The sequence below is a fragment of the Comamonas granuli NBRC 101663 genome (assembly GCF_000739995.1).
GTDB lineage: Bacteria > Pseudomonadota > Gammaproteobacteria > Burkholderiales > Burkholderiaceae_C > Simplicispira > Simplicispira granuli.
Genome location: NZ_BBJX01000002.1, coordinates 166814 through 223259 on the forward strand (window position 1 = coordinate 166814; position 56446 = coordinate 223259).

Consider the following 56446-nt stretch of genomic DNA (forward strand, 5'->3'; position numbering starts at 1 on the left):
GCCGCAGGCCTTCGCGCTGGGCCAGGCGGGCAGCGCGTTCGACGAACACGGCGCACTGGTGCATGCGGCCCAGCGCGAACGCGTGCGCGGCGTGGTCGAGCAGGTGCTGTGGGCCACGCAGCGCCTGCACGGAAATTAAGAGAAAAACAGGCTCCAGCGCTTGTCTGGCAAGCGCCAGCAGCTACCAAACCCATAGCATATGGAATGCCGCCCCGGCTGCGGTGCCTGTTGCACCGCGCCGTCCATCAGTTCCCCCATCCCGGGCATGCCGCAGGGCAAGCCCGCGGGGGTGCGCTGCGTGCAACTGGGCGAGGACGAGCGCTGCCGCATCTTCGGCCACCCTGCGCGCCCGGCCGTCTGCGCTCAGCTCCAGCCCGCGGCCGAGATGTGCGGCAGCACGCGCACGCAGGCCCTGCACTACCTGGCCCGACTCGAACGCCTCACCCGACCCTGAGCCCCTGCCCCGGCAAGAATTTGCCGCCGGTCCTACGATGGCGGTTTGCATATTCCAACCACCCCAAGGATGCTCCCCATGAAGCTCTACTACTCGCCTGGCGCCTGCTCGCTCTCGCCCCACATCGTGCTGCACGAGACCGGCCTGCCCTTCACCGCCGTGCTCGCCAGCACCAAGACCAAGAAGCTGCAGGACGGCACGGACTTCCACACCATCAACGAGCTGGGCTATGTGCCCGTGCTGGAGCTGGACAACGGCGAGCGCCTGCGCGAAGGCCCGGCCATCGTGCAGTACCTGGCCGACCAGGTGCCCGGCAAGAACCTGGCTCCCGCCAACGGCAGCATGGAGCGCTACCGCCTGCAGGAGTGGCTGACCTTCATCGGCACCGAGCTGCACAAGGGCCACAGCCCGCTGTTCGCCCCCGGCACGCCCGAAGACTACAAGCCCCAGGTGCGTGAGCGCCTGCAGGCCCGCTTCGCCTGGGTGGACAAGCAGCTCGCCGGCAAGGACTACCTGCTGGGCCAGTTCAGCGTGGCCGACGCCTACCTCTACACCGTCTCGCGCTGGGGCCAGTACGTGGGCGTGGACCTGTCGGGCTATGCGAACATCGTGGCCTTCCAGCAGCGCATGGAGCAGCGCCCCGCCGTGCAGGCCGCGCTGCGCGCCGAAGGCTTGCTCGCCTGAGAACGGCGGTGCCTGGGAATGGGCCGCGGCCAATCAGCCGCACTGGCCCATTTCCTCCCTCCCACCCCCGGTTCGGCAGGCGCCGGGCCGCACTCGGCCCGCTCCTCTACTGAGCGCAGCCACCCTCACGCGCCGTCTTGCCGCCGGACCTGCAGGCGGTAGACAGAGGGCGTCACTCCCACCTGCTCCCGAAATGCCGTGGCAAAGTTGGCAGGATTGGCATAGCCCACCTTGGCCGCCACATGCGTGACACTCATGGGCGAATCGCGCAACAGGCGCTTGGCAACTTCCATGCGCTCCGCGCGCAGGGCGGCCATGACCGACAGCCCCAGGTGCTTCTGGAACAAGCGTGCCAAACGCTTCTCCGTCACCCCTACCACCTGGGCAATGCCTTGCAGCGTGAGCGGCTTGGTCAGGTTGCGGCAAATGAAGCGCATCGCCGCGTGCACTTGCGCACTCCCGTCTGCACGGCCCTGGGTGGGCGGCAACCGCGGGCGGCTGCGGCGCTCTGGCGGCCGGGCCAGGGTATGGCGCATCGCGTTCGCCAACATCACATGGATGCTCAGGCGCAGCGCCACCTCCAGCGGAACGCAGGGCTTGACGATGTAGTCTGACCCGCCTTCCTGCAGCCCGCGCACACGCATGTCATCGGAGCCCGCTGCCGACAGGAACAGCACGGGAATGGCTGCCGTCGCAGGATCGGTCTTGATCAGGCGGCACGCACCAAAACCATCCAGGCCCGGCATGCGCACGTCCATGAGTATCGCGTCGGGCGCCACCGCCAGGGCGCGGTAGTACCCCTGCAAGCCATCCCTGGCCACGCTGACACGCATCCCCATGGCTTCCAACTGGTCCATCAGCGCATGCAGCTCCCCTACGCGGTCATCGACCAGGAGCACATGAACCCCCGCCAGCGCCACATCCATGCTCACGGCGGCAGGCCCCGCACGCAAAACAAAACCTCACACAAAAACATTTTGGTCACATCCTGATGTTTTTTGTAACAAATGCCTCTTTGGCAAAAGCATGCCGGAATTTGGCAAAAGCCAACGGAATAACACTCTGACACACTCAGGTTTAAATGGCCCTGCAATCGCCATTGTCTTTGCTGTTCTACCCCTTTTTCTGTGAGGTTATTTCATGGCTCTGCCCCACTTTGCCACGGCAAAAGAATCCCGCGAGATCGCTTTCGTACTGAATGACATCCAGAATCCGGACGGCCTGGCCGCAGGCCTGCCCAGCCATGTCCAGGTCCATGTGCTGGACGCATCGGGAGATGTACTGGCCCAGATCATCACCCTGCTGGCCGATCAGACCGGTTTGAGCGCCATCCATCTGTTCGGGCATGGCAGTGCCGGCAGCCTGCACCTGGGCGCCACGCGCCTGAACGCCAGCAACCTCCCGGAATTTGCGGACGCGCTGGCGCGCATCGGCGCGGCCCTGTCGGACGACGGCGACATCCTGCTGTACGGCTGCGACGTGGCCCAGGGCACGGCGGGCGCCGAGCTGATCGGCCGCCTGGCCCAGGCCACGGGCGCCGACATCGCCGCCTCCACCGACACCACGGGCGCCAGCGCCCTGGGCGGCAACTGGGTGCTGGAAGCGGCCAGCGGCACGGTGGACGTGGCCACACTGCAGGTGGCGGACTATGCGGATGTGCTGGCGGCTCCCGTCATTGCCAACTTCGGTGACACCATCACCTTCACCGAAGGCAGCACAACCCCCATCGCCATCGATGCGGATGTGGCATTCAGCGGCGGCGTGAGCTACACCGGTGGCTTTGTCCGCTTCAATGTCTCCAACCCCAGCAGTGGCGATCGCTTTACGCTGACCAGCGACGCCAACCCCGACGCCGCTGGTGCCGTTTCTGTCGATGGCACTGACGTCTATCTGGGCACGGGCTCGACCAAACAACGCATTGGCTCAATTGACGCGACGGAAAACGGCCAAGACGGGAAGGCGCTCAAGATTCTGTTCTCGACCCCGCTGGTCAATGGTTCGTTCGAACAAGGTCCCGCTGGCAACAGCGTCCCCGGCTTTGTGCTTTACAACCAGCGGTACGGCGACAACGGCACGGAAATCAACTTCCGCGGCTACACCATCCCCCTGGCCAACAATACAGATGGCAACAGCATCTACACCGGTGGCACAGGCACGGTGAAAGATCAGATACCTAGTGGCGCCATCACCATGACCGGCTCCGTGCAAGCGGGTGTAGGTACCGGTGGGTCTCAGGCCTTGTATCTATCCAGCAATGGCTACATCGTGCAGGGTGATTCCGATCCATGGGGCTCATTCCAAGCCAACGGCTACGGTTCCATCCAGGGGCCCTATGCGGTCAGCGCAAATCCGTTCTACGTGGAAGCGGGCGATTCGATCAAGCTAGATTTCAAGGCCGTTGGGAGCCAAGACGATTACCAGGTGTTTGGTTTGCTGCGCAAGGTGAATCCCGACGGCAGTTACGTCTCCAGCAGCCTGGCGGACACTGGGGCCGATGCAACCAAGGCCAACGTCGTATTGTTCGCCGAACGCGGTGCAGACACAGGCGGATTCAAGACGGTCACCAAGACAGGCCTGGAAGCAGGCAGCTACAAGTTCGAGTTCATCGGCGGCACCTACGACGGCACTGGTGGCTTAGCAGTTGGATCGCACCTGTATGTGGACAACATCCGCCTGATTCCCGCGACCACGGTGGATGACAGCGTACTCTCCAAGATCGCGCTGCAGGTGCAGTTCTTGAACGATGCCCCGGATACGGTGGAGTCCCGCACGCTGACCGTCAGCGCACAGGATTCCGATGGTGCACCGGCCACGGCCAGCAAGACCTTGCTGATCACGCAAGACAACAATTCCCCCATTTTCACAGGCCCGGCATTCACCCCAGGCGGCGGCTCTGAAAATGATGTGGTCACCGTCCCGCGCCAGGTGGCAGACTGGTTCAATTCCCTGTTTTCCGATCCGGACAACACCGCTGTTGGAAGTACCAATACCGACTCTTTGGCCGGCATCGTGATCGTGTCCAATCCGACCAGTCCGGCCGAAGGCAAGTGGGTCTACAGCACCAACAGCACTAACGGCACTGATGGTGATTGGCGCGATGTGGGGGCGGCAAGCAGCACCGCCGGTTTGGCCCTCGACAAGGATGCCTGGCTGAAATTTGTTCCCGAAGCCGCTTATGCCGGCGGCCCGGGCGCAGGCGTACTGCGGGTGCATGCTGTGGACGACAAGGCCTACGCCCAGAATGGTACGGTAGCCCCGGCTTTCACCACGGGCGACGGCTCCACGCGCGTTACCTACGACACCACGGCTGACGACAACGTCCGCTCCTCGGTTGCCAAGGATGCCACGGCGCTTTACGCCTATGCAACGTCTGCCAACGACGCTCCCGTGGCAACCGCCACAATCGTCAATGCCGGTACGGTGGGCGAGCACGACAATGGCAGCACACCGGCCCGTGCCAATGCAGGCGTCACGGCCACCGCGCTATACGATCTTGCCGGTGGCACCGATGAAGACAGCGACACCCGCGACACCCCGATCGAAAGCTACGGCAAGGGCGTGGCCATCTACGACATCACCGACGCGGCGGGGGGCAAGTTCCAGTACTCCACCAACGGTGGCACGACATGGACCGACATACCTGCCGTTTCGGAAACCGGCGCACTGCTGCTCGGTCCAAACGACAAGATCCGCTATGTGTCGGATGGCGATGTGGGCGACGTGGGCACCTTCAAGTACTACCTGTGGGACGGTGTCACCGGGTCGGGTACCGCTGGCGCTGCCAATGCCAACGTAGAGACTGCCAACCGGGGTGGCGGAACCGGCTTCTCTGCCAACGGCGCAACGGCATCCATCACTGTGGTGGACAAGGTCTACCACCCCGAAACAATCCCTTCTTCCGGCATCCCCAGCAAGAACACCACGGGCCCTGGTGTTCACACCTCCGGCCCGCTGTTCGTGGACCCCGATGGCGGCACCATGGCCTTCACCGCCACCTTGGCAAATGGCGACCCTTTGCCCGACTGGCTGAGCATCGACCCCGCCACCGGCATCCTCTCCGGCAACCCGCCGGCAGACCAGACGCTGAGCATCAAGGTGACGGTCACGGACGACGCATCTGATACCCAGGATGCGACGTTCAGCTGGACTTTCGCCAACACGATCGACCCACTGAACATCACCACGGCCACCGACACGGGGGCGGACGATCTGATCACCCGCCACCCGAACCCCGTGCTGGAATTCGATGCTGCCGCAGGCGCGACCATCGTGCTCAAAGGTCCCGATGGCACCCCGCTCACGCAGGGCACGCACTACAGCCTGTCCAATGTCGGCGGCAAATACTCGCTGACGCTGCTGGACGCGGACGGTGCGGCGCCCGGAAACCAGCCCTTCGGCGCGCACTTCAACGGCGCACCCACCAGCAACCCGGCATCCACCGGTGACGGCATTTACCAGATCCTGTCCAACGGATCCGCCGTTGGAAGCTTCACGCTCGATACCACTCCACCCGTCACGCCCACAGTCAACCAATTGACCGCCGACGTGACCAAGCCCGTCCTGACGGGTACCGTCACACTGGGCGCGGGCGAAACCCTGTCCGTGACCATCAATGGTGCCACCTACAACAATGTCCCGGTCTTGGGGGGGGCATGGAGCGTGGACACCAACACGGCCGTTCCGTCCAGTGGAGCGCTGGGGGCCTTTGTCACGGGGCAGGCCTACAACGTGGATGCCAGAGTGATTGACTCCGCAGGCAACACCAGCAGCGACGGCACCAGCGGCGAATTCCGAAAGTACCCACCGCTGACCACCACCACCCCAGCGCTGACCGCACCCATCAAGAGCGGCGACGGCAATATCCCGCCCTACACCGTTCCGGCGGGTACGTTCACCGGCGGCAGCAGCAGCCTGACCTACTCTGCAGGCACAGCGCCTGCAGGTGGCGGCGCCGGCCCCACCACCCCGCTGCCCGGGTGGCTGGTGTTCGACCCTGTCACGCAAACCTTCAGCGGCAACCCGCCTGCCGATGCGACATCCCCTCTGGTGGTGCGCGTTACGTCAACCGACAGCGCAGGCAACCAGGCCTATTCCGACCTGACATTTACCTTCTCGAACACCAACGACATACCCAGCATTGCGGGCATACCCGCCGGGCCTGGAGCGGCGCCATACGGTGCCATCAGCGCGCTGCCGGACTACAGAGTCCTGGATGGCGACAATGACGTCTTGACCGTGACGATCGCCACGACCAATGGCTCTGTCACCAACGTGGTGGATGCCGACCCGCTGACTCCCGGCGTGCAGATCACGGGCCGCGCAGACGACATCAATGCGGCGCTGGCCGCCATGCAATTCGTTCCGGACGCACTGGGCCTTGCCACCATGCAGCTGTCCGTGACCGATGGCGTCATCGCCAGCCCCATCACAGCCATCCATCAATTCAACGTTGTGCTGGAATTCAGCGAGGGCGGTGGCAACGGCGGTGGCGGTGGTGGCAACGGAGGCGGTGGAACCACACCGCCTGCGGACGACAACGATGGCATTCCGCCTGCCGCCGAAGCCGAGGCCCCACCCCTGGTGACCGACGGCAAGCCCGCACAAAAGGGTGATGGCAACGGCGATGGCATCGCCGACAGCGCGCAGTCCAGCGTGTCGTCCACGCCCTTCCTCCGGACCGACAAGGCCGTGAGCAATCCGGGCAATGCACCGCAAACCTTCATTACCCTGGTTGCCAACTCGGATCAGGGGCGCGTAGGCAGCGAAGGGACCGCACAGATCACCTCGCTCACCCAGGGAGATCACAGTGCCCAGCTTCCGAGCTCCATGGCCTCGTCACTGGGCAGCATCGCCTCCACTATCGCCCTCACTGGGAATCCGGCAGAAACCTTCAGCCTCTACGTGGACAGCTCACTGCCCGCCAACGGCTTCTGGGTCCAGGATAACCAAGGTACCTGGGTCAATCTGGCCAGTGCGGCCTACGGCGGCCGGGTCGTCGCGCAAGGCAACAAGCTGCGCCTGGACTTCCAGATCACCGACGGTGGCGCTTTCGACCGCGATGGCAAGGCCGACGGCGTGATCACCCTGCAGGGCGAGATCGGCCAAATGCCCCTCACCATCGTGGGCTACGCCCCGGAGACGACACAAGGCGGCTTCTGGTTCTGAGCCCCTTGGCATACACCCATCGACGACATTGACAGAAACGCACCATGAAAACACCTTATCTCCTAAGCGCATCGGTTCTGGCCCTGGCCCTTGCGGGTTGCGGCGGCGGCGGCAGTGACAGTGCCGACAACGGCGGCGGCAACAACAACGGCGGCGGCAGCACCACGCTGCCCACATCCCAGCTCCAAGGCCTGTGGCAAAGCCCTGCCGGTACGAGCCCCGCGATTTCCGCCATCGTCCTGCCGGACGGCAAGATGTGGGCCGTGGCCACGGCGGACGGCAAGGTGCGCGTGCTCAAGGCGGGCCTGAACGGCCAGACCGCCAATTTCACGGGCCGGGGCAAGAGCTACCTGCTCGGTACCAGCACCGTGACGGACGGCGGCATCACGGCCACGGTGGTGGAAAAAAGCAGCCTGACGGGCACGATCACCCCCGATGGAGGCGCCGGTGAGCCATTCAGCCTGGCCTACCAGGCGCGCTATGACACGGCCGCGACGCTGCCCGAGTTCGCGGGTGCCTGGCGCGACGTGCAAGGCCCGGGCGCGCAGAACTGGAACATCACCACCGGCGGCGCACTCACCGGCATCCGCACCACTGGCTGCACCTACGCCGGCCAACTGAGCGAGCGACCCGAGCGCAAGGCCGTGGTGGATGTGAACATGACCGAGGACTGCGGCGGTACGCGCGTACGCCTGTACGGCGTGGCAACGCTGAACACGGCCAATGGCATCAGCATGGTGTTGACCACTGAGAGCGAGTCCGCTGCCGTGGCGCTGACACTCTCGCGCTGACACATTGGGCCGGGCACCCACAGTGCCCTCCTGCCCGAAGGGCCCGGGACATTCCGGGCCCTTATTGTTCGGCGCCTTCTTGCCGGGGGTACACGCCGCCCGGCCCCTCGTTCAGGCAAGCGGCTTCTGTCGCAGCGCCAGCAGCGCGCCCAGCCACAGCGCCGCCGCCGAGAACACCAGGCCGCGCGCCAGGCCGCCGGGGCCGTCGGCAATCAGGCCCACCACCGTGGGCCCCACGATCTGCCCGGCCGCGAACACGATGGTGAAGGCGCTGATGCCCGCCGCCCACTGGGCGGGCGGCAGGTTGTGGCGCACCAGCGCCGTGGTCGAGGCCACGACCGACAGGAACACCCCGCCAAACAGCAGGCCCGAGGCCAGCGCCACCGGCCAGGCGCTGCTCAGTGCGGGCAGCACCGTGGCCACGCCCAGCAGGGCGTTGAGCCGCGCCAGCGCCTCGCCGCCGCGGCTGCGGTCCAGCAGGCCGGCCCAGATGCGCGAGGACAGCAGCACCGCCAGCCCCAGCAGCGCATAGAACAGCGTCACCGCGCCGGCGCTCACGCCCTGCGCGCGCAGGAGCGCCACCACAAAGGTCATGTAGCCGATGTAGCCCACGCCGAACATGGCATAGCCCGCCAGCGCGGGCGCGAAGTCGCGCAGGCGGAACACGCGCGCCGCCACCGCCCGGTCCGCTGCCGCGGCCGCCGGGTGGGGCGCCGTGGCCGCGGGGGCGGCATCGAGGCGGCGCAGCGCGCGCACGGGCCAGGCGAGCAGGGCCGTGGCGGCGGCGCAGGCCAGGGCCAGCGCCCACCAGGCCCAGGTCCAGCCGTGCGGCGCGGGCGCGGCCTGCAGCACGGCGGGCACGAGCAGCGCCGACAGGCTGATGCCCCAGCCCGTGCCGCCGTAGTACAGGCCCAGCAGCAGGCCGCTGCGCGGCGCGTCCAGGCCGCCCAGGCGCGCCGCCATGAGGCCGCCGGTGATGAACATGAAGGCACTCGCCACGCCGGCCAGCAGGCGCTGGAGCAGGAGCGGCGCGGCGTCGAGAAAGAACCCGCACAGCCCCATGAACAGCGTGGCCAGCACCGCGCCGCCCAGCAGCAGCGCGCCCGGCGCCAGGCGGCGCAGCAGCAGCGGCGTGGCCAGAGCGCCGAGCAGGTAGCCCAGGGCGTTGAACGTGTTCATGGCCCCGGCCAGGGTGTAGGACCAGCCCAGGTCCGCGCGCATGGGCGGCAGCAAGAGCGCGTAGGCAAAGCGCGTGATGCCCAGCGACACCGCCGCCCCCAGCGACAGCACGAGCGCCAGCCACAGCAGGCGCATGCGGCCCGGGGGAGCAGAGTCGGGTGGAGACACCATGGCGCCGATTGTGCCCGCGCCGTCCGCCCGGCCCGGCGGACAGCGCAGTTTTGCTATTGAATAAATAGCTGCTTGCGCTTGTCAGATAAGCCCTGCAGCCGTTTTTCTCTTGAATTTCAGGGGCGCCAGCGCTTGAGCAGCAGGGCGTTGGTCATCACGCTGACCGAGCTCAGCGCCATGGCCGCGCCCGCGACCACCGGGTTCAGATAGCCCAGCGCGGCCAGCGGTATGCCTGCCACGTTGTAGGCAAAGGCCCAGAACAGGTTTTGCCGGATCTTGGCCACGGTGCGGTGCGAGATATCGAGCGCTGCCGCCACGAGCTGCGGGTCGCCGCGCATCAGCGTGATGCCCGCGGCGTGCATGGCCACGTCGGTGCCATTGCCCATGGCCATGCCCACGTCGGCGGCGGCCAGGGCGGGCGCGTCGTTCACGCCGTCGCCCACCATGGCGACGATGTGGCCCGCGGCGCCCCCCTGCTGTTGCAGCGCGCGCACGGCGGCGGCCTTGTCGCCGGGCAGCACCTCGGCCAGCACATCGCCGTTCTCGGGCTCCAGGCCCAGGCGGCGCGCCATGGCCTCGGCGGCGCTGCGGTTGTCGCCCGACACCATGACGCAGCGCACGCCACGCGCGCGCAGCGCCGCCAGGGCTGCGCGCGCGCCGGGCTTGGGCTCGTCGCCAAAGGCCAGCATGGCGCGCAGGACATAGGCGTCCGCACCGCCCGGCTCCCCGGCCACGCGCTCGGCCAGGGCCGAGACGGTGGCGCCCGCGCCCTGCCACTGCGCGGCCTGCGCTTGCAGGCTGCCCAGATCGACGCCCAGCTCCTGCATCCAGCGCAGGCTGCCCACGAGGACGATGCGCGCGCCCACCACCCCCTCGGTGCCGCGCCCGGGCACGGCGCGCACGCCCGCGGGCGCGGCGATGGCCAGGCCGCGCTCCTGCGCCGCGTGCAGCACGGCGCGCGCCAGCGGGTGCTCGCTGCCGCTTTGCAGGCTGGCGGCGCAGGCCAGGAGCTGCGCCTCGTCCTGCCCCAGCGCAGCGGCAAAGGCCGTCAGCCGCGGCTGGCCCACGGTGAGCGTGCCGGTCTTGTCGAAGGCCACGGTGTCCACGCGGTGCGCGGTCTCCAGGGCCGCGGCGTCCTTGATCAGAATGCCCTGCTGCGCCGCCACCCCCGTGCCCGCCATGATGGCCGCGGGCGTGGCCAGGCCCAGGGCACAGGGGCAGGCGATCACGAGCACCGCCACGGCGCGGATCAGCGCCGTCTCCAGCCCCACGCCGGCCCACAGCCAGCCCAGCAGCGTGGCCAGCGCAATGGCCAGCACGATGGGCACGAACACCGCGGCCACCTGGTCCACCAGGCGCTGGATGGGCGCCTTGGCGGCCTGCGCATCCTCCACCAGGCGGATGATGCGCGCCAGCACCGTCTCGGCCCCCACGGCCGTGACCTGCATGACGATGCGGCCCTCGCCATTGATGGAGCCGCCCGTGAGCTGCCCGCCCTGCGGCCCATCGGCGCTGCGCGCCACGGGCAGGGGCTCACCCGTGAGCATGGACTCATCGACCTGGGTGTGGCCCTCCACGATGCGGCCATCGACAGGAATGCGCTCGCCCGGGCGCACCACCAGGCGGTCGCCCGCCATCACCTCGGCGATGGGCACGTCCACCTCGCCGTCGCGGCCCAGCCAGTGCGCCACCTCGGGGCGCAGGGCGTGCAGCGCGCGGATGGCCGCCGTCGTCTGGCGCTTGGCACGCGCCTCCAGCCACTTGCCCAGCAGCACCAGCGTGATGACCACGGCCGAAGCCTCGAAATACAGGTGCGGCGCGTGGCCCGCCGCATGTCCCGTCGGTGCCGTGAGCCACAGCCACATCGACAGGCCCCAGCCCGCGCTCGTGCCCAGGGCCACCAGCAGATCCATATTGCCCGTCAGGGCCTTGGCCGCGTGCCAGCCCGCCTTGTAAAAGCGCGCGCCCAGGATGAACTGCACCGGCGTGGCCAGCAGGAACTGCGCCCAGGCGGGCAGCATCCAGTGCTGGCCGAACAGGTCGCCCAGCATGGGCAGCACCAGCGGCGCCGACAGCAGCAGGCCCAGGGCCACCGGCGCAAAACCGGCCCAGGGGCCGGCCGCGTCGGCGGCGGCCTCCTGCGCGGCCAGGGAGCGCGGCTCGTAGCCCGCGTTGCGCACCGCACGGCGCGCCAGCAGCTCCATGTCGGGCTGCACCGCGTCGAAGGTGATGTGCACCGACTCGGTGGCCAGGTTGACCGCCGCGTCCTGCACGCCCGGCAGTTTGCGCAGCGCACGCTCCACGCGCGCCACGCAGCTCGCGCAGGTCATGCCGCCCACACCGAAGTCGAGCTGGCCCACAGGGGTTTGGGGAGAAGCGTTCATGGTCCGTCACCCGGAAATCACACACAGGACTGGCAGCTTAAACCTTGACATCCTGGCAGAGTCAAGCACCATGGAGGGGCTTGACCTTGCCACCGTGTCAAGCCGCATCCTGCGCCCTGTATCCACTGACCGTTCGCGAGAGAAGCACCATGCAATACACCTACCAAGTCCAGGGCATGACCTGTGGCCACTGCGAGCGCGCCGTCGTGCACGCCGTGCGCACCGTCGACGATGGCGCCGAAGTCAAGGTGGACCTGCCCACGGGCAAGGTCGTGGTCGAGAGCGATGCCTCGCGCGAGGCCATCGCCAACGCCATCCGGGAAGAAGGCTACCAGGTCGCCGCATGAGCCGCGCCCCGGCCGCCACCGCACAGGATGGGCCCGTGGCCATCGGCACGGCGGCTGCGCGTGCCGGGGTGTCGGCGCGCATGGTGCGGCACTACGAGTCGCTGGGCCTGCTCACCGGCGTGGCGCGCACCGGCAGCGGCTACCGCCAGTACACCGCGGCCGACGTGCACACCCTGCGCTTCATCCGCCGCGCGCGCGATCTGGGCTTTTCCATGGACGAGATCGCCACCCTGCTGGGCCTGTGGCAGGACAAACAGCGCGCCAGCAGCCAGGTCAAGCAGATCGCCCAGCAGCACATCGCCAGCCTGAGCGAGCGCATCGCCGCCATGCAGGCCATGCAGCGCACGCTGCAGGCGCTGGTGCAGTGCTGCCATGGCGACGGCCGGCCCGACTGCCCCATCCTCGACGACCTGGCAGGCTGACCTGCCCTCCCCCATGCTCGACCTGCTGATCACCAACGCCACCCTGCCCGACGGGCGCCGCCACATCTCCGTGGCCGTACAGGACGGCCGCATCGCCGAAGTGACCGAGGGCCTGCGCGCCCCGGCGCACGAGACCGTGGACGCCGGCGGCCTGCTGCTCTCGCCGCCCTTTGTCGATGCGCATTTCCACCTCGACTCGGCGCTCACCTACGGCCAGCCGCGCGTGAACGCCAGCGGCACCCTGCTCGAAGGCATTGCCCTGTGGGGCGAGCTCAAGCCCACGCTCACGCACGAGGCCATCGTCGAGCGCGCCCTCGCCTACTGCGACTGGGCCGTGGCGCGCGGCCTGCTGGCCATCCGCAGCCATGTGGACACCAGCGACCCGCGCCTGCTGCCGGTGCATGCGCTGCTCGACGTGAAGCAGCGCGTGGCGCCCTACCTGGACCTGCAGCTCGTCGCCTTCCCGCAGGACGGCCTGCTGCGCCGCCCCGGCGCACTCGAGAACCTGCAGCGCGCCCTGGCCCTGGGCGTGGACGTGGTGGGCGGCATCCCGCATTTCGAGCGCACCTACGCCGAAGGCAGCGAGAGCGTGCGCATCCTCTGCGCACTCGCCGCCGAGCAGGGCAAGCGCGTGGACCTGCACTGCGACGAGAGCGACGACCCGCAATCGCGCCACGTCGAAACCCTGGCCTGCGAAACCCAGCGCCTGGGCCTGCACGGCCGCGTGACGGGCTCGCACCTCACCTCCATGCACAGCATGGACAACGATTACGCCAGCAAACTCATGGCGCTGATGGCCGAGGCGCAACTGGGCGTGGTGGCCAACCCGCTGATCAACGTGACGCTGCAGGGCCGGCACGATACCTACCCCAGGCGCCGCGGCATGACGCGCGTGCCCGAGCTCCTGGCCGCAGGCCTGACCGTCGCCTTCGGCCACGACTGCGTGCTCGACCCCTGGTACGCCGGCGGCAGCGCCGACATGCTGGAGGCCGCCCACATGGGCCTGCACTTGGCGCAGATGACCAGCGCACAGGCCATGCGCCAGTGCTTCGAGGCCGTCACCACCCACCCCGCCGCCCTGCTGGGTCTGCAGGGCTACGGGCTGGCGCCTGGCTGCCATGCCGACTTCGTGCTGCTGCACGCGCGCGACCCGGCAGAGGCCATCCGCCTGCGCGCCACGCGCCTGGGCGTCTGGCGCCGCGGCCGCCGCGTGGCCAGCAGCCCGGCGCCGGTGGCGCAACTGGCGCTGCCCGGGCGGCCCGGGCAGGTGAGCCTGCTGGCGCCGCCCCGGCCCCCGGAGTGACCCGCCCGGCGCGCGGCAGCTCCGGGTGGTGGTAACCATGGAAGACCTGCGGTTTTCTTCCTCTACCGCAACATCCATACATCACCGGCGACCTCGGGATGCATGGATAATCCTTGAAATTTCCAATCTATTCAATGACTTAGCCAGTGGTTTCCTCGTTCGCGAGGGCACCAGAGATCTTGCCTTACCAACGTTCAGCGTGGGAATACAACCGGCGAGTCGAACAGAGCGCTCCGGCCGGTCAGCCGGCATCTCCATCAAGTACCCATCAAACAGGCATCTTTTGCCAACTTGTTGTCAATAAAAGAAAAATTTTATGACAACCTCTCGAAATCGCCTATTCATCAAGTACCCATCAAACAAATCAGGCCCAATGCGGCACATACCGGCGCAACTTCGGTGCCGCGGCTTCGTCCTCCAGTCGGATGACGCCTGCCGCCAGCGCGTCCTTGAGCAACCGGGAGGCAATGGCGCTGTTTTTGGGGTCGATACCAAAGCGCTGGCGCAGCGTGGCGTTGGTCATGTACTTCCGCTGCACGTAACGCAGGCAGGCATGCAAATAGACGGCGCGCACACGGTCTTCCCGGTCCATACCTGCCAAGGGGCGCGGAGCAAACAGGGTGGCGCGGGTGGATTCGCCCACCACGTCAAACGCAGGCGCAGGGAGCTGGTACAGCTCAGCCTCGGACACCACCTTGTCCACACCACTGCCACGCTCCTCACAAATACCCACCAATCGCATGATGGAGGCCAGGCTTTCATTGCGCGAGCGGGGCGGGTGGTCCAGCATGCGCTGGGGTTCCATAAGCGGCTTGCCCGGGTTGGTGATTTCCATTCGGTCGTCAAAGATTTCCACCATGGGTCCACTGCCTGTCACGCTCAGGTCTTGATGGATTAGTGCGTTGGCCACCAACTCACGTATGGCCAATTCGGGGTACATGCGCACCGATTTGCGCAGCGCCTGGCCAATCACCTCATTGATGGGCAGCAGATTGTTCACAAACCCCACCAGCCCCTCAAAGCCTGCTGCGTAGCCCCGCATACCTTCCTGCTCGCGCAGCGTCTTGACGCGCCCAGTCCCTTCGTAAACCACCACACGCACCGCCTTGCGCTGCAGGCGCGGAAAGTCAGCCAACCGCTTGGCAAACAGCAGCGCGCCCAAATTGAAGATGCGCCAGTGACCTCCACCCATAGGTTCCACCATGCGATGCGCCTGCAAGCCAGTGAGCATGCCGTCACGGTGATTGGGGACTGGCTTGTCCAGCAGCTCGAAAAATGCCGGGTAGTCGAGCAGCCTCAAAACCTCGTCGGCGCCGAGTTTCTCAGCTGCAGGCAGCATTTCAAAAGGCGTTGCATCCAGCATGCGCCATAGCGTGCGTTCTCTTTCAGGAAAATCTTTGAGCGGCTTCTTGTAGGAGCCTACGCGGATGTACTCCACTCCTTGAAACTTCACCGGGTGCCGGAACGCAGAGTCAATCTCCAGCATCACCAATGAACAACCATTCACCTCGATGCGATGGAAATGAAAACCGATACGGGGGCTCAGCAATCGCAACAGCCAGCTTTCCAGCTCTTCGTTGCCTTGCCGAACGGCCTGTGGATCAAAACTCGTTCCCACAATGGCGTGCCCTTCGTCGGCAATACCCCATAACATGTACGCATGGGCCCTGCCTTCCAAGGCTGCGCTGTTGGATAGCGCGGAGATGTACTCGCCGATATCATGTGGCTCAGCCTTGTTTTCCTTGAACTCTAGCCAGCCAGTTTCAGATGGCATGGCTACAAACTCCAGAACCAAACTGCGCAGGTAATGCTGGTCTCGCAAGCTCATATCTCCCCACAATCGCCAGAGCGAATTCTTTGCGCCGATCTGTACGATCAGAACCCAAACGCAGTATGACAGTAGCTCCCCCGCAAAGGACTACACGCATAACAAGCTTCCTGCGCGCCCACGAAGACCGGCTCGTGCTGCACAAGCTGCGCCGCAACCAGCCGCTGACCGCCACAGACCTTCAGGAACTGGAAGCCCTACTGCACGAAGCGGGCGGCACCGATGGCGATATCGAGCGCGCCCGGGCGCTGCACACCAGCCTGCCCACCTTCATTCGTTCGCTGGTGGGGCTCGACCGCGAGGCCGCTACCGCCGCATTTGCCGGCCTGATTGGCTCGGGGACGGCCAGCGCCAGCCAGTTGCAGTTCATCGAGGAAATCGTGCAGCACCTGACGGAACACGGCGTCATGCCGGCAGCCAGGCTGTATGAATCACCGTTCACCGACATACATGCACACGGACCGGATGGTGTTTTCGAGTCCGCGAAAGTAGCGCTGCTGCTCAAGACCCTGGAACAACTCGAACCTCAGCAAGAGGCTGCATAAGCAGCGCCTGGCAGCCGGGGTGCGCCGCCCTCAATCGCCCGCAGCCCGCGCACGCGGTTTGCGCGGTTTGCGCGCGGGCTGGGGCGCAGCAGCCGGGGCCGTCGCCGCCTGCCCCAGCACGCCGTGCAGCAGCGTGGTGACGCACTGGTCGGCCACCTGCGCCGGGCTGTACTCGCCGCCGCTCTGGTACCAGCGCCCGATCCAGCTCAGGGCGCCGGCGATGACGAAAGCCGTCATCTTCGGGTCGCAGGGTGCGAGCGAGCCTTCCCGCACGCCCTGCGCCACCAGGCGGCGGAAGGCCAGGTCGATCTCGGACTTCATGCGGCGCAGCTCGCTGCGGCTGGGCTCGGGCACCTCCTCGTCGCCCACGCGGATCAGGCACATGCCGAAGGGCTGCATGACGATGCCCGCATACACCTGCATGCAGGCGCGCAACTGGTCCACGGCGTTGCCGCCCGCGGCGCGCGAGGCCTCTATGCCTTCCAGCGTCATGGCCAGGCCCTGGTTCACGCACTGCAGCAGGATTTCGTCCTTGTTCTTCACGTAGTAGTACAGCGTGGGCTTGCTCACGTGCAGGCGCGCGGCAATGTCGTCCAGCGAGGTCGCGTGAAAGCCCCGCTCGTTGAACAGCTCGGCCGCCGCCTGCAGCACGGCGTTGCGCTTGGCCTCGCGCTGCTGCTCGCGGTCCATGCTGTGGGCCCAGGGCGAGCGGGTCAAGGGCGCCGCCTGGGGTGGGCGCTTGCGGGGGGCGGGGGTCTGGGTCATAGAGCGCGCGGTCACCGGGAAAACACCGATGCAAGAGAGGGATTTTGCCGTCCAGAATCTACTCACGAGTAAACAGTCTACGCAAAAGTAGATTTTTCCAGGTGCGCACAAACCCGTAGAGAGCCGGAAACAGCGATGGCGACACACCCCCCTGGCAGCCCCGGCGCTGCCCCCCTGCTGCAGGTCGATGGCGTGACGCTCGCGTTCGGCGGCGTCAAGGCGCTCACGCAAGTGGGCTTTGACGTGCAGGCGGGCTCCATCACCGCCGTCATCGGCCCCAATGGCGCGGGCAAGACCTCGCTGTTCAACACCATCTCGGGCTTTTACCGGCCCACCGAGGGCAGCATCCGCCTGCGCGGCCAGGAGATCACGCGCATCCCCGCGCCGCAGCGCGCCCGCATGGGCCTGGGGCGGAGCTTCCAGAACATCGCCCTGTTCCGCGGCATGACGGTGCTCGACAACATCAAGCTCGGCCGCCACGCGCACCTGCGAACCAACGTGCTCGACGCGCTGCTCTACTGGGGCCGCGCGCGCCGCGAGGAAGCCGAGCTGCGCCGCGACATCGAGGAGCGCATCATCGACTTCCTGGAAATCGACCACATCCGCCACGCACCCGTCTCGGCCCTGTCCTACGGCCTGCAAAAGCGCGTGGAAATGGCGCGCGCCCTGGCCATGCAGCCCGAGATCCTGATGCTCGACGAGCCCGTGGCCGGCATGAACCGCGAGGAGACGGAGGACATGGCGCGCTTCATCCTCGACGTGCGCGCCGAATGGGGCGTGACGGTGCTGATGGTGGAGCACGACATGGGCATGGTGATGGACCTGTCGGACCACGTGGTGGTGCTCAACTTCGGCCAGGTCATCGCCCAGGGCGTGCCCGCCGTGGTGCAGGCCAACCCCGAGGTCAGCCGTGCCTACCTGGGCTCGGGCAACGTCCATGAACTGCGCGCCAAGCTGCAGGCGGCAGCGCGCGGCGCACAACCCAGCACCAAGGTGGCGGCATGATGGATTGGGCCTACCTGTTCGAGATCAGCCTCACCGGCATCGCCAGCGGCGGCCTGTACGCGCTCGCGGCGCTCGCCTTCGTCATGGTCTACAAGGCCACGCGCGTGGTCAACATCGCCATCGGCGAGATGCTCATGGCCGGGGGCTACCTGTTCTTCACCTTCGCCGCCATGTGGGCGCTGCCGCTGTGGCTCGCCATCCCCGCCGCCGTGCTGGCCTGCGGCCTGCTGGGCGCGGTCATCGAGCGCAGCATGATCCGCCCGCTGCTGGGCGAGCCGCCGATCTCCGTGTTCATGGTCACCGTGGGCCTGGGTTCGGTGCTGGTGGGCCTGGTGGAGGTGATCTGGAGCGCCGACCAGCGCCGCCTGCCCGACTTCATGCCCACGCAGCCCATCATGATCGGCGACGCCTTCCTCGCGCCCAAGGTCTTCTGGGGCGCCGTGGTGGCCACGGTGTTCATCGCCGCGGTGCTGCTGGTGTTCCGCTACTGGCGCGGCGGCGTGGCCCTGCGCGCCACGGCCAGCGACCAGGGGGCGGCGTATTCGGTGGGCATCAACGTGCCGCGCGTGTTCTCGCTCGCCTGGGTGGCCAGCGCCATGCTGGCGGCCATCTCCGGGATCATCGTCGGCTCCATCGGCGGCATCTCGTCGAGCATGGGCGTGTTCGGCCTCTCGGTGCTGGTGGTGGTGATCGTGGGCGGCCTGGACAGCGTGCTCGGCGCGCTGGTGGGCGGCGTGCTCATCGGCCTGGTCGAGGCGCTGGCCGGCGCCTATCTGGGCGGCGAATACAAGCTGCTCGCCACCTTCGTGGTGCTGGTCGTCATCCTCATGGCGCGGCCCTATGGCCTGTTCGGCACACACGAAATCGAAAGACTGTAAGGGCCCCACCACCATGCGCATCGGAACCCTCAAGGAAAGCTACGTCGCCGACGCCGCGCTGTTTGACTCGCGCACCCAGCATGCCTGGCTGGCCATTGCCGCCGCACTGCTGCTGCTGTTTCCCTTCATCGCCAGCGACTACTGGCTCTACCTGGCCTGCCTGGTGGCCATCAACGTGGCCAGTGCCACGGGCCTGAACATCCTCACCGGCTACACGGGCCTGGTGAGCCTGGGCCAGGCCGCCTTCATGGGCCTGGGCGCGTACACAGTGGCCATCCTGCAGACGCGCTACGGCACGCCCTTCCTGCTGAACCTGCTGGCCGGCGGCGTGGTGGCCATGCTGGGCGGCATCGTGGTGGGCATTCCCTCGCTGCGCGTCAAGGGGCTGTACCTGGCGATCGCCACCATCGCGGCCTCGTTCATCGCGCACTTCCTGTTCGCCAACTTCCAGATCACCGGCGGCACGGCCGGGCTGTCGCTGCCGCCGGCGCGGTTGTTCGGGCTGGACCTGGACACCTCGTTCCGCCTGTACTGGCTCATCCTGCCCGTGACGGTGCTCATGCTGCTGGGCGCGGCCAACCTGTTTCGCACGCGCATCGGCCGCGCCTTCATCGCCATCCGCGACCGCGACATCTCCGCCGAGGTGCTGGGCATTCCCCTGCTGCGCTACAAGCTGCTGTCCTTCGGCCTGTCGTCGTTCTACGCCGGCATTGCCGGGGGGCTGTGGGCCTACTTCTTCCGCGTGGTCACGCCCGAGAGCTTTCCGCTGTCCCTGTCCATCTTCTTCCTGGCGGCCATCATCGTGGGCGGCATGGGCTCCATCCTGGGCGGCATCCTGGGCGCGGTGTTCATGACCATGGTGCCCGAGCTGCTCAAGCTGGTGTTCGACTGGCTGCCCGGCGGCACCGAGCTCACCGTCTTCCTCTCGCCCGTGCGCCTGATCGTGTTTGGCGCACTCATCATCGGTTTTCTGGTGTTCGAGCCGCTGGGGCTCGCAGAAATGTGGCGGCGCACGCGCCGCTTCTTCCACCTGTGGCCTTTCCGCAATTAACCCCGTCAACAAGGAGACAGAGACATGGCACAGCAACCCGCATCCACCCGGCGCCGCAGCCTCATGCTGGGCGCCGCCGCTGCCGCCGGCAGCGCAGCGCTCACGCACCCGCTCGCAGTGCTCGCCCAGGGCGCCGAGGAGATCGTCATCGGCGGCTCCATCCCCATGACGGGCGTGTTCGCCTTCGCCGGCGTGGGCATCAACGCCGGCATCCAGGACTACGTGAAGATCGTCAACGACGCCGGCGGCATCAAGGGCCGCAAGGTCAAGTACGTGCCCGAGGACACGGGCTACAAGGTGGACGTGTCGGTGGCCGCGTTCAAGAAGATCACCAGCCAGAACAAGGTCAACGTCTACTACGGCGACTCCACCGGCTTCGCCAAGACCATCAACCCCGAGCTGGAGAGGAACGGCAACATCCTCATGGCCGGCGCCTCCTTCGCCACCGAGCTCAACGACCCCAAGAAGTACCCGCACCAGTTCCTCGTGGGCCCGGACTACACCGAGATGTTCGGCATCCTGCTCAAGCACATCGCCAAGGAAAAGCCGGGCGCCAAGGTGGCCTTCGTGTACTCGGACTCCGAATTCGGCCGCGACCCCATCGACTCCAGCGAGGCCCTGGCCAAGAAGCTGGGCCTGTCCGTGCCCATCAAGATCATGACGCCCGCGGGCAGCGTGGATGTCTCCACCGAAGTCATCAAGCTGCGCCGCGCCGCGCCCGACTACACCATCTTCCACGGCTACATCCTCGCGCCCATCCCCGAGTTCATCACCCAGGGCAAGCAGCAGGGCATGACCAGCAAGTGGATGGGCACCTTCTGGACCATGGACAGCTCCACCGTCATGAAGATGGGGCCCGACGGCGACGGCTTCATGGGCGTCATGCCCTACCGCTACTACTACGACACGGAAAAGGCGCCCATGCTGGAGAAGATCCGCGCCCTGCGCCCGGAGTACCAGAGCACGGCCTACATGCAAGGCTTCCTGGCGGCCATGCTGTTCCTGGAGTCGGCCAAGCGCTGCCTGGACGGCAACAAGCCGCTCACCGGCGACAACCTCAAGGCCGCGCTCAACAGCCTGAAGGACTTCGACACCGGCGGCCTGATCGGCGTGCCCATCACCATCAGCGGCAACTCCATCCCCGTGGGCCGCGTGTACAAGGCCGACATGAAGGCGCAAAAAATGGTGGCTGCGTCCGACTGGATCAAGCTCTGACCCTGAAGACGCTCTGTTTTTGATAGCTGCTCGCGCTGGATGGAAAACACATTCAAACCGTTTTTCTTATTGAAAAGCCTTCCATCCAGCGGCAAGCGCTATCAAAAAATGACTACGCGCCTCCCCGCCCCGATGCCATGACCACAGCGCCCCCCGCCCCCATCCTCGAAGTCAACAACATCGAGGTCATCTACAACAAGGTCGTGCAGGCCCTGCGCGGCCTGTCGCTGGCCGTGCCGCGCGGCCAGATCGTGGCGCTGCTGGGCAGCAACGGCGCGGGCAAGAGCACCACGCTCAAGGCCATCTCCAACCTGCTCACGCTCGAGGACGGGCTGCTGGCCTCGGGCAGCATCCGCTTCAACGGCCAGGGCACCGCGGCCATCGCGCCGCAGCAGCTCGTGCGCCGCGGCCTCTCGCACGTGATGGAGGGGCGGCGCGTGTTCGAGGACCTGACGGTGGAGGAAAACCTCATCGCCTCGACCTACGCGCTCACCGGCCGCCCGGGCGCGGCCCCGCCGGACTTCGACCTGGTGTACGGGTACTTTCCGCGCCTGTTCGAGCGGCGCAAGGGCCTGGCGGGCTACCTCTCGGGCGGCGAGCAGCAGATGCTGGCCATCGGCCGCGCCCTCATCGCCCAGCCCCAGCTCATGCTGCTCGACGAGCCCTCGCTGGGCCTCTCGCCCAAGCTCACCGAAGACATCTTCGGCATCATCGCGCGCATCAACGCCGAACGCGGCACCTCCATGCTGCTGGTGGAGCAGAACGCCACCGTGGCCCTGGCCGTGGCGCACAGCGGCTACATCATGGAGAACGGCAAGATCGTCATCGACGGCACGGCCGAGCGCCTGGCGAGCGACCCCGACGTGCGCGAGTTCTACCTGGGACTGGCCGGCGGTGGCGAAGCGAAGAGCTTCAAGGACATCAAGCACTACAAGCGCCGCAAAAGATGGCTGTCATGAATCTCCCCGAACTCACCCTGCCCCAGATGCTGCGCGAGCGCGCACGCCAGGACGCTGCGCGCATCGCCATCCGGCAGAAGGACTTCGGCATCTGGAAGCCCTTCACCTGGGCGCAGTACTACGAGCGCGCCGCGCATTTCGGCCAGGGCCTGCTGCAACTGGGCCTGCCCGAGGGCGGCCACGTGGGCGTGATCGCCGAGAACCGCATCGAATGGGTGCTGGCGCAAATGGGCGCGGGCCTGGTGGGCGGCATCACCGTGGGCGTCTACCCCACCAGCCCCACGGCCGAAGTGGCCTACGTGGTGGGCCATGCCGACATCTCCATCATGGTCTGCGAGGACCAGGAGCAGACCGACAAGGTGCTGGCCGCGCTGGACCAGCTCCCGCACCTGAAAAAAATCATCGTCATGGAATCCAAGGGCCTGCGCAGCTTCACGCCTGCGCAGCGCGCCCTGATCGCCACCTTCGATGAGGTCGAGACACTGGGCCGCCAGCAGCACGATCCGGCACGCATCGACGGCTGCCTGGCGCGCCAGCGCCTGGACGACATCGGCCTGATGATCTACACCTCGGGCTCCACGGGCAAACCCAAGGGCGCCATGATCTCCTACCGCAACATCCGCGGCGTGGTGCCCGGCATCGTCGAGCGGCTGGAACTCGGGCCGCACACCTCCCACCTGTCCTACCTGCCCCTGTGCCACGTGGCCGAGCAGATGCTCACCACCTTCGTGCCCCTGTACCTGGGTTCCACGGTCAACTTCGGCGAATCCATACGCACCGTGCAGGAGGATCTGCGCGAAGTGGCGCCCACCATGTTCCTGGGCGTGCCGCGCATCTGGGAGAAGCTCCACTCCGCCATCACCATCAAGATGCAGGAGACCGGACGCTTGCGCCGCGCGCTCTACGCGCACGCCCTGGCCGCCTGCGCCCCGCTGGCCGAGAAGCCGCGCAGCCAATGGACCGTGACCGAGCGCCTGCGCCACGGCGCGTACTACTGGCTGGTGCTGCGCGCGCTGCAGAACTTCATCGGCCTGCGCGCGGCCCAGGTCGCGCTCACCGGTGCCGCACCCATCGCGCCCGACGTGGTGCGCTTCTTCCGCACCCTGGGCGTGCCGCTGATCGAGGTCTACGGACTGACCGAGTCCACCGGCATGGTCACCGGCCACCGGCTCGACCACGTGGTCATCGGCACCGTGGGCCCCGTGACCGCAGGCGTGCAGTACCGCATTGCCGAGAACGGCGAATTCCAGATCCGCGGCGACATGGTGTTCGCCGGCTACTACAAGAACCCCGAGGCCACGGCGCAAAGCATCGTCGACGGTTGGCTGCACACGGGCGACGTGGTGCGCGAGGAGCAGGGCCAGATCAAGATCGTGGACCGCTTGAAGGACATCATGATCACCGCCGGCGGCAAGAACCTCACGCCGTCCGAGATCGAGAACACCATGAAGGCCAGCCCCTTCATCAAGGAGTGCATCATCGTCGCCGACGGGCGCAAGTACGTCGCCGCGCTGGTGATGATCGACATGGAGACCGTGGGCAAATGGGCCGAGGCGCGGCGCATCGCGTTCACGCATTTCCGCTCGCTGGTGGAGACGCCCGAGGTGCGCCAGCTCATCGACGGCGAGATCGCCGCAGGCAACGCCAAGCTCGCCCAGGTGGCGCAGATCCGCAAATTCCACCTGCTCACCAAGGAACTCGATCACGACGACGGCGAGGTCACCGCTACCATGAAGGTGCGCCGCGCCAGCATCTACAAGACCTATGCGGCCGAAATCGAGGCGCTTTTCCATTGAAATACAGGAGTTCTCCCATGTCCCACCGTGACGTCTTCGTCGTCAGCACCGCCCGCACTGCCATCGGCACCTTCGGCGGCAGCCTGAAAGACGTGCCCAACACCCAGCTCGCCACCACCGCCGTCAAGGCCGCCATCGCGCGCGCCGGCATCGCGCCCGACGCCGTGGGCCATGTGGTCATGGGCAACGTCATTCCCACCGACACCAAGGACGCCTACCTCTCGCGCGTGGCCGCCATCGACGCCGGCTGCCCCATCGAAACGCCCGCCTTCAACGTCAACCGCCTGTGCGGCTCGGGCCTGCAGGCCATCGTCTCGGCCGCGCAGGCCATCCAGCTCGGCGACTGCGACGTGGCCATCGGCGGCGGCAGCGAGAGCATGAGCCGCGGCCCCTACTTCGACCAGGCCGCCCGCTGGGGCGCACGCATGGGCGACGCCAAGAGCATCGACTACATGCTGGGCATCCTGCACGACCCCTGGCAGAAGATGCACATGGGCATCACCGCCGAGAACGTGGCCGAGCGCTACAAGATCTCGCGCGAGATGCAGGACCAGCTCGCCCTGACCAGCCAGCAGCGCGCCGCTGCCGCCATCGCCGCCGGCTACTTCAAGGAGCAGATCGTCCCCGTCGAGATCCAGACGCGCAAGGGCACCGTGCTGTTCCAGGAAGACGAGCATGTGCGCGCCGCCACCACGCTGGAGGTGCTGGCCGGCATGAAGCCCGCATTCAAGAAGGAAGGCGGCACCGTGACCGCCGGCAACGCCTCGGGCATCAACGACGGCGCCGCTGCCGTGGTGCTGGCCGGCGGCGACCGCGTGGCCGCCCTGGGCCTCAAGCCCCTGGCGCGCCTGGTGGGCTACGCGCACGCGGGCGTGGAGCCGGCCTACATGGGCATCGGCCCCGTGCCCGCCACGCAGAAGGTGCTGGCGCGCACGGGCCTCAAGGTCAGCGACATGGACGTGATCGAGGCCAACGAAGCCTTTGCCGCCCAGGCCTGCGCCGTGGCCCAGGAGCTGGGCTTTGACCCCGCCAAGGTCAACCCCAACGGCTCGGGCATCTCGCTGGGCCACCCCGTGGGCGCCACGGGCGCCATCATCACCACCAAGGCGATTGCCGAGCTGCACCGCACGGGCGGGCGCTATGCCCTGGTGACCATGTGCATTGGCGGCGGCCAAGGGATTGCCGCCATCTTCGAACGGGTTTAAGCCTTTTAGGCCTCCAGCGCTTGTCCATCAAGCGCTGGAAGCTCCTTATTCCATAGCAACCATGCTCCCCAACACCCTCCTCACGGCCGAGCAGCAGGCCGAACTGCAGCTCTTCACCGCGTCGCTGGAGCGCTTTTGCGACACCGAGATCGAGCCCCACTACCGCGACTGGGAAAAGGCCGGCCTGGTGAGCCGCGAGCTGTTCCGCAGGATGGGCGAGAACGGCTACCTCTGCGCCGACGTGCCCGAGGAATACGGCGGCCCGGGGGCCAGCGTGCATTTCTCGTTCGCCGTGGTGCAGGTGCTCTCGCGCCGCGGCTACGGCGGCTTCGTCGGCGGGCTGCAGGTGCACAACGACATCATCCCGCCCTACCTGCTGCACTGCGGCACCGAGGCTCAGCGCCAGTACTGGCTGCCGCGCATGGCCAGCGGCGAGGCCGTGGCTGCCATCGGCATGACCGAGCCCGGCGCGGGCAGTGACCTGAAAGCCATCCGCACCACGGCCAAACGCGACGGGGATGGCTACGTCATCAACGGCAGCAAGATCTTCATCAGCAACGGCCAGCACTGCGACCTGCTGGTGCTCGCCGCCAAGACCGACCCGGCGGCGGGCGCCAAGGGCGTGAGCCTGTTCCTGGTCGATACGAAGAGCCCCGGCTTCACGCGCGGCCAGAACCTGGAGAAGATCGGCCAGCACGCGGGCGACACCTCCGAGCTGTTCTTCAACGACCTGCACGTGCCGCAGGATGCCCTGCTCGGCGGCGTGGAAGGCCAGGGCTTCGTGCAGATGATGCGCGAGCTGCCGCGCGAGCGCCTCATCATCGGCGTGCAGGCGGTGTACGGCGCCCAGGGTGCGCTGGACGCCACACTCAAGTACGTGCAGGAGCGCCAGGCCTTCGGCCAGGCCATCGCCCAGTTCCAGAACACGCGCTTCACGCTGGCGCAGTGCGCCAGCGACATCGCCGCCGCCGAGGCCTTCCTCGCGATGAGCGTGGCCGCCTACGAGCGCGGCGCACTCACGCCCGAGGCCGTGAGCGCCTTGAAGCTGCACACCACCGAGGTCTTCGGCCGCGTGGCCGACGCCTGCCTGCAGCTCTTCGGCGGCTACGGCTACATGGCCGAATACCCGATCGCGCGCTTCTGGACCGACGCACGCGTGCTGCGCATCTACGGCGGCACCTCGGAGATCATGAAGGAGCTGGTGGCGCGCTCGCTGCTGGGGCGCTGACCACGCGGCTCAGCCGCCCTGCCCCTGGCGGCGCAGGGCTTCCTCCATGCGCGCGATCTCGGCACGCGCCTCGTCGCCTTCGGGAATCGGCCGCCCGGAATCGCGCCACTGCACCGCCGCCTTGAAGCCCTCGGTCTGCGCATAGCGGCGGAACCACAGGCCCTCGGGGTTGTGGCGCGTGATGCCGTCGAACACCGTGGCCAGCATCTGGCCCTGCTCCAGGCCCGCGTTCAGCATGAACTGGTTCACCACCAGCTTGTGCATGGCCAGGTGGCCGCGCGGCACGCCGGCAATGCGGGTGGCCAGTTGCATCGTGGTTGCTTCCAGCTCGGCCTCGTCCACCGCACAGTTGGCCAGGCCCCACTCGGCCGCCTGCGCGCCCGAGATCACGTCGCCCGTGAACATCAACTGCTTGGCACGCAGTGGGCCCAGGCGCTGTGCCCACATGGCCGTGGTGGGGCAGCCCCACACGCGCGTGGGCATGTAGCCTATGCGCGCGTCCTTGGCCATCACCAGCAGGTCGCAGCACAGCGCAATATCGCTGCCGCCGGCCACGGCGGCGCCATGCACCTTGGCGATGGTGGGCTTGCTGCAGCGCCACAGGCTCATGAAGTCCTCGGTGTTGCGCTTCATGAAGGCGTAGTCCTCCATGGGGTCCCAGGGGTACTTCTCCTGCTGGCAGGGGTGCTCGATCTCCTGCGCGGCGGTGTCGGCCAGGTCGTAGCCGCCGCAGAACCCCTTGCCCGCGCCCTCGACCACGATGACGTGGATGGCGGGGTTGTCCTGCGCCCATTCCACGGCCTGGCGGATCTCGCGCGGCGTCTCGTTGTTGATGGCGTTGAGCCGCTCGGGCCGGTTGAGCAGCAGGCGCGCAATGCGCGGGTGGCGGGCGTCGGCCTCGATCTGGAGCGTGGAGTACTGCGGCATGGGATCTCCGGGGCTAGCGGTAGAAGGCCTGCACGCTGCCCTTGAGGGTGATCAGCAGGGGCCGCCCCTTGCGGTCCAGCGTCTTGCCCGCGGGCACCTTGATCCAGCCCTCGCTCACGCAGTATTCCTCCACGTCGGAGCGCTCCTTGCCATTGAAGAGGATGCCGATGCCGGCGTCCTGCTGGAACACCGCAGCCACATGGTGGGGGCTGCGCGGGTCCACGGCCAGGCGGTCGGGCAAAGGGGGGCGGGCGGTATCGGTCACGGAAAGGCCTCTCGCAAAACGCAAACCCGCATTGTGCGGCCTGCGCGCGGCCTGCGCGTGGTCCCGATCCTCCGGGGCTGTGGACAAGTCTGGGCAGAGTGCTGGCACAAGCCGCATCTTGTCCACAGGCGCGGGGGCTAGGCGCCATTTGTCCCCAATCGGGGCGGCGCTGCGCGGCCCCCTGTCCCCATGGCTGCGCGGTACGCAAGCCATTGATTGACAAGTACAAAAGCCGCTTGTCCACAGAACAGGGCCATGCCTACTACTACCACTATTGAAAGATATAGCAATACAGGAATACATAGAGAGCGCAGCGCCCCAGGCATGGGCCCGCAAAAAAAAAACCCCGCGGCGCCCCAAAAAGGGCGTGCGCGGGGCGGGAGGAGAAAAAAAAGGGGGCGGGCGTCAGAACGGCGCGCTGGCCGGGTCGGTGTCCGCCGGGGCCTGGGCAGGCCCGGTCACGCTGGCGGAGCGCGCGCGGGCTGCCGGGGGCGTGGCGCCACCCTCGGCTTCGCCGTCCAGGGCCTCGATCAGGTCCGGGATCAGCCGGGCAAGTTCGCCCGTGGCGATGGCCACGTCGGCGTCAAAACCGCCTTCGTCCTGCGCCTGGCCCTCGAACACCGCGTCGAGGAAGGCGATCTTCTTGAGCTGCAGGCCTTCGGTGAGCACGAAGGAGACGCGCTCGTCCCAGGTCAGCGCCAGGCGCGTGGGCAGCTTGCCGGCAGCGATGTGCTGCTGCACCTCCTCGATGTCCAGCGGGTGGCGCGCATAGCGCACCACGGCCTTGGTTTCATCGGGGCTCTTGAGTTCGCATTCGCGGTCCACCGTGAAGCCTGCCGGCGGGTCCTGCTCCTTGAGCCAGTGCGCCATGGCCGTTTGCGGCGAGGTGTGGGTGTGCAGCAGTGCCACGGCAAAGCCGGCGGGCAGTAGCTCGACGAGCTGGCTCACCACCTCGTCGGCACGGGCCTGGCTGCCGGTGTCCAGCACCAGGGTGTGCGCCTGCGGGTCTATCCACACCCACATCGACCCCATCTTGGTGAAGGCCATGGGCAGCAGGTCCAGCCGGGCTTCGTCCTTGAGGTCGCGCTTTTCCTTCTTGCCGGGCTTGCGGCCGGTCTCGCGCTCGATCTGGTCCACCTTTTCCTGCACCTTGCGCGCCAGCACGCTGCCGGGCAGCACCTTGGCCTCGACCATGAAGCGCAAGACCCACTGCCCGCCCACGCTTTCGGCCAGGGGGCCATGCGCCTCGCCGCGCGGCGGCACAAAGCCCACCGCGCGCTCTTGCGTCGCGCCGCAAGCGTCAAAGGGCGCCTTCTGCAAGGCCGCTTCCAGTTCCTCCAGTCCGATCCGCCATTGCGGCGCGATGCGGTACACGATCATGTTCTTGAACACGCAAACCTTTCCGAAGCTGTGCCGGGCACCCGCGGGTGCCGGACGATTGCTATTAAAAATATAGCTGCCGACGCTTGTCAAACAGGCCTTGAAACCCGATTTGACCGATTACTTTGCGAACGGCAGTGCAAGGAACTTTACACAGGCTCAGCAAAACACCATGCGCGCCTTACATGCTCGGCGCACAGTGGCAGCCATGCACCCACCGGGGTGCACGACCTCTTGGAAAGGAAACCGCCATGTCCCCCCTGTCCCGCCGCATTGCCCTGGCCAGCGCCCTGGCCGCCGCGCTCAGCCTGCCCGTGCTGGCGCAAACTGTGCCCCCCTCCCCAGCGCCGTTGCCGGCCGCCGCGCCGGCTGCAGGCCCGGGGCCCGGCGCGCGCGCGCAGGCGCCCGAGCGCATGCAGCAACGCCATGCCGATCGCCTGGCCCGCCTCAAGGAAACCCTGCGCATCACGCCCGAACAAGAGGGTGCCTGGCAGGCCTTTGCCCAGGCCATGCAGCCGCCGGCACGCCCCGGGCCGCAGGACCGTGAGGCCTGGAAGCGCCTGAGTACCCCCGAGCGCATCGACCGCATGCGCGCCCTGCGCACGCAGCGCAACGCCGAGATGGACCGCCGGGGCGACGCCACCAAGGCCTTGTACGCTGCGCTCAGCCCTGAGCAGCAGCAGCGCATGGACGCCTGGCGCCCGCGCCCCGGTGATGGCAAGGGCCGCCACGGCCGGCACCATGGCGGCCGCATGATGGATTGAGCCCGCACCGGGGCGGCGCAGCGCTGTCCTGGCAGGTTTACACTTGCCGGGCTGCCACCCATGCCTTCATGGCATCCGTCCACCATGCCTGCTGCTGCGCCCTTGTTCCCGCGCCGTTCGTTCGGTGCGTCCCCCGTTTTTGCCGCGCGTGCGGCCCTGTGCCTGGGGGTGCTGGCCAGCGCCGCCGCCGTGGCCCAGGAGCCGCCGCCCCGCCCTGCGGTCTACGTCCAGTGGGGCGAGGCGCGCGCGGACCGGCAGGGCTGGATCCTCGGCGCCACCCTGCCCTGGCAGGGCTGGAGCCAGGCCCTGGGCAGCGGCGCGCTGCGCGGCCATTGGGATCTGTACCTGGGCCAGTGGTCGGCGCGCCTGCCCGCGCAGCGCCTGCACAGCAATGTGCTGGGCGTGGGCGCGGCGCTGCAGTGGCGCGCCCAGCAGGGCAGCGCGCCCTGGTTCGTCGAGGCCGGCACCGGCCTGAACTATGCGCAGCCGCGTTTCATGGACATGTCCACGCGGCTCAATTTCGCCTCGCACCTGGCGCTGGGCTTCGAGCACGGCGCGCAGCGCGAGCACGAATGGCAACTGCGCCTGCAGCACAGCTCCAACGGGGGCGTCAAGAAGCCCAATCCCGGCCAGAACTTCCTGCAATTGCGCTACGCGCGGCATTTCTGAGGCGCGCCCGCGCCCTCAGTGGTGCAGCAGGCGCTCGAACTGCTCTGCCGGCAGGGGCCTGCCGAACAGGTAGCCCTGGAACGCCGGGCACCCGGCCTGCACCAGCAGCAGATGCTGGTCGGTGGTCTCCACGCCTTCAGCGATCACTTCCAGGCCCAGGCTCTGGCCCAGGGCGAGGATGGTGTGGATGATGGCCTCGTCGCTGGGGTCGGAGAACAGGTCGCGCACAAAGCTCTGGTCGATCTTGATCTGGTCCAGCGGCATGCGCTTGAGGTAGCTCAGGCTGGAGTAGCCGGTGCCGAAGTCGTCGAGCGAGAAGCGCACCCCCAGGCGGCGCAGCGCCTCCATGGTGGCGATGGCCTGGTCCACGTCCTGCACCATGAGGTTCTCGGTCAGCTCCAGCTTGAGGCGTTCGGCCGGCGCCTCGTTCACGGCCAGCGAGCGCGCCACGTCGTCCACGAAACCCTCGTGGTGGAACTGGCGCGGGCTCACGTTGACCGCCATGGTCAGGTGGGCCAGGCGCGGGTCGTCCTTCCAGCGGCCCAGCAGCTTGCAGGCCGAGTGCAGCACCCAGCGGCCCAGGGGCAGGATGAGGCCGGTTTCCTCGGCCACGGGGATGAACTGCGCCGGCGAGACCATGCCGCGCCCCGGGTGGCTCCAGCGCACCAGGGCCTCGCAGCCCAGGATGCGCGCGTGCCGGTCCACCTGCGGCTGCAGGTGCAGCCCCAGTTGCCCGTGCGCCACGGCCTGGCGCAGGTCGGCTTCGAGCGCCGCGCGTGCCGTCACCACGGCCTGCATCTGCGGATCGAAAAAGCGCAGCGTGCTGCGTCCCGCCGACTTGGCCTGGTACATGGCCAGGTCGGCCTGCTTGAGCAGCTCCAGCACGCTGGTCTCCGTGCCCTGGAAGGGAGCGATGCCTATGCTGGGCGTGCTGCGGTAGTGGTAGCCGGCGAGCGCATAGGGCTGCGAGAGTTCGGCCAGCACCTTCTCGCCCACGGTGCGAGCGTCCACGGCCAGGGACTGGGCGTCCGGCCCCAGGCCTTCGAGCATGACGACGAACTCGTCGCCGCCCAGGCGCGCCACCGTGTCCACGCTGCGCACGCAGGCGTTGAGGCGCCGCGCCACCTCCTGCAGCAGCAGGTCGCCCTTGTCGTGCCCCAGGGTGTCGTTGAGCGTCTTGAAATTGTCCAGGTCGATGTAGAGCAGCGCCCCGCCCTGGCGGCGGCGCTGGGCGTTGGCCAGGGCGTGGCGCATGCGTTCGAGCAGCAGCATGCGGTTGGGCAGGCCGGTGAGGGTGTCATAGAAGGCCAGGCGCTGGATCTCGCGGTCCTTGGCCTTGCGCTGGCGGATGTCGGTATTGATCTCCAGGATGGACTCGGGCTGGCCGCGCGCGTCGAGCACCAGGGTCCAGCGCCCTTCGGTGTCGATGGCGTGGCCCTGGCGGTGGCGCTGGCCGATCTCGCCGGACCACTCGCCGTGCGAGCGCACGGCGGCGTTGGCGCGCTCGAAGGCGGCCGCGTCCAGGTGCAGCAGCGTGCCGGCGTCCTGTCCCAGGGCCTGGGCGGCGCTCCAGCCGTACAGGCGCTCGGCGCCCTGGTTCCAGTAGATGATGCGCTGCTGCAGGTCGCGCTCGACGATGGCGTCCTGCGCCTTGTCCAGCAGCGAGGCCTGGTGCCGCAGGCGCTGGTCGGTGGTCTGGCGCTCGATTTCGGCCGAGGCGCGGGCGGCGAAGATCTGCAGCGTGGTGGTCACGAAGTCCACCTGCTCGAGCGGCTGGCGGAACAGCACGAACACCATGCCTATGGGCTGGCCCGCGCTGTTGCTCAGTTGCAGGCCGGCATAGGCCTGGGCCTGCAGTTGCTGCACCACGGGCGCCTGCGGGTAGTGCTCGGCCAGGCCGGCGCTGACCACGAACTGGCGCTGGTGCAGCAGCTCGATGCTGGGCGTGCCTTCGAGCGGGTACATCTCGTTCCCGTCGAGCAGGCGGCCATCGCTCACCACCGCCAGCGCCTGCGCCAGCGGCCCGCTGCTGCCCTGCGGCGCGGGAACGAGGCGCGCCACGCAGCCCGTCTGCGCGCCCAGCGCCTCGCTCATGTTGCGCGCCAGTTGTTCGAAGAACTCGGCCCCCGTGGCCGCCGAGACGGCTGCAGCCATCTTGAGCACCGAGGCCTGCAGGCGCTGCTGCTCGCGGCGCGCGCGCAGGCCCACGATGCCGTAGGCCAGGTCGTCGGCCAGTTGCTGCAGGAGCTTTTCCTCCTCCGCGCCCAGGTGCAGCACCTCGGTGGCGTACAGCTGCAGCAGGCCGAAGCAGCGACCCTCGGTGCGCAGCGGCAGGGTGACGAGCCCGCGCAGGCCGCGCCCGGCGATGTGGCCGGCCCAGGTGCCGGGCGCGGGCACGGCGCGCAGGTCGGGCACGATGGTGCTGCGGCCGCTGCGCACGGTCTGCCCCTCGGGGCCCTGGCCGCGCGGGTCGGCGGCGGACCAGGAGAGGTCGAGCTGGTCGATGAATTCCCCGTCCTGCCCGGCGCGGGCGGCGATGCGTATGCTGTGCGGCGCGTCGTCCTGGGCAAAGCCGGCCCAGGCGAGGCGGTAGCCGCCCACGTCCACCACCAGCGTGCAGATGGCCTGCAGCAGCGTCTGCTCGGCGCTGGCGCGCACCAGCGCCTCGCTGCAACTGCCGAGCATGCGCTGCGCGCGCGCCAGGCGCTGGAGCTCGCGCTGGGTGCGCTGGCGCTCGGTGACGTCCGTGCCCATGGCCTGGCGCGCGGGCCGGCCGCCGAAGTCGATGCTGTGCGCCCGGATCTCCATCTCGCGCACCGTGCCGTCGCGGCAGCGGTGGCGGCGCACCAGCAGCTCGGCGCAGGTGTCGGCGGCGGGTGCCAGCACCTTCTCGCGCAGGGCGGCGCGCTCCTCGGGCAGCCACAAATCGTCCATGCCCATGGCGAGCAGCTCCTGCTCGCTGTAGCCGTACAGGGCCTGCATGGCCTGGTTCACGGCGAGAAAGCGCAGCGATGCGTCCTGGGCATACACCCACATGGGCTGGGGGTGGGAGTCGAACAGCAGCCGGTACTGCTGCTCGGACTGCTGCAGCTGCGCGGCCACCTGGCGCAGGCGCAGCATGGCACCCAGGGACTGCGCGAGGATTTGCAGGTGCGCCGCGTGGCGCGTGCCAAAGGCGCCGGCCTGCGCGCTCGTGGCCTTGATGGTGCCGATCACGCGCCCGTCGGCCTGCATGGGCACGGCCAGCACGGCGCGCACCTCCTGGCGCTGGTAGGCGGGGCCCATGTCCCAGCCCTGGGCCTGGGTGTCGTTGCACAACACGGACTGGCCCTGGCGCAGTTGCGGCCACAGCAGGCTGTCGTGCACGGGCAGCACGCTGCCGGGGCTGCGCACCGCCTGGCCTGCGGCGGCGCGGGCCACCAGGGCATCGCCTTCGAGCATCTCCAGCAGCACGCCGCTGGCCTGGCAGATGCGCAGCGCCGATTCGGACCCCTGCTGCAGCACCTGGGCCAGCGTGAGGTCCAGCGCGGCGATGCGCTGCTGCACCTCGGTCAGCTCGGCATGGGCACGGGCTTCGGCGGTGTCTTCGGGTGCGGGGCCTGCTCCCGCAACCGCTGCTCCGGCGTGCACGTGCGCGGCGGCCATGGTCAGTCTGGCAGCAAGGTGTGCCCGGCGCACGGGCCGCAGCGGCGCTGGCGGGCAGGGGGTACGGTGCGGTCGGGCAAACGCATGGCGGCGGGGTGCTCAGTGTGCTGCCATGCTAACGGTTTCCCCGCGGCCGTGCCAAGGCCGGTGGCTTTCAACCCCGGCCGCGGCGCTGGCGCACGGCCTGCGCCAGCGCCTGCAGCACGGGCACGGTCTGGGCAAAGCTGATGCAGGCGTCGGTCACCGACACACCGTGCGCCAGCGCCTGGCCGGGCACGATGTCCTGGCGGCCTTCCTCCAGGTGGCTTTCGATCATCACGCCGGTGATGCGCGCATCGCCCGCGGCGATCTGCGCGGCCACGTCGTGCGCCACGTCGATCTGGCGCCGGTGCTGCTTGCTGCTGTTGGCGTGCGAGAGGTCGATCATCACCTGCGCGCGCAGGCCCGCCTTGTGCAGCATCTCGCAGGCGGCCTGCACGTCGGCCGCGCTGTAGTTGGGCTGCTTGCCGCCGCGCAGGATGACGTGGCAGTCCTGGTTGCCGCGCGTCTCGAAAATCGCCGCCTGGCCCATCTTGGTCATGCCCATGAAGGCGTGCTCGGATTGCGCCGCCAGGATGGCGTCGCTCGCCACCTTCACGCCGCCGTCCGTGCCGTTCTTGAAGCCCACGGGGCACGACAGGCCGCTGGCGAGCTGGCGGTGGCTCTGGCTCTCGGTGGTGCGCGCGCCGATGGCGCCCCAGCTCACCAGGTCGCTGATGTACTGCGGCGAGAGCAGGTCGAGGAACTCGGTGCCCACGGGCAGGCCCAGCGCCAGCACGTCGAGCACCAGCGCGCGCGCCATCTCCAGCCCCTCGTTGATGGCGAAGCTGCCGTCCATGTGCGGGTCGTTGATGAACCCCTTCCAGCCCACGGTGGTGCGCGGCTTCTCGAAGTACACGCGCATGACGATGAGCAGCTCGCCCTGCAGGGCCTCGGCCTGCTCCTTGAGCAGGCGCGCGTACTCCATGGCCTGGCCGTGGTCGTGGATGGAGCAGGGCCCGACGACGGCGATGAGCCGGTCGTCCTGCCCGTGCAGCACGCGCGAGATCGCCGCGCGGCTCGTCTCCACGAGCTGCTGCGCCGCCGCCGGGGCGGGCAGCCATTCCTCGAGGATGGCGGGGGTGATGAGCGGGCGCACGGCCTTGATGCGCAGGTCGTCGATGCGCGTGCGGTCGTGCGTGGAAAGCGGCGTGGCCGGGCGGTGGGCGTGCAGGGTCGTCATGGCCGCCATTGTCGCGCGCTGCGCACTGCGCCCGGCGGCGCGCTATTTCAGGGGCGGCGGAAGGCCACCGCCTGGCGCGACCAGTAGGGGCCGTCGAGGCGGTCCAGCCGCACCTCGCCGCCCGTGGACGGCGCGTGCACGAAGCGCCCCTGCCCCACGTAGATGCCGGCATGCGTGGGCCGCCGGCCGCCGAACACCACCAGGTCGCCGCTGCGCAGCTCGCCGTCCTCGATGGGCTGGCCGAAGTCGCTCAACTGCGCCACGGTGCGCGGCGGCGCCACGCCAGCGCGGCTCCTGTACACATAGCCGATCAGGCCGCTGCAGTCGAAGCCGCCCTCGGGCGTGTTGCCGCCGTAGCGGTAGGGTGTGCCCACCAGGCCCAGGGCGTGGATGGCGATGTCGCTCGCCTGCTCGTGCGTCAGGCGCGACGGCAGCGGCGGCCACGGGGTGCCGGTGCTGCGCTGCGGGGGCGCGCTGCTGCAGGCGGCCAGCAGCAGCGCCGGTGTCAGCGCCAGCAGGCGGCGGCGCTCGCGCTGCGAGGCGGTCGGGGGGGCGGGAGGCGGCATGGCCGTGAGCTTATCCCAAGGCCCGGCCGCGGCCCACGGGAGCGGCCCGCGCGCGCCGCCGGGGCTCAGGGGGCGGCGAGCGTGCGGGTGAAGAACTGCCGGGCAAAGTCCAGCGACTGCGCGGCCGCGGCGGCGCTGCGCAGATGCGGCACCTGGGCGCCGCGCCCCTGGGCGGCGGCCGGATCGTGGTAGTGCTTGTCCTGCAGGGTGTCCCAGCCGTGGGTGGCTTGGGCGTACATGGTCAGCCCGACCCGGTCCTGGGACTCGGGCGGCAGTGCGGCAATGAATTTCTGGCAGGTGTCGGGGGCGTCGTAGGCATCGTTCTCGGCGGCCAGGATGTGCACGGGGGCGCCGGTCAGCGCGCCGTACACGGTCCGGGGGTACACGGCGTTGCGCCCCTCGATGGACGCCAGATGGGCCCAGCACACCGGGTACAGCGCCAGATGCGCGGCAAATTGCTGCTGGCCGCCGGTATATGCCTGGTTCAGCTCTTTGGACGCCGCGAACAGCGCGAGCATGCCGCCGTGCGAGAAGCCCAGGATGCCGATGCGGGCGGGGTCGATGCGCGGATGCTGGGCCAGATAGGCCAGGGCGCCGAAGGTGTGCGGCAGGTTCATGCGCGAGGTCTTGGGGCGGTTGCCGCGCGCAAAGAGGTTCAGCTCCAGGGTGGCGATGCCGGCCTGGTTCAGCGCCTGCACATAGGGCTGGCGGGTCGGGTCCTCAAAGCCCCCGGCGCTGTGGATGACCACCACCGCCGGCAGCCGGCGGCCTTCCCCGCCGCCCGGCAGGGTGAGCTCGCCCTGGATGCGCGTGCCGGCTTCGGTCAGCGTGGCGGCCTGGAACGACACGGCCTGGCGCGGCTCTTGCGCGGCGGCGGTCTGGGCCTGGGCCGCGGCGGCGGCGCTGCACAGCAGGAGGGCGAGGGTAGTCAGTCGGCGGGCAAGGCGCATGGTGTGTGGTCTCTGGCGGGGCGGGCAGGTGCATCCTAGGCACATCTGCCGCCCGCGCGGGGCGGGAATACCCTGTGTCAGCCCTCGAGGCGCGCGCTCCAGTCCTCCACCTGGGCGCGCTCGAGCCGCCCCTGCACGATGCGCTGCCACGAGGGCGGCAGGTGCAGCCGGGCCAGGCCGCGCAGCGCGTCCGGGTCCAGCGTGCGCTGGTAGAGCAGCGCGATCACGCGCGCCAGCGGCCATTCGGGGTGCGGGCGCGCCACCAGGCGCATGGCGTCGCCCGCCTGCAGGTGGCCGGGCTCCAGCACGCGCCAGTACCAGCCGGTGCGGCCGCTGTCCTGCAGGCGCCGTGCCATGTCCGCCTGCCCGAAGCGCAGGTTGAGCTTCCAGCAGGGCTGGCGGCTTTGCGCCACCTCGAGCAGCACGCTGCCGATGCGCACGCGGTCGCCCCAGCACAGCGTGGCCTCGGTCACGCCGGTGCTGGCCAGGTTCTCGCCAAAGGCGCCGGGCGCGTCCAGCACGGGCCGCGCGCCCAGTTCGGCACGCCAGGCGCCGTAGTGCTCCAGCGCGTACTGGTGCACGGCCTTGTCGGGGCCGCCGTGCACGCGCCGGTCGCCCTGCGTGTCGCCGTCCAGGCCTTCGGGCCCCACCCACACGGGCCCGGCCACGGGCTGCTTGGCGATGGCGCTCAGGCCCCCGGGGCGGCCGTCGGGGCGCGTGCAGGGCACGGCCTGGCCGCGCAGTACGCAGTGGATCAGGCCGATCTCGGGGGCGGTGGAATTCATGGTGTTTTGGCCTTCAGCGCTTGCTGGTCAAGCGCAAGCAGCTATCAAAAAAGGAGTTTCACAGCGCCCACGCCGATGCCAGCATCTGGTCCAGTGCCGTGCGCTTGCAGGCCTGCAGGCGCTGGAGCAGGGCATGGCTGGGCCAGGGCAGGCCGTAGCGTTGCTGCAGGTCGTGCTGCATGCGCGCCAGCAGGGCGGCGGCCATTTCGGCGTCGGCCAGGGCGCGGTGCGCGCGGCCTGCGCGCGGCAGGCCCAGGTGGTCGATGAGCGCGCCCAGCTTGTGGCTGGGGGCGTCGGGGTAGAGGCGGCGCGCCAGCAGCACGGTGCAGGCAAAGGGCTGCGGGGCCGGCAGGCCCGCATGGTGCAGCTCGGACTGCCAGAACTTGCGGTCGAAGGCCGCGTTGTGCGCCACCAGGGGGGCCGGGCCGACGAAGCGTGCGGCCTCCTGCATCACGGCGGCGGCGGGGGGCGCGGCGGCCACCATGGCGTTGGTGATGCCGGTGAGCCGCGTGATGAAGGGGGCGATGCGCACGCCCGTCTGCATCAGGCTGGCGAAGCGGTCCACCACCTGCCCGTCCTGCAGCAGCACGATGGCCACCTCGGTGGCGCGCGCCCCCTGGGCCGGGGTCATGCCCGTGGTCTCGAAGTCGATGACGGCGATGGGTGCGGACATGTTCAAGGTCAAAAATGGCTGCAGCGCTTGCCAGTCAAGCGCTATAAGCTATTTAAATAATAGCAACTCATGCACCCGCCTGGCGCTGCTGCAGCGCAAAGGGCGGCAGGCCCGCGAGCAGCCGCTGGCCGTAGCCGGTGCGCACCAGGCGCTTGTCGTAGCAGTACACATGCGCCTGGTCCTCCTCGGTGCGGATGGCACGGCCCACCCACTGCGCCAGGCGCATGGCGGTGGCGGGCACCACGAGTTCGCTGAACGGGTCGCGCCCGGCGCCGCGCAGCCATTCGGCGCGCGCTTCGCCCACCGGGTCGTCGGGCGGGGCAAACGGCAGCTTGGTGATGAACAGCGATTCGCACAGGCGCCCGGGCAGGTCCAGCCCCTCGCCGAAGGACTGCATGCCGAAGATGATGGACGGCTGGCCCTGCGCCACGCGCTCGCGGTGCAGGGCCAGCAGTTGCTGGCGCGGCCACTGGTTCTGCACCAGCACCACGGCGCGCAGGGCGGTGGGCAGTAGGTCCACGGCCTGGCGCATCTGCTCGCGCGAGGTGAACAGCACCAGCGCGCCGGCGGGCACCTGCGCCAGGTCGGCCAGCAGCGCCGCGGCCATCTCGGCCGTGTAGGCCGTGGCATCGCGCGGGTCGGCGCGCGTCTGCACGGCCACCAGCTGGCCCTGGCGCGCGTAGTCGAAGGGGCTGGGCACCTGCAGCGTGGTCACGGCCTCGTCGCCGTGCAGGCCGCTTTCGCGCAGGAAGAAGTCGAACTGCCCGCAGCCCGTGAGCGTGGCCGAGGTGAGCACGGCGCCGCGCACCGCCGACCACAGGTGCTGGCGCAGCGTGCTGCCGGGCAGCACGGGGCTGGCGTGCGCGCGCAGGACGATGAAGTCCCCCTCCAGCGCCAGCGTGAACCACTTGGCCGCGGGGGCGGCGCCTGCGGGCGCGTCCTGCAGCAGCAACTGGGCGCAGGCGTGCACGCCTTCGAGGCGCGGCGCCAGCGCGCCCACCTGGGCGTAGAGCTGCGCGAGGCGGCGCGCCTCGGCCGGGGTGTCGCGCATGGCCGCGCGCAGCGCCTTGGCGATGGCGCGCAGCACCTCCAGCAGGCCGCCCGCGTGGTGGGCGACCTGGCCCAGCGGTTCGCCCAGCGCCTCGGGCAGCCGCCCCTCGGGCAGGCGCACGCGCGTGGGCGTGCCCGCCAGCGCCGCCCGGCCCGGCGCGGGTGCGCGCAGCGGCTCGGCGTACACGTCCAGCACCAGGCGCGCCAGGTCCTGCAGCGCGGCGCGCAGGCGCGCCGCGTGCTGCGGCACGTCGGCGATGGCCTCCACCTCCATGAGCTGGCCGATGCGCAGTGCGCGGCTGGCGAGCTTGTCGATCCAGCCCAGGCGCGACAAATCCATCTCGCAGCCGAACTGCGCCAGCGCCGTGGCCGGCAGGTGGTGCGCCTCGTCGATCACGAGCAGGCAGTTGTCCAGCTCGGGCAGCAGCCGCGCGCCCAGGGACGACAGCAGCAGATCGTGGTTGGCCACGATGACCTGCGCCGCGACCAGCTCTTTGCGCCGCTCGAAATAGCTGCACTGGTGGAATACGGGGCAGTGCTTGCCCGTGCAGGTGTGGGCGTCGGCGGCCACAGGGCTCCAGAGCTCGGGCTCGGGCGGGCTGGGCAACTGGTCGCGGTCGCCATCCCACTGGCCGCTGGCCAGGGCGTCGGCCAGGTGGATGTAGAACGGCATGCGCTCGGCCTGCCCTGGCGGCGCTGCGCCTGGCGTGCGCTGCGCCTGGCGCTGGTCCATGGCCTCGGGGGCGAGCAGGTCGTCGGGGATGTCCTCGTCCTCGTGGGCCGCGCCGCTGGCCAGGCGTTCGAGCTTGAGCTTGCACACATAGCGCCCGCGCCCCTTGGCCAGGGCAAAGGCAAAGGGCTGCGCCATGTGCCGCGCCAGCGCGGGCAGGTCCTTGTGCACCAGTTGCTCCTGCAGCGCCACCGTGGCGGTGGAGATCAGCACGCGCGTGCCGCGTGCCAGCGCCACGGCGATGGCGGGCACGCTGTAGGCCAGCGACTTGCCCACGCCCGTGCCCGCCTGCACCACGGCGATGGCGCGCGCGGGCGCCTCGCTGCCCTCGGCCTTGCCCAGCGTGGCCTGGCTGAAGGTGCGCGCCACCTGTGCGGCCATGCTGCGCTGGCCTGCGCGCGGGCGAAAGCCGGCGCTGGCCTGCACCACAGCGTCGAATTGCTGCAGGGCCTCATCGGCCCAGGGGGAGGGATCCATAGGGAAGGAAGTGTGGCACAGGGGGCAGGCGGGGCCTGGAGCATGGGCACTGACCTGGGTTTTTATACATGGTACCGCCACGGCCCCGGCTGCGCGGGCTGCGGGATTTCCGGCATGCCTGGGCCCGGCACGAAAAGGTAGACTGCGGCGCTTTGGCGGGCCTTGCGTGGGCCCGTGGCGGCTGCCCCGCGCGAGTCGGGGCGCCCTGGCGTTCTGCCCGCTGTCCCTTGAGGTTTTGCACATGTTTCACAAATTCCGTCTCTGGGCCAAGATCATGGTGGTGATGGGCATCGCCATCGGTGGCGTGGGCGCGGTCCTGACCTTCACCAACCTGGCGAACATGACCCGCCTGGTGCATTCCGCCGAGCGCAGTGCGCTCGACGCGCATCTCAAGGCCATCAACAACGCCATTGCCGCGGAAAACCGCACCGCCGAGGCGCTGAGCGCCCTGGTGGCGCAGATGCCGCTGGTGCAGGAGAAGTTCGACAGCGGCGACCGCAAGGCCCTGGCGGACCTGTTCGTGCCGGCCTTCAAGACCCTGGCCCAGGACTACGGGGTCGAGCAGTTCCAGTTCCACACGCCGCCGGCCACCTCCTGGCTGCGCGTGCACATGCCGCAGAAGTTTGGCGACGATCTCTCGTCCTTCCGCTTCACCGTGGTGGCCGCCAACCAGGCGCAAAAGCCGGTGCGCGGGCTCGAGGGCGGCGTCGCCGGGCTGGGCGCGCGCGGCATCGTGCCCGTGCAGCACCACGGCAAGCACCTGGGAACGGTGGAGTTCGGCATGGGCTTTGGCCAGCCGTTCTTCGATCATTTCAAGCAGCAGAACGGCGTCGACGCCGGCCTGCACCTGCTCGACAAGGCCAGCAACGGCTTCAAGACCCTGGCGGCCACCTACGGCAAGGAGCCGCTGCTCGATGGCGCCACGCTCGCGCGGGCCATGGCGGGCGAGCCGCAGCTCGACCACCGCAGCCTCCAGGACAAGCCCCTGGCCATCTACGCCGCGGCCGTGAAGGACTTTTCCGGCAAGCCCATCGGCGTCATCGAGATCGCCATGGACGCCAGCGCCTTCCAGTCCTCGCTGGACGCCTCGCGCACCACGGCGCTGGTCGTGGGCGTGGCCTCCATCCTGCTGGGCATGGTGTTGGCGCAGTGGATGGCGCGCCACATCATCGGCCGGCTGCAGACCGTGGCCACGGGCGTGGAACACGTGGCGCGCGGCGACCTGTCGAGCACCATCGCCGTGCCCGGCGTCGACGAGGTGGCCGACCTGGCCGCCGCCACGCGTGCCATGCAGGACAAGCTGCGCGCGCTGGTCGCCGAGGTCAGCGGCAACGCGGCCCGCGTGCATGCGGCGGCGCAGGAGATCACCGGCGCCGTCGAGGGGCAGGCGGCCACGTCCACGCAGATGTCCTCCTCCGTGGCCGAGATCACCACGACCATGGAGGAGCTCTCGGCGTCCTCCACGCAGATCGCCGACCACTCGCGCTCCGTGGTGGACATCGCCAACCAGACGCTGGAGGGCTCGCGCAAGGGCTCCGAGGCCATGCAGACCGTGCTCGGGCGCATGAACGACATCCGCAACGACAACCAGCACAGCCTGCAGGAGATCGTCGCTCTGGGCGCCAAGTCCAAGCAGATCAGCCGGGTGATGGAGCTCATCAACACCGTGGCCGACCAGACCAAGCTCATCGCCTTCAACGCCGCGCTGGAGGCGTCCAGCGCGGGCGAGGCGGGCAAGCGCTTTTCCGTGGTGGCGGGCGAGATCCGCCGCCTGGCCGACAGCGTGACCGACTCCACGCGCGAGATCGAGGCCAAGATCAGCGAGATCCAGGACTCCATCGCGCGCCTGGTGATCACCTCCGAGAAGGGGGCCACCGGCATTGCGGCGGGCCTGAGCGCGAGCGCCCACGCCACCGAGCGCCTCAACGACATCGTGAGCGCCGCCAGCCACACGAGCAGCGCCGCGCAGCAGATCTCGCTGTCCACGCAGCAGCAGAAGACGGCCAGCAGCCAGGTCGTGATCGCCCTGCGCGAAATCGTCACCGCCAGCTCGCACACGGCGCAGTCCATCACCCGCATTTCGCAGGTGAGCAAGGAGATGTCCCAGCTCTCGGCGCGCCTGGACGAGCTGGTGCACCAGTTCAAGCTGGGCGCGCCCCCGGCCGGCCAGGCCTGACGCAGGACGCCCATGGGCAGTATCCGCGTCGTCATCGCCGACGACAGCAGCCTGGCCCGCGGGCTGCTGCGCGCCATCCTCGAAGGCGAGGATGGCATCGAGGTCGTCGGCGAGGCGGCCAACGGCCGCCAGGCCGTCGAGCTGGTGCGCGCGCTGCGGCCCAGCCTGGTGACCATGGACCTGGAGATGCCCGTCATGGGCGGGCTGGAGGCCATCGAGGACATCATGTGCACGCGCGCCGTGCCCATCCTCGTGGTCAGCAGCGTGGCCGATGCCCACCGCGCGCTCGACGCCGTGGCGCGCGGGGCGCTCGAAGTCGTCGCCAAGCCCGACACCTCGCCCGAGGCGGCGGCGCACCTGGTGTCCAAGGTGCGCTTGCTGGCCGGCGTCTCCGTGATCACGCGCCTGCGCCCGCGCACGGCCACCCCCGGCGCTGCCATGCGGCCTGCGCCCGCGCCCTGCGCGCCGGCAGACACGCCGGCCGCGGCCGGCACGGCCTTCCCCCGGGTCTTCGCCATCGCCTCGTCCACGGGCGGGCCGCAGGCCCTGGCCGAGATCCTGCCGGCGCTGCCGCAGGGCTTTGCCTGTCCGGTGCTGGTGGCGCAGCACATCTCCGACGGCTTTGCGCAGGGCATGGCCGACTGGCTGGGCTCGCTGTGCAAGCTGCCGGTGCGCCTGGCGCGCGATGGCGAGCCGCTCGCGGGCGGGACCATCCACATCGCGCCGTCCGAGCACCACCTGGCGGTCGGCGCGGCGCAGCGCCTGGTGCTGCGCGCGCGCGCGCCGGGCGATCTCTACCGCCCGTCCTGCGACGTGCTGCTGGCGTCCGTGGCGGCGGCCTTCGGCGCGCGCGCCACGGGCATCATCCTCACCGGCATGGGGCACGACGGCGCCGCCGGGCTGGCCGCGATCCGCGCCGCGGGCGGCAGCACCCTGGCCCAGGACGAGGCCAGCTCGGTCATCTTCGGCATGAACCGCGTCGCCATCGAGCGCGGCGCGGTGCAGCGCGTGCTGCCCCTGTCGGCCATGGCCGCGGCCATGCTCGACCAGGTGCGCCCGGTGCCCGGCGCCGCACCGGGGAGCGCGCCATGAGCCGCCTGGACCTGGCCCCCTTCCAGGCGCTGGTCAAGCAGCGCTGCGGCCTGCAGTTCGATGGCGACGGCCAGGCCAAGCTCGCCCAGGCGCTGCAGGAGCGCTGCGCGGCGCTGGGCCTGGCGCAAGAGGCCTACCTCTCCTGCCTGGAGCGCAGCGCGGGCGAATTCCAGGAGCTGGTGAACCTGCTCACCATCAACGAGACCTATTTCTTCCGCGAACCCGAGCAGATCCGCCTGCTGGTCCACCGCCTGGTGCCGCGCCTGCTCGCGCGCAACGGCGGCCAGGGGCGGCTGCGCATCCTCTCGGCGGGCTGCTCCACGGGCGAGGAGCCGTATTCGCTGGCGATTGCGCTGCTCGAGCATTACGGCGAGGCGGCGGCGCAGTGGTTCACCCTGGTGGGGGCCGACATCGACAGCCGCGCGCTGGCGCGCGCGCGCGCCGCCACCTATTCCGACTTCTCCTTCCGCGGCGTGCCCGAGGCCCTGCGCCAGCGCTATTTCGAGCGCACGCGCCAGGGCTGGCGCCTGGCACCGGCCGTGCGCCGGCTCGTGGAATTCCACGAGTGCAATCTGCTGGACCCGCCGCGCGAGCCCGCGCTGCAGGGCTGCGACGTCATCTTCTTCCGCAACGTCTCGATCTACTTCGACCTGCCCACGCGCCGGCGCATCCAGCAGCACCTGGCGCAACTGCTCAAGGACGACGGCATCCTCGTGATCGGCGTCGCGGAAACCCTGGCCAACAACCTGGGCGTGCTGCCCCTGGTGGAGGAGGACGGGCTGTTCTACTTCGCCCAGGGCCAGCCGCCGCTGCTGCCCCCGGCCAGCGTGCCGGAGCCCCGGCCCGCACCATCGGCGCGCGCTGCGCCGCCGCCCGTGCCGCCGCCACCGCTCACCCTGCCCGAGGGCTGGGTGAGCGCCCCGCAGCGCACGCCCGGGCAGGCGGCGCTCGCGCAGGCCCGCCAGGCGGTGCAGGACAAGCGCTACGCCGCCGCCCTGCCGCAGCTCGACGCCGTGCTGGCGGACGCACCCGAGCACACCGAGGCGCGCCTGCTCAAGGCCTATGTGCTGCTCGAGCGCAAGGAGTTCGACGCCGCCATGGCCCTGGCGCGCGCGGTGCTGGAGGCGCATGCCTGGTCCGTGGACGCCTGCATGCTGCTGGGCCTGGCGGCCAAATGGAGCGGCAGCGCCGACGAGGCCATGCGCTGGTTCCGGCAGGCCATTTACGCCCACCATGCCTGCTGGCCGGCGCATTACTTCCTGGCCGACCTGCAGCGCGCGGGCGGTGCGCTGGAGCAGGCGCGGCGCACCTGGCGCGTGGTGCTGCAACTGCTCTCGGGCGCGGCGCCCGACACCGGCATCCGCCATCTGCCGCTGGACCTGCCCGCCAGCGAAATCCGCTTCCTCTGCACCCGCCACCTCGCCCAGGCGGGCGCCGGCGCTGCGGGGCCGGGCTGAGGACCCCGACCATGGCGATCGACATCCAGAAATTCGTGGCCCGCTTCGTCGAAGAGGCGCGCGACCACCTCAGCCGCCTGGACGAGGGCCTGGCCGCCTTGGAGGCCGGCAGCGCGGATGCGGAGGCGATCAACGCCATCTTCCGCTCGGCGCACACCATCAAGGGCTCCTCGCGCATGCTGCGGCTCACCGCCGTCACCGAGCTGGCGCACCGGCTCGAAGACGTGCTGGGCGCCTTGCGCGAGGGCAGCGTGGCGTTTTCCGCCCCGCTGGCGCAATTGCTCTACCGCGCGCTGGACCAGCTCGCGGCCCTGGTGGACCGGCTCAGCCAGGGCGAAGCCGCCGCCACCCTGCCCCCGCCCGATCCCGCGCTGTGCCAGGCGCTGGCCCAGGCCGCCGGCGGCGCTGCCGGCGCGGAGCCGGCGTCGGCACCCAGCACGCCGCCGAGCGTGCCGCCCGAGACGCCGCCCCCCGCTCCCGGGGCTGCGGGCGCCGCGCCCCCCGTGCCCGCGCCCGCGGCGGCAGAGCCGGCGCCGCCCGAGCCCCGCCTCAAGGCCGCCGAGACCGTGCGCGTGCGCCTGGCCAAGCTCGACGAGCTCATCAAGCTCATGGGCGAGGTGGTCTCCAGCCACGCGCGCATGCGCCAGCGCCTGGCCGACGTGCAGGCGCTGCAGCGCGACATGGCGGGCCTGCTGGACGATGCGGCGGCGCAGCGCCTGCACCAGTTCGCGCGCGCGCTCAAGGACGACGTGCAGGCGCAGGAAACCCTGATGGACGAGCTGCACGACAAGACGCTGATCATGCGCATGCTGCCGCTGGCCATCGTCTTCGAGCCCGCGGCGCGCCTGGTGCGCGAGCTGGCGCGCTCGGTGGGCAAGCAGGTGGAATGCACGGTCAGCGGCACGGAGATCGAGCTCGACCGGCAGATGATCGACAAGCTCTCCGACCCCATCATCCACCTCATCCGCAACGCCATCGACCATGGCATCGAGCCGCCCGCGCAGCGCAGCGCCGCGGGCAAGCCCGCGCAGGGCCGCCTGCGCCTGTCGGCGCGCCAGGATGGTGGCTGGGTGGTCATCGACATCGCTGACGACGGCGGCGGCATCCCCGTGCCGGCGGTGCGCGAGAAGGCCGTGAAGAAGGGCCTGCTCAGCGCCGAGAAGGCCGCCGCGCTCAGCGACCAGGAGGCCATCGACCTGATCTTCCTGCCCGGCTTCTCGACCAGCCACATCATCACCGACCTCTCGGGCCGGGGCGTGGGCATGGACGTGGTCAAGCAGACCGTGCTGGACGAGCTGCAGGGCTCCGTCGGCGTGCAGACCCGGCCCGGCGCGGGCACCACCTTCTCGCTGCGCCTGCCGCTGTCGCTGGCCATGATGCGCGTGCTGCTCGTCCAGGCCCAGGGGCAGCCCTTCGGCTTCACGGCGCAGTACGTGACCGAGCTGCTGCGCCTGCCTGCCAGTGCGCTGCTGCAGGTGGCCGAGCGCCAGGCCGTCATCATCCGCAACGAGTTCGTTCCCGTGGTGCCGCTGGCCGAGCTGCTGCACATGCCGCCCCCGCCGCGCCAGCCCGGGCACGGCGGCGAGCGCCAGGACGGCATGCTGCTGGTGGTGCTGCAGGTGCGCCACGAGAAGATGGCCGTGCGCGTGGACTGCCTGCTCGACGAGCGCGACATGGTCATCAAGCCCCTGCCCGCCCACCTGCGCCGGCTGCCGCTGGTCTCGGGCATGGTCACCACCGGCCGCAGCGAACTGGTCAGCGTGCTGCACGCCCCGGCGCTGCTGGAGCAGGCGCGGCGGCTGCGCGGCGCGGCGGCCTCCGCGGGGCCGGCGCAGGCGCAGGCCCCGGAGCCCTACCGCGTGCTGGTGGTGGACGATTCGCTCAACACGCGCGAGATCGAAAAGGACGTGCTGCAGGCCTATGGCTACCATGTCACGCTGGCCGAGGACGGCGTGGACGGCCTGCGCAAGGCCATGGAGGGCGATTTCGACGCCATCCTCACCGACGTGGAAATGCCGCACATGGATGGCTTCACCCTGACCGCGCAACTGCGCCAGCAGGAGAAGTACCGCGACACGCCCATCATCATCATCACCTCGCGCGAGAAGGAAGAGGACAAGCGGCGCGGCATGCAGGTCGGCGCGCACGCCTACATCGTCAAGGGTGATTTTGACCAGAGCAATCTGGTGGATACGCTGCGCACCCTGCTGGGGTGACGCCGAAGAAGGGACAGGACATGAAGATACTGGTGGTGGATGACGATGCGCTGGCGGGCGAGATGACCGCCGCCGTGCTCGAAAGCCTGGGGCACGAGGCGGTGCTGGCAGACAACGGCATCGACGCCGCCGAGCGGCTCCAGGCCGACAGCGCCATCGCCCTGATCGTCAGCGACATGAACATGCCGCTGCTCAGCGGCATCGAGCTGTTCCGCGAACTGCGCGCCCAGGGCAGCACGCTGCCCTTCATCCTGCTCACCGGCGACGAGCCCGAGGGCCTGCTTGCGCAGGAGCCGCGCCTGGACGCCTGCCTGGCCAAGGATTTCACGCTGGAGGAGCGCCTGCCCGCGCTGCTGGCCGACGTGCTGGCCCGCCACGGCAAGGCGTGAGGCCATGGCTGTGCATCCCTCCTCCCCGCCCTCCGTGCCGGCCAGCGAGCGCATCGCGCGGCTGCGCCAGGCCTATCTGGCGCAACTGCCCGAGCGCCTGGCCCAGGCGCAGGCCTTGTGCGCCCGCCTGGCCGCCGCACCCGCAGACCGGTCCGTGGCCGTGGACCTGCACCGCCTGCTGCACAGCCTCAAGGGCACGGGCCGCTCCTTCGGCTTTGCCGAGCTCGGCACCTGTGCGGCGCAGGGCGAGGACCTGCTGCAGCCCTGGGTCGATGAACCCGCCCAGGCCTTGCCCGAAGGCTGGCTCGCCAGCCTGCAGCACAGCCTGCAGCGGCTGCAGGCCGTGGCCGATGGCCTGGCCGCCCTGCAGGGTGGCGCCGTCGCCAGCGGCGTGCCGGGGTTCGCGCTGCCGCAGGCGCAGCGCCAGGGGGCCCGCTCCGGCGGACGCGTGGTGTACGTCTGTGACGACGAACCCTTCGTGCTCGAGCAGCTCGCGGCGCAGCTCGCCTGCTTCGGCTACGAGGCGGAGTGCTTCACCGAGCCCGGCGCGCTGCACGATGCGGTGCTTGCCCGCCGCCCCGATGCAGTCATCATGGACATCCACTTCCCGCAGGGCCACAGCGCCGGCATCGAGGTGCTGCTCGCCCTGAGCGAGGAGACCGGCGCGCCCGTGCCGGCCATCTTCCTGTCCTCGCGCAGCGACTTTGCCGCCCGCCTGGGCGCGGTGCGCGCCGGGGGGCAGGCCTACTTCGTCAAGCCGGTACGCGCCAACGAGCTGGTCGCCGCGCTCGACGAGCTCACGCGCCAGCAGGTCCACGAGCCCTACCGCGTGCTCATCGTCGATGACGAGCCCGAGATCGCGCACTATCACGCCATCCTGCTGCAGGAGGCCGGCATGGTCACCTGCGAAGTCCATGACCCGCGCCAGGCGCTGGAGGTGCTGGCCGCGTTCCGGCCCGACATCGTGCTCATGGACATGTACATGCCCCATTGCAACGGCCGGGAGGTCGCGCGCATCATCCGCCAGGAGCCCCACCACGTCGGCCTGCCCATCGTCTACCTGACCTCCGAGACCGACCGCGAGAAACTGTTCTCCGCCATGCGCATCGGCGCCGAGGGCTTTCTCACCAAGCCCGTGGTGCACAACGAACTCATTGCCGCCGTGGTGATCCGCGCCGAGCGCATGCGCACCCTGCGCGCGCTCATGGCGCGCGACAGCCTCACCGGCCTGTTCAACCACACCATGACCACGCAGATGCTGGAAAACGCCATCGCGCGTGCGCGGCGCGACGGCGGCCGCCTGAGCTTCGCCATGATCGACATCGACGGCTTCAAGGCCGTCAACGACACCTACGGCCACCCTGCGGGCGACCAGGTGCTGCTGGCGCTGGCGCGCGTGCTCCAGCAGCGCCTGCGCAGCACCGACACCGTGGGCCGCTATGGCGGCGAGGAGTTCGCCGTCATCCTGCAGGACGAAGACCTCGCGCAGGCCGCCCACCTGATCGACACCCTGCGCCAGGACTTCGCGCGCGTGAGCTTTCACTGCGCAGACCAGGAGTTCCATTGCAGCTTCAGCGCCGGCGTCGCCACCTTCCCGCGCCACCAGAGCTTCGAGCACCTGCGCGAGGCGGCGGACCGCGCCCTCTACGAAGCCAAGCGCCGCGGGCGCAACTGCGTGGTCGCCGATGGACCGTGAAGGAGCCGCGATGAGCGAACCCACCCTCGATCACATCCTGAGCCAGCGCCACGAGGCGCGCCGCGAGGTCGTCAACGTGGACGAGCCCATGGTCAAGCTCGTCATCTTCGCGCTGGGGGACGCCTGGTTCGCCTTCCACGGCACCGGCATCCGCGAGATCCTGGCCGAAGCCGTGGTGCACTTCGTGCCCGGCTGCCCGCCTTCGCTCGAAGGCGTGATCAATGTGCGCGGCGACATCGAATCCGTCATCCGCCTGCACGACATCCTGCGCCTGCCGCCCACCGCTGGCGCGCCGGGCGGCGCCATCATGCTGGGCCGTGGCGGCGGCATCCAGAGCGGCATCCGCGCCGATCGCATCATCGACGTCGTCGATCTGGCGCACAGCGCCATCCAGCCGCCCCCGGCCACCCTGGCCGAGCACCTGCGCCCCGTGGTGCTGGGCGTGGCGCATTTCCAGGACCGGCCCGTGACGGTGCTCGACCTCGACCGCCTGTTCGCGGACTACGCCAGCGGCCTGGGATGAGCGACGCACGGCTGCCTGCCGCCGCAGGCGAGGACCTGGCCCTGGACGTGGTGCGCTTTCGCTGTGGCACCTGGAGCTTGGCCATCGAGGCGCGCCATGTGCGCGGCGCCAGCAGCGCGCCGCCCGCCGATGCGGCCGTGGCCATCGAGGCCCTGCTGGGTTGGCCCCCGGCCCCGGCCGGGCCGCGCCAATGCCTGAGCCTGCGGCCGCCGCAGGCCGGCACGGCCAGGCCCGTCGCCGTGGACGGCCCGGTGGAACTGCTGCCGCTGGCGGCCGCGCACATCCATGCCCTGCCGCCGCTGCTGGCCGCGCGCTGCCAACTACGCGGCCTGCGCGCCCTCGCCTGGACCGGCCCCCTGAACCAGCCCCCCCTGCTGCTGCTCGATGCCGCCGCCCTGCTGGCGGCTGCGCCCGCGCAGCCGCTTACTCCGCCTGCGGGCGCGGCGGCACAGGGTACTTCTGCGCATTGAGCGCCATCTTGGCGCGGGCGGCTTCCAGCAGGTCGATGTCCAGCACCGTAGCGAGCTGCACCAGGTAGAGCAGCACATCGGCCATCTCGTGCGCCACGGCCTGCTTCTGCGCAGGGTCGAGTTGGCGGCTCTGGTCCTCGGTCAGCCACTGGAAATGCTCCAGCAGCTCCCCGGCCTCCACGATCAGCGCCGAGGCCAGGTTCTTGGGCGAGTGGTACGGCCCCCAGGCGCGGGCGTCGGCAAACTGCTGCAGGGCGTGGGCGAGGTGGTGCAGGGGGTCGTCGGTGGATGTGGCAGCAGGTGTCATGGGCGGCACTGTAGTGTGTTTCAGGAGAGGGCGCGGCCACCCCTTGCCGCCGCCCAAGCCATAAAGGCGCGGCTGGTGAACTCCGGCCCCTGGTCGGTACGAATGGCCAGCGGATAGCCGCTATCCAAAGCAAAAGACCCATAAGTTTCTCAACTTATGGGTCTTTTTTCTCAGCTTATACGTCTACCTACAACACGCCTCACACGTCAATATTCCCCGCCCGCAGCGCATTCGTCTCGATGAAGTCGCGCCGCGGCTCCACCTCGTCGCCCATGAGCATGGTGAACACGCGGTCGGCCTCGATGGCGTCGTCGATCTGCACGCGCAGCAGGCGGCGCACGGCGGGGTCCATGGTGGTTTCCCACAGTTGCTCGGGGTTCATTTCGCCCAGGCCCTTGTAGCGCTGGCGGCTGGTGGTGCGCTCGGCCTCGCTGATCAGCCAGGCCATGGCCTGGCGGAAGTCGCTGACCTTTTCTTCCTTGGCCTTGTCGCCCTCGCCGCGCATGACCTTGGCGCCCTCGCCCAGCAGGCCGCGGAAGGTGTCGGCGGCTTCGGCCAGGGCGGCGTAGTCGGCGCCGTGCACGAAGTCCTGCGTGAGGATGCTGCTCTTGACGTTGCCGTGGTGGCGGCGGCTGATGCGCAGGATGGGCTTGTCACTGCGCGCGTCGAATTCGCCCGCCACCTCGGGCGGCACGCCGGTGGTGGAGAGCTCCGCCAGCTTGGCCTGCATGGCCACGGCGCTGGCCTGGGCGTCTTCCACGGTGTCGAGCTTGACGGCCACGCCGTCGGCGATGGCGCGCAGGGCTTCCTGGTCCATGAAGGCCGACAGGCGCGCAATCACGGCCTCGGCGGCCTGGTGCTTGCGCGCCAGTTCGGCCAGGGTGTCGCCCTGCAGCGTCTGCGGGGTGGCGCCGCCGGTGTGCACGCTGGCGTGGTTGAGCGCGATGCGCAGCAGGTACTGGTCCAGCGCCGGGCCGTCCTTGAGGTAGAGCTCTTCCTTGCCGTTCTTCACCTTGTAGAGCGGCGGCTGGGCGATGTAGATGTGGCCGCGCTCGACGAGCTCGGGCATCTGGCGGTAGAAGAAGGTCAGCAGCAGCGTGCGGATGTGCGCGCCGTCCACGTCGGCATCGGTCATGATGATGATGCGGTGGTAGCGCAGCTTGGCCGCGTCGAAGTCGTCGGCGCCGCTCTTGCCGTTGCCGTCCTCGGCGGCCTTGCCGATGCCCGTGCCCAGGGCGGTGATGAGGGTGACGATTTCGTTGCTGGAGAGCAGCTTCTCGTAGCGCGCCTTCTCCACGTTCAGGATCTTGCCGCGCAGCGGCAGGATGGCCTGGAACTTGCGGTCACGGCCCTGCTTGGCGGAGCCGCCGGCGGAGTCACCCTCGACGATGTAGATCTCGCACAGCGCCGGGTCTTTCTCCTGGCAGTCGGCCAGCTTGCCGGGCAGGCCCATGCCGTCGAGCACGCCCTTGCGGCGCGTCATCTCGCGCGCCTTGCGCGCGGCCTCGCGGGCGCGCGCGGCCTCGACGATCTTGCCGCAGAGGATCTTGGCGTCGTTGGGCTTTTCTTCCAGGTAGTCGGTGAGCGCCTTGGCGACGATGTCCTCCACCGGCGCGCGCACTTCGGAGCTGACCAGCTTGTCCTTGGTCTGGCTGCTGAACTTGGGCTCGGGCACCTTCACTGAGAGCACGCAGCACAGGCCTTCGCGCATGTCGTCGCCGCTGACCTCGACCTTGGCCTTCTTGGCCAGCTCGTTCTGCTCGATGTACTTGCCGATCACGCGCGTCATCGCGGCGCGCAGGCCGGTCAGGTGGGTGCCGCCGTCACGCTGCGGGATGTTGTTGGTGAAGCACAGCACCTGCTCGTTGTAGCCGTCGTTCCATTGCATGGCGACTTCCACGCCGATCTCGGTGCCGGGAATGCCGCCGTAGGTCTCGGCCGGGCGCGATCCCGTGGCGTGGAAGGCCGTGGGGTGCAGCACCTTCTTGCTGCCGTTGATGAACTCCACGAAGCCCCTGACGCCGCCGGCGCCGGAGAAGTCGTCTTCCTTGCCGCTGCGCTCGTCCTTGAGGCGGATGCGCACGCCGTTGTTCAGGAACGAGAGCTCGCGCAGGCGCTTGGCCAAGATCTCGTAGTGGAAATCGTGGTTTTCCTTGAAGATGTCCGTGTCGGGCAGGAAGTGCACCTCGGTGCCGCGCTTTTCCGTGCTGCCCGTGACCTTCATGGGCGAGACCTCGAAGCCGTCCACGGTTTCGATCAGGCGGTTCTGCACGAAGCCGCGCGCGAACTCGATCTGGTGCACCTTGCCTTCGCGGCGCACCGTCAGGCGCAGCCATTTGCTGAGCGCGTTCACGCAGGAGACGCCCACGCCGTGCAGGCCGCCGGACACCTTGTAGCTGTTCTGGTTGAACTTGCCGCCCGCGTGCAGCTCGGTCAGCGCGATCTCGGCGGCCGAGCGCTTGGGCTCGTGCTTGTCGTCCATCTTCACGCCGGTCGGGATGCCGCGGCCGTTGTCGGTGACGGAAATCGAGTTGTCGCTGTGGATGGTGACGACGATGTCGTCGCAATGCCCGGCCAGGGCCTCGTCGATGGAGTTGTCCACCACCTCGAAGACGAGGTGGTGCAGGCCCGTGCCGTCGGAGGTATCGCCGATGTACATGCCGGGGCGCTTGCGCACCGCTTCCAGGCCTTCGAGGATCTGGATCGCGCCCTCGCCGTAGCCGCTGCTGGGGTCGATGCCCTCGGGGGCAGATGTGTTCTCGTCGGTCATGGATTTAGAGCCAAATGGGCCGCTGGCGCTTATCTGTCAAGCGCAAGCAGCTATCAAAAAAATAGCAAACGCAGAGACGGGTCTCATATGCGCATCGGCATCACGACGTACTTGAAGTGCGCGTTGCCGGGGATGGACATCAGCGCCGAGCTGTTGCCGTCGGCCAGGTCGATCTTCACCATGTCCTCGCCCATGGTGGACAGGGCGTCGATCAGGTAGCTGACGTTGAAGCCGATCTCGATGGCGTCGCCGCCGTAGTCGATGTCGAGCTCGTCCACCGCCTCTTCCTGCTCGGCATTGCTGCTGGCCACGCGCAGGCTGCCGGGCTCGATGTTCAGGCGCACGCCCTTGAACTTGTCGCTGGTCATGATGGCCGTGCGCTGCAGGCTGGCCAGCAGCGGGGCGCGGCCCAGGGTCACGCTGTTGTGGTGGCTCTTGGGGATCACGCGGTTGTAGTCGGGGAACTTGCCCTCGACCAGCTTGGTGACGAACTCCATGCCGCCGAAGCGAAAGCGCGCCTGGTTGCTGGCGAACTGGATCTCGATGGCGCCCTCGGCGTCCGAGAGCAGGCGCTGCAGCTCGATCACGGTCTTGCGCGGCAGGATGACCTCCTGCTTGGGCACATCCACGTCGAGCTCGGCGCTGGTGAACGCCAGGCGGTGGCCGTCGGTGGCCACGAGCGAGAGCGTGTTGCCCTCGGCCACGAACAGGATGCCGTTGAGGTAGTAGCGGATGTCCTGCACCGCCATGGCAAAGGCCACCTGGCCCAGCAGCTGCTTGAGCGTCTTCTGCGGCACGCTGAACGCCGGGCCGAAGTTGGCCGCCTCCTGCACCAGCGGAAAGTCGGCCGCCGGCAGGCTGGTGAGCGTGAAGCGGCTCTTGCCGCCCTTGAGGATGAGCTTGTCCTGGCTGGACTCCAGGCTCACCGTCATGTCCGCCGGCATGGTGCGCAGCACGTCGATGATCTTGCGCGCGTTCACCGTCGTGGTGAAGTCGCCCACGTCGCCGCCGAGCTCGGCCGTGGTGCGGATCTGCACCTCCAGATCGCTGGTGGTGAACTGCAGCGCATTGCCCGTCTTGCGGATCAGCACGTTGGCCAGGATGGGCACCGTGTGGCGCCGCTCGACGATGCCGGAGACCGATTGCAGTACCGCGAGAACCTTGTCTTGTGTTGCCTTCAGGACGATCATGTCAACCTCTGGTGGTGGGGTGGGCGTGGTGTGCAGCCCGCCATTGTGCCTTGCGCGCAAGGCAGTTATCAGCCCTTGAGCGTCTGCTCCAGCACGTGCAGCTGCTGGTTGAGCTCGGTGAGCTGCTGGCGCTCGCCGGAGATCTTGCGCACCGCGTGCAGCACCGTGGTGTGGTCGCGCCCGCCAAAGAGCTCGCCGATCTCGGGCAGGCTCTTCTGCGTGAGTTCCTTGGCCAGGTACATGGCGATCTGGCGCGGCCGCGCAATGCTGGCCGGGCGCTTCTTGCTGTACATGTCGGCGACCTTGATCTTGTAATAGTCGGCCACCGTCTTCTGGATGTTCTCCACGCTGATCTGGCGGTTCTGGATGGACAGCAGGTCGCGCAGCGCCTCGCGCGCCAGTTGGATGGAGACCTCCTTCTGGTTGAAGCGGCTGTAGGCCAGGATCTTGCGCAGCGCGCCTTCGAGCTCGCGCACGTTCGAGCGCACGTTCTTGGCGACGAAGAAAGCCACTTCCTCGGGCATCTCGGCGCCTTCGGCGTGCGCCTTGTTGATCAGGATGGCCACGCGCATCTCCAGCTCGGGCGGCTCGATGGCCACCGTCAGCCCCGAGTCGAAGCGCGAGACCAGGCGCTCGTGGATGTCCGTCAGGCCCTTGGGGTAGGTGTCCGAGGTCATCACGATGTGGCTCTTCTTGGCCAGCAGGGCCTCGAAGGCGTTGAAGAACTCTTCCTGCGTGCGGTCCTTGTTGGCGAAGAACTGCACATCGTCGATGAGCAGCAGGTCCAGCGAGTGGTAGCGCTGCTTGAATTCGTCGAAGGTCTTGCGCTGATAGGATTTGACCACATCCGAAACAAATTGCTCGGCGTGGATGTAGAGAACTTTGGCGTCGGGCCGGTCCTGCAGCAGCTTGTTGCCCACAGCGTGCACCAGGTGCGTCTTGCCCAGGCCCACACCGCCGTAGATGAACAGCGGGTTGTACATGTGGCCCGGCGTGCTGGCCACGTGCATGGCGGCCGCGCGCGCCATGCGGTTGGCCGAGCCCTCCACCAGCGTCTCGAAGGTGAGCGCCGGGTTGAGCCGGCTGCGCAGCGGCTCGGGCACGCCCTCGTCGGCCGGGGGCGCGGGGGCGGCACTGGGCTGGACCGGGGATGCGGTCTGCAGGCTGTGCTGAACGTGAGTACGGGCAACGGCTTGCCGCTGAGCGAGCACTAACTCCAATGCCACCGGCTGGCCGTAGATGGACTCCAGGGTCGCGGCAATGCGGCCCGCGTACTGGGCGCGGATCCAGTCGAGCGTGAAGCGGTTGGCCACCTGCAGCGTGACGCGGGAGAAGTCCTCGGACACCTGCGCCGCCAGGGGGCGGATCCAGGTGTTGAACTGCTGCGTGGGCAGGTCCTGGGCGAGCTGCTCGGTGCAGGCCTGCCACAGGGCCTGGCCGGCCTCGGGCGGCGCTGCGTCGGGATACGGGGGGGTGGGTTCCTCGGTCATGGCAGGGATTCTTGTTGTGGATAGGAGGAACAATGCAAGGCTGCGGATTGTAGCTTGTCAAAAAGTTATCCACACTCCGGGATCACCCCGTTGCGCCTGTGGTGCCGGGGCGCGCCGGACGGGTTTTTGCGCGCCGGGCATTGCCTGCGGTCG

At 68.9% G+C, this 56446-nt stretch carries 46 protein-coding genes (1 of these 46 only partly in view); 27 read left to right on the plus strand and 19 right to left on the minus strand.

Annotated elements, in window-relative coordinates; translation table 11 throughout:
* From CGR01S_RS02505 to gstA, 3 genes are all read left to right on the plus strand, one after another.
* On the plus strand, positions 1 to 139 hold the 3' portion of the coding sequence (locus tag CGR01S_RS02505; RefSeq protein ID WP_042422055.1) for an NADPH-dependent FMN reductase. It extends 446 nt beyond the left edge of the window; only the last 139 of its 585 coding nucleotides appear in the window; its start codon lies off the left edge, out of view; it ends in the stop codon at positions 137 to 139.
* Between the two features lie 60 nt (positions 140 to 199).
* Positions 200 to 454 carry a YkgJ family cysteine cluster protein gene (locus CGR01S_RS02510; RefSeq protein WP_042422056.1) on the plus strand — a complete coding sequence of 85 codons (255 nt, stop codon included), beginning with the start codon at positions 200 to 202 and terminating at the stop codon, positions 452 to 454.
* 78 nt (positions 455 to 532) lie between these two features.
* Positions 533 to 1138, plus strand: coding sequence for a glutathione transferase GstA (gene gstA, locus CGR01S_RS02515; protein ID WP_042422057.1), 606 nt, complete (start codon positions 533 to 535; stop codon positions 1136 to 1138).
* A gap of 125 nt (positions 1139 to 1263) precedes the next feature.
* Here gstA and CGR01S_RS02520 read toward each other — a convergent pair whose 3' ends face one another.
* Positions 1264 to 2064: a response regulator transcription factor gene (locus CGR01S_RS02520; protein WP_042422058.1), complete on the minus strand. Its 801-nt coding sequence runs from the start codon at positions 2062 to 2064 to the stop codon at positions 1264 to 1266.
* A 214-nt stretch (positions 2065 to 2278) separates the two neighbouring features.
* Here CGR01S_RS02520 and CGR01S_RS02525 point away from each other — a divergent pair, with 214 nt between their 5' ends.
* Both CGR01S_RS02525 and CGR01S_RS02530 read left to right on the plus strand, forming a co-directional pair.
* Positions 2279 to 7303: a DUF4347 domain-containing protein gene (locus CGR01S_RS02525; protein ID WP_042422059.1), complete on the plus strand. Its 5025-nt coding sequence runs from the start codon at positions 2279 to 2281 to the stop codon at positions 7301 to 7303.
* 44 nt (positions 7304 to 7347) lie between these two features.
* A complete protein-coding gene (locus tag CGR01S_RS02530; RefSeq protein WP_042422060.1) occupies positions 7348 to 8094 on the plus strand; it encodes a hypothetical protein in 747 nt (248 codons plus the stop codon).
* A 111-nt stretch (positions 8095 to 8205) separates the two neighbouring features.
* Here CGR01S_RS02530 and CGR01S_RS02535 read toward each other — a convergent pair whose 3' ends face one another.
* Complete coding sequence (locus CGR01S_RS02535; RefSeq protein WP_042422061.1) at positions 8206 to 9444, minus strand: YbfB/YjiJ family MFS transporter; 1239 nt, start codon at positions 9442 to 9444, stop codon at positions 8206 to 8208.
* Positions 9445 to 9560: 116 nt separating this feature from the next.
* The gene (locus CGR01S_RS02540) at positions 9561 to 11828 is read right to left on the minus strand and encodes a heavy metal translocating P-type ATPase (RefSeq protein WP_042422062.1); all 2268 of its coding nucleotides are present in this window, start codon (positions 11826 to 11828) and stop codon (positions 9561 to 9563) included.
* A gap of 149 nt (positions 11829 to 11977) precedes the next feature.
* Here CGR01S_RS02540 and CGR01S_RS02545 point away from each other — a divergent pair, with 149 nt between their 5' ends.
* The 3 genes from CGR01S_RS02545 to CGR01S_RS02555 are packed head-to-tail and all read left to right on the plus strand — an operon-like array spanning position 11978 to position 13900.
* Complete coding sequence (locus CGR01S_RS02545) at positions 11978 to 12175, plus strand: heavy-metal-associated domain-containing protein (protein WP_042422064.1); 198 nt, start codon at positions 11978 to 11980, stop codon at positions 12173 to 12175.
* Positions 12172 to 12597 (plus strand): Cu(I)-responsive transcriptional regulator, encoded by a 426-nt coding sequence (gene cueR, locus CGR01S_RS02550; protein WP_042422067.1) that lies wholly within the window; start codon positions 12172 to 12174, stop codon positions 12595 to 12597. The genes CGR01S_RS02545 and cueR overlap by 4 nt, the downstream gene beginning before the upstream one ends.
* Before the next feature lie 13 nt (positions 12598 to 12610).
* On the plus strand, positions 12611 to 13900 hold the full coding sequence (locus CGR01S_RS02555) for an amidohydrolase family protein (protein WP_042422069.1): 1290 nt from the start codon (positions 12611 to 12613) through the stop codon (positions 13898 to 13900).
* Between the two features lie 364 nt (positions 13901 to 14264).
* Here CGR01S_RS02555 and CGR01S_RS02560 read toward each other — a convergent pair whose 3' ends face one another.
* Positions 14265 to 15674, minus strand: coding sequence for an ATP-binding protein (locus tag CGR01S_RS02560; protein WP_245616742.1), 1410 nt, complete (start codon positions 15672 to 15674; stop codon positions 14265 to 14267).
* A gap of 119 nt (positions 15675 to 15793) precedes the next feature.
* Here CGR01S_RS02560 and CGR01S_RS02565 point away from each other — a divergent pair, with 119 nt between their 5' ends.
* The gene (locus CGR01S_RS02565; RefSeq protein WP_281174249.1) at positions 15794 to 16273 is read left to right on the plus strand and encodes a type I restriction-modification enzyme R subunit C-terminal domain-containing protein; all 480 of its coding nucleotides are present in this window, start codon (positions 15794 to 15796) and stop codon (positions 16271 to 16273) included.
* A gap of 30 nt (positions 16274 to 16303) precedes the next feature.
* On the opposite strand, the gene CGR01S_RS02570 is transcribed toward CGR01S_RS02565, so the two are convergent.
* Positions 16304 to 17038, minus strand: a complete 735-nt coding sequence (locus tag CGR01S_RS02570; RefSeq protein WP_042422074.1) for a TetR/AcrR family transcriptional regulator — start codon at positions 17036 to 17038, stop codon at positions 16304 to 16306.
* Between the two features lie 135 nt (positions 17039 to 17173).
* Here CGR01S_RS02570 and CGR01S_RS02575 point away from each other — a divergent pair, with 135 nt between their 5' ends.
* The 8 genes from CGR01S_RS02575 to CGR01S_RS02610 all read left to right on the plus strand — a co-directional run bounded on the left by CGR01S_RS02575 (position 17174) and on the right by CGR01S_RS02610 (position 26375).
* Positions 17174 to 18043 carry an ABC transporter ATP-binding protein gene (locus tag CGR01S_RS02575; RefSeq protein ID WP_042422076.1) on the plus strand — a complete coding sequence of 290 codons (870 nt, stop codon included), beginning with the start codon at positions 17174 to 17176 and terminating at the stop codon, positions 18041 to 18043.
* Positions 18040 to 18921, plus strand: a complete 882-nt coding sequence (locus CGR01S_RS02580; protein WP_084690530.1) for a branched-chain amino acid ABC transporter permease — start codon at positions 18040 to 18042, stop codon at positions 18919 to 18921. Before CGR01S_RS02575 ends, CGR01S_RS02580 begins: the two co-directional genes overlap by 4 nt.
* 13 nt (positions 18922 to 18934) lie before the next feature.
* Positions 18935 to 19972, plus strand: a complete 1038-nt coding sequence (locus CGR01S_RS02585) for a branched-chain amino acid ABC transporter permease (protein WP_042422081.1) — start codon at positions 18935 to 18937, stop codon at positions 19970 to 19972.
* A gap of 24 nt (positions 19973 to 19996) precedes the next feature.
* A complete protein-coding gene (locus CGR01S_RS02590; protein WP_042422083.1) occupies positions 19997 to 21187 on the plus strand; it encodes an ABC transporter substrate-binding protein in 1191 nt (396 codons plus the stop codon).
* Positions 21188 to 21324: 137 nt separating this feature from the next.
* The gene (locus tag CGR01S_RS02595) at positions 21325 to 22146 is read left to right on the plus strand and encodes an ABC transporter ATP-binding protein (RefSeq protein WP_042422085.1); all 822 of its coding nucleotides are present in this window, start codon (positions 21325 to 21327) and stop codon (positions 22144 to 22146) included.
* Positions 22143 to 23942 (plus strand): AMP-dependent synthetase/ligase, encoded by a 1800-nt coding sequence (locus CGR01S_RS02600; RefSeq protein ID WP_174435680.1) that lies wholly within the window; start codon positions 22143 to 22145, stop codon positions 23940 to 23942. The genes CGR01S_RS02595 and CGR01S_RS02600 overlap by 4 nt, the downstream gene beginning before the upstream one ends.
* 17 nt (positions 23943 to 23959) lie before the next feature.
* Positions 23960 to 25147 carry an acetyl-CoA C-acyltransferase family protein gene (locus CGR01S_RS02605; RefSeq protein WP_042422089.1) on the plus strand — a complete coding sequence of 396 codons (1188 nt, stop codon included), beginning with the start codon at positions 23960 to 23962 and terminating at the stop codon, positions 25145 to 25147.
* 61 nt (positions 25148 to 25208) lie between these two features.
* Positions 25209 to 26375, plus strand: a complete 1167-nt coding sequence (locus CGR01S_RS02610) for an acyl-CoA dehydrogenase family protein (RefSeq protein ID WP_042422091.1) — start codon at positions 25209 to 25211, stop codon at positions 26373 to 26375.
* Positions 26376 to 26384: 9 nt separating this feature from the next.
* Here CGR01S_RS02610 and CGR01S_RS02615 read toward each other — a convergent pair whose 3' ends face one another.
* The 3 genes from CGR01S_RS02615 to CGR01S_RS02625 all read right to left on the minus strand — a co-directional run bounded on the left by CGR01S_RS02615 (position 26385) and on the right by CGR01S_RS02625 (position 28959).
* A complete protein-coding gene (locus tag CGR01S_RS02615; protein WP_042422093.1) occupies positions 26385 to 27302 on the minus strand; it encodes a crotonase/enoyl-CoA hydratase family protein in 918 nt (305 codons plus the stop codon).
* A 13-nt stretch (positions 27303 to 27315) separates the two neighbouring features.
* Positions 27316 to 27567: a DUF3297 family protein gene (locus CGR01S_RS02620; protein ID WP_042422094.1), complete on the minus strand. Its 252-nt coding sequence runs from the start codon at positions 27565 to 27567 to the stop codon at positions 27316 to 27318.
* 405 nt (positions 27568 to 27972) lie between these two features.
* Positions 27973 to 28959, minus strand: a complete 987-nt coding sequence (locus CGR01S_RS02625; RefSeq protein WP_042422096.1) for a recombination-associated protein RdgC — start codon at positions 28957 to 28959, stop codon at positions 27973 to 27975.
* A 239-nt stretch (positions 28960 to 29198) separates the two neighbouring features.
* Here CGR01S_RS02625 and CGR01S_RS02630 point away from each other — a divergent pair, with 239 nt between their 5' ends.
* Both CGR01S_RS02630 and CGR01S_RS02635 read left to right on the plus strand, forming a co-directional pair.
* Positions 29199 to 29711, plus strand: a complete 513-nt coding sequence (locus CGR01S_RS02630; RefSeq protein WP_042422097.1) for a Spy/CpxP family protein refolding chaperone — start codon at positions 29199 to 29201, stop codon at positions 29709 to 29711.
* A gap of 60 nt (positions 29712 to 29771) precedes the next feature.
* A complete protein-coding gene (locus CGR01S_RS02635; protein ID WP_156967487.1) occupies positions 29772 to 30380 on the plus strand; it encodes an acyloxyacyl hydrolase in 609 nt (202 codons plus the stop codon).
* Positions 30381 to 30395: 15 nt separating this feature from the next.
* On the opposite strand, the gene CGR01S_RS02640 is transcribed toward CGR01S_RS02635, so the two are convergent.
* The 7 genes from CGR01S_RS02640 to dinG form a co-directional block, all read right to left on the minus strand.
* Positions 30396 to 34025: an EAL domain-containing protein gene (locus CGR01S_RS02640; protein WP_042422101.1), complete on the minus strand. Its 3630-nt coding sequence runs from the start codon at positions 34023 to 34025 to the stop codon at positions 30396 to 30398.
* A gap of 154 nt (positions 34026 to 34179) precedes the next feature.
* A complete protein-coding gene (locus tag CGR01S_RS02645; RefSeq protein ID WP_439644717.1) occupies positions 34180 to 35295 on the minus strand; it encodes a 3-deoxy-7-phosphoheptulonate synthase in 1116 nt (371 codons plus the stop codon).
* Positions 35296 to 35333: 38 nt separating this feature from the next.
* The gene (locus tag CGR01S_RS02650; RefSeq protein WP_042422103.1) at positions 35334 to 35852 is read right to left on the minus strand and encodes a C40 family peptidase; all 519 of its coding nucleotides are present in this window, start codon (positions 35850 to 35852) and stop codon (positions 35334 to 35336) included.
* 65 nt (positions 35853 to 35917) lie between these two features.
* Positions 35918 to 36802, minus strand: coding sequence for a dienelactone hydrolase family protein (locus CGR01S_RS16115; RefSeq protein ID WP_052382483.1), 885 nt, complete (start codon positions 36800 to 36802; stop codon positions 35918 to 35920).
* 77 nt (positions 36803 to 36879) lie between these two features.
* A complete protein-coding gene (locus tag CGR01S_RS02660) occupies positions 36880 to 37587 on the minus strand; it encodes an MOSC domain-containing protein (RefSeq protein ID WP_042422105.1) in 708 nt (235 codons plus the stop codon).
* Between the two features lie 58 nt (positions 37588 to 37645).
* Positions 37646 to 38260, minus strand: a complete 615-nt coding sequence (locus CGR01S_RS02665) for a 3'-5' exonuclease (RefSeq protein WP_042422107.1) — start codon at positions 38258 to 38260, stop codon at positions 37646 to 37648.
* A gap of 67 nt (positions 38261 to 38327) precedes the next feature.
* The gene (dinG, locus tag CGR01S_RS02670) at positions 38328 to 40517 is read right to left on the minus strand and encodes an ATP-dependent DNA helicase DinG (protein ID WP_042422109.1); all 2190 of its coding nucleotides are present in this window, start codon (positions 40515 to 40517) and stop codon (positions 38328 to 38330) included.
* 241 nt (positions 40518 to 40758) lie between these two features.
* On the opposite strand from dinG, the gene CGR01S_RS02675 reads away from it, so the two are divergent.
* From CGR01S_RS02675 to CGR01S_RS02710, 8 genes are read left to right on the plus strand one after another with little or no spacing between them, the layout of a single operon-like run.
* On the plus strand, positions 40759 to 42693 hold the full coding sequence (locus CGR01S_RS02675) for a methyl-accepting chemotaxis protein (RefSeq protein WP_042422111.1): 1935 nt from the start codon (positions 40759 to 40761) through the stop codon (positions 42691 to 42693).
* Between the two features lie 12 nt (positions 42694 to 42705).
* Positions 42706 to 43785: a chemotaxis-specific protein-glutamate methyltransferase CheB gene (gene cheB / locus CGR01S_RS02680; protein ID WP_042422114.1), complete on the plus strand. Its 1080-nt coding sequence runs from the start codon at positions 42706 to 42708 to the stop codon at positions 43783 to 43785.
* The gene (locus CGR01S_RS02685) at positions 43782 to 45242 is read left to right on the plus strand and encodes a CheR family methyltransferase (protein ID WP_042422116.1); all 1461 of its coding nucleotides are present in this window, start codon (positions 43782 to 43784) and stop codon (positions 45240 to 45242) included. Before cheB ends, CGR01S_RS02685 begins: the two co-directional genes overlap by 4 nt.
* An 11-nt stretch (positions 45243 to 45253) precedes the next feature.
* Complete coding sequence (locus CGR01S_RS02690; RefSeq protein WP_042422118.1) at positions 45254 to 47458, plus strand: hybrid sensor histidine kinase/response regulator; 2205 nt, start codon at positions 45254 to 45256, stop codon at positions 47456 to 47458.
* A 20-nt stretch (positions 47459 to 47478) separates the two neighbouring features.
* A complete protein-coding gene (locus CGR01S_RS02695; protein WP_042422120.1) occupies positions 47479 to 47847 on the plus strand; it encodes a response regulator in 369 nt (122 codons plus the stop codon).
* A gap of 4 nt (positions 47848 to 47851) precedes the next feature.
* The gene (locus CGR01S_RS02700; RefSeq protein ID WP_042422122.1) at positions 47852 to 49543 is read left to right on the plus strand and encodes a GGDEF domain-containing protein; all 1692 of its coding nucleotides are present in this window, start codon (positions 47852 to 47854) and stop codon (positions 49541 to 49543) included.
* A 10-nt stretch (positions 49544 to 49553) separates the two neighbouring features.
* Positions 49554 to 50066: a chemotaxis protein CheW gene (locus tag CGR01S_RS02705; protein ID WP_042422125.1), complete on the plus strand. Its 513-nt coding sequence runs from the start codon at positions 49554 to 49556 to the stop codon at positions 50064 to 50066.
* The gene (locus tag CGR01S_RS02710) at positions 50063 to 50536 is read left to right on the plus strand and encodes a hypothetical protein (RefSeq protein WP_042422127.1); all 474 of its coding nucleotides are present in this window, start codon (positions 50063 to 50065) and stop codon (positions 50534 to 50536) included. Before CGR01S_RS02705 ends, CGR01S_RS02710 begins: the two co-directional genes overlap by 4 nt.
* On the opposite strand, the gene CGR01S_RS02715 is transcribed toward CGR01S_RS02710, so the two are convergent.
* From CGR01S_RS02715 to dnaA, 4 genes are all read right to left on the minus strand, one after another.
* Positions 50490 to 50843, minus strand: coding sequence for a nucleotide pyrophosphohydrolase (locus tag CGR01S_RS02715; protein ID WP_042422128.1), 354 nt, complete (start codon positions 50841 to 50843; stop codon positions 50490 to 50492). The two genes, CGR01S_RS02710 and CGR01S_RS02715, sit on opposite strands and share 47 nt — an antisense overlap.
* A gap of 199 nt (positions 50844 to 51042) precedes the next feature.
* Positions 51043 to 53613 carry a DNA topoisomerase (ATP-hydrolyzing) subunit B gene (gyrB, locus tag CGR01S_RS02720; RefSeq protein ID WP_042422130.1) on the minus strand — a complete coding sequence of 857 codons (2571 nt, stop codon included), beginning with the start codon at positions 53611 to 53613 and terminating at the stop codon, positions 51043 to 51045.
* Positions 53614 to 53696: 83 nt separating this feature from the next.
* Complete coding sequence (gene dnaN, locus CGR01S_RS02725; protein ID WP_042422131.1) at positions 53697 to 54803, minus strand: DNA polymerase III subunit beta; 1107 nt, start codon at positions 54801 to 54803, stop codon at positions 53697 to 53699.
* Positions 54804 to 54871: 68 nt separating this feature from the next.
* Positions 54872 to 56293, minus strand: a complete 1422-nt coding sequence (dnaA, locus tag CGR01S_RS02730; protein WP_084690531.1) for a chromosomal replication initiator protein DnaA — start codon at positions 56291 to 56293, stop codon at positions 54872 to 54874.
* Positions 56294 to 56446: the final 153 nt, after the last annotated feature.

What these genes read in the sequence shown, in the direction of transcription:
- CGR01S_RS02525 (WP_042422059.1), top strand. Translation starts at nt 2,279, where the DNA reads ATGGCTCTGCCCCACTTTGCCACGGCAAAAGAATCCCGCGAGATCGCT.
- CGR01S_RS02510 (WP_042422056.1), top strand. Translation starts at nt 200, where the DNA reads ATGGAATGCCGCCCCGGCTGCGGTGCCTGTTGCACCGCGCCGTCCATC.
- CGR01S_RS02645 (WP_439644717.1), bottom strand. Translation starts at nt 35,295, where the DNA reads ATGGCGGCCATGACGACCCTGCACGCCCACCGCCCGGCCACGCCGCTT.
- CGR01S_RS02595 (WP_042422085.1), top strand. Translation starts at nt 21,325, where the DNA reads ATGACCACAGCGCCCCCCGCCCCCATCCTCGAAGTCAACAACATCGAG.
- gstA (WP_042422057.1), top strand. Translation starts at nt 533, where the DNA reads ATGAAGCTCTACTACTCGCCTGGCGCCTGCTCGCTCTCGCCCCACATC.
- CGR01S_RS02600 (WP_174435680.1), top strand. Translation starts at nt 22,143, where the DNA reads ATGAATCTCCCCGAACTCACCCTGCCCCAGATGCTGCGCGAGCGCGCA.
- CGR01S_RS02675 (WP_042422111.1), top strand. Translation starts at nt 40,759, where the DNA reads ATGTTTCACAAATTCCGTCTCTGGGCCAAGATCATGGTGGTGATGGGC.
- cheB (WP_042422114.1), top strand. Translation starts at nt 42,706, where the DNA reads ATGGGCAGTATCCGCGTCGTCATCGCCGACGACAGCAGCCTGGCCCGC.
- CGR01S_RS02710 (WP_042422127.1), top strand. Translation starts at nt 50,063, where the DNA reads ATGAGCGACGCACGGCTGCCTGCCGCCGCAGGCGAGGACCTGGCCCTG.
- CGR01S_RS02585 (WP_042422081.1), top strand. Translation starts at nt 18,935, where the DNA reads ATGCGCATCGGAACCCTCAAGGAAAGCTACGTCGCCGACGCCGCGCTG.
- CGR01S_RS02590 (WP_042422083.1), top strand. Translation starts at nt 19,997, where the DNA reads ATGGCACAGCAACCCGCATCCACCCGGCGCCGCAGCCTCATGCTGGGC.
- CGR01S_RS02565 (WP_281174249.1), top strand. Translation starts at nt 15,794, where the DNA reads ATGACAGTAGCTCCCCCGCAAAGGACTACACGCATAACAAGCTTCCTG.
- CGR01S_RS02535 (WP_042422061.1), bottom strand. Translation starts at nt 9,444, where the DNA reads ATGGTGTCTCCACCCGACTCTGCTCCCCCGGGCCGCATGCGCCTGCTG.
- CGR01S_RS02705 (WP_042422125.1), top strand. Translation starts at nt 49,554, where the DNA reads ATGAGCGAACCCACCCTCGATCACATCCTGAGCCAGCGCCACGAGGCG.
- CGR01S_RS02520 (WP_042422058.1), bottom strand. Translation starts at nt 2,064, where the DNA reads ATGGATGTGGCGCTGGCGGGGGTTCATGTGCTCCTGGTCGATGACCGC.
- CGR01S_RS02610 (WP_042422091.1), top strand. Translation starts at nt 25,209, where the DNA reads ATGCTCCCCAACACCCTCCTCACGGCCGAGCAGCAGGCCGAACTGCAG.
- dnaN (WP_042422131.1), bottom strand. Translation starts at nt 54,803, where the DNA reads ATGATCGTCCTGAAGGCAACACAAGACAAGGTTCTCGCGGTACTGCAA.
- CGR01S_RS02715 (WP_042422128.1), bottom strand. Translation starts at nt 50,843, where the DNA reads ATGACACCTGCTGCCACATCCACCGACGACCCCCTGCACCACCTCGCC.
- CGR01S_RS02545 (WP_042422064.1), top strand. Translation starts at nt 11,978, where the DNA reads ATGCAATACACCTACCAAGTCCAGGGCATGACCTGTGGCCACTGCGAG.
- CGR01S_RS02700 (WP_042422122.1), top strand. Translation starts at nt 47,852, where the DNA reads ATGGCTGTGCATCCCTCCTCCCCGCCCTCCGTGCCGGCCAGCGAGCGC.
- gyrB (WP_042422130.1), bottom strand. Translation starts at nt 53,613, where the DNA reads ATGACCGACGAGAACACATCTGCCCCCGAGGGCATCGACCCCAGCAGC.
- CGR01S_RS02615 (WP_042422093.1), bottom strand. Translation starts at nt 27,302, where the DNA reads ATGCCGCAGTACTCCACGCTCCAGATCGAGGCCGACGCCCGCCACCCG.
- CGR01S_RS02555 (WP_042422069.1), top strand. Translation starts at nt 12,611, where the DNA reads ATGCTCGACCTGCTGATCACCAACGCCACCCTGCCCGACGGGCGCCGC.
- CGR01S_RS02580 (WP_084690530.1), top strand. Translation starts at nt 18,040, where the DNA reads ATGATGGATTGGGCCTACCTGTTCGAGATCAGCCTCACCGGCATCGCC.
- CGR01S_RS02560 (WP_245616742.1), bottom strand. Translation starts at nt 15,674, where the DNA reads ATGCCATCTGAAACTGGCTGGCTAGAGTTCAAGGAAAACAAGGCTGAG.
- CGR01S_RS02695 (WP_042422120.1), top strand. Translation starts at nt 47,479, where the DNA reads ATGAAGATACTGGTGGTGGATGACGATGCGCTGGCGGGCGAGATGACC.
- CGR01S_RS02575 (WP_042422076.1), top strand. Translation starts at nt 17,174, where the DNA reads ATGGCGACACACCCCCCTGGCAGCCCCGGCGCTGCCCCCCTGCTGCAG.
- dnaA (WP_084690531.1), bottom strand. Translation starts at nt 56,293, where the DNA reads ATGACCGAGGAACCCACCCCCCCGTATCCCGACGCAGCGCCGCCCGAG.
- CGR01S_RS02530 (WP_042422060.1), top strand. Translation starts at nt 7,348, where the DNA reads ATGAAAACACCTTATCTCCTAAGCGCATCGGTTCTGGCCCTGGCCCTT.
- CGR01S_RS02685 (WP_042422116.1), top strand. Translation starts at nt 43,782, where the DNA reads ATGAGCCGCCTGGACCTGGCCCCCTTCCAGGCGCTGGTCAAGCAGCGC.
- CGR01S_RS02540 (WP_042422062.1), bottom strand. Translation starts at nt 11,828, where the DNA reads ATGAACGCTTCTCCCCAAACCCCTGTGGGCCAGCTCGACTTCGGTGTG.
- CGR01S_RS02635 (WP_156967487.1), top strand. Translation starts at nt 29,772, where the DNA reads ATGCCTTCATGGCATCCGTCCACCATGCCTGCTGCTGCGCCCTTGTTC.
- cueR (WP_042422067.1), top strand. Translation starts at nt 12,172, where the DNA reads ATGAGCCGCGCCCCGGCCGCCACCGCACAGGATGGGCCCGTGGCCATC.
- CGR01S_RS02605 (WP_042422089.1), top strand. Translation starts at nt 23,960, where the DNA reads ATGTCCCACCGTGACGTCTTCGTCGTCAGCACCGCCCGCACTGCCATC.
- CGR01S_RS02660 (WP_042422105.1), bottom strand. Translation starts at nt 37,587, where the DNA reads ATGAATTCCACCGCCCCCGAGATCGGCCTGATCCACTGCGTACTGCGC.
- CGR01S_RS02665 (WP_042422107.1), bottom strand. Translation starts at nt 38,260, where the DNA reads ATGTCCGCACCCATCGCCGTCATCGACTTCGAGACCACGGGCATGACC.
- CGR01S_RS02690 (WP_042422118.1), top strand. Translation starts at nt 45,254, where the DNA reads ATGGCGATCGACATCCAGAAATTCGTGGCCCGCTTCGTCGAAGAGGCG.
- dinG (WP_042422109.1), bottom strand. Translation starts at nt 40,517, where the DNA reads ATGGATCCCTCCCCCTGGGCCGATGAGGCCCTGCAGCAATTCGACGCT.
- CGR01S_RS02570 (WP_042422074.1), bottom strand. Translation starts at nt 17,038, where the DNA reads ATGACCCAGACCCCCGCCCCCCGCAAGCGCCCACCCCAGGCGGCGCCC.
- CGR01S_RS02630 (WP_042422097.1), top strand. Translation starts at nt 29,199, where the DNA reads ATGTCCCCCCTGTCCCGCCGCATTGCCCTGGCCAGCGCCCTGGCCGCC.
- CGR01S_RS16115 (WP_052382483.1), bottom strand. Translation starts at nt 36,802, where the DNA reads ATGCGCCTTGCCCGCCGACTGACTACCCTCGCCCTCCTGCTGTGCAGC.
- CGR01S_RS02650 (WP_042422103.1), bottom strand. Translation starts at nt 35,852, where the DNA reads ATGCCGCCTCCCGCCCCCCCGACCGCCTCGCAGCGCGAGCGCCGCCGC.
- CGR01S_RS02640 (WP_042422101.1), bottom strand. Translation starts at nt 34,025, where the DNA reads ATGGCCGCCGCGCACGTGCACGCCGGAGCAGCGGTTGCGGGAGCAGGC.